This is a genomic window from Indioceanicola profundi, assembly GCF_003568845.1.
Taxonomy (GTDB): Bacteria; Pseudomonadota; Alphaproteobacteria; order Azospirillales; family Azospirillaceae; genus Indioceanicola; species Indioceanicola profundi.
Genome location: NZ_CP030126.1, coordinates 390,189 through 444,713, shown reverse-complemented (window position 1 = coordinate 444,713; position 54,525 = coordinate 390,189). Strand labels below are relative to the sequence as shown.

Below are 54,525 nucleotides of genomic sequence, written 5' to 3'. Positions count from 1 at the left end.
CGCCGGCCTCATCCTCCAATTCCACGATGCGGGCGGCCAGCCGGTCGCGTTCGGCTGCCATCGCGCCAAGCGAGGCGCGCAATTCCTCCCGCTCGCCCAGGGTGGTGCGCAGGCGGTCGGTAAGCTGGGCAATGTCGGCCTGGAGGCGGGCCGCCCCCTCCTTCTCCAGCGCCAGCAGGTCGGCCAGCTCGGAGATGCGGGTGTTCAGCCGCGCCAGTTCCCGGTCGCGGCCCTGCAACGCGTTCGACAGATAGAACTGCGCCAGCACGAACACCATGAGCAGGAAGACGACGACCATCAACAGGCTGGACAGCGCGTCCACCCAGCCGGGCCAGACATCCGGCTGCCCCCGTTGGGACCTGCGGCTGAAGCTTGGCATGGCCGCGCCCTGCCCTACCGCTCGCCGTCGCCGAGCGCGGCGATGGTGCGGGCCAGGATCTTGATCTCGTTGCGCAGCTCCGCCACCGTCTGCTGGCGGCCCTGCGTCGCCTCCTCCAGCAGGCGGGCGGTATAGATTTCCAGGTTGCGGATGTGGGTGCGCGTCGCTTCGTCCATGCCGATGCTGATCCCGCCCGACAGGACTTCCGCCAGACGGCCCATGATGGGCCGCAGCTCCATCTGGGTCTCGGCCAGCCGCACCATCAGATGCTGCTCCGCCCGCATCTGGTCGGTCAGGGTCGACAGCTTCTCCGTCAGCTGCATCAGATGCGCGTTCTGGGACCGGCGGCCATCCTCCGCGGATGCCATGGTGTATTGCAGCCGCTCGATGCTTTCCGCCGTCGTCTCCAGCAGCGCCTGGAGGTAGGCCGGGACGGACCCGCCGCCCTCACCCGCATCCGCCAGCACGCCGGAGGAAACACGGGTCGCCCCGGCCAGCCAGTCCTCCAGGTCGGTATAGAAGCGGTTCTGCGCCTGGGACGCCTGCAATTCCAGGAAGCCCAGCACCAGGGAACCGGCGAGGCCGAAGAGGGAGGAGCTGAAGGCTGTGCCCATGCCGGACAGCGGCGCTTCCAGCCCGCTCTGCAAATTGCTGAACATGGCGCCGACATCGTCGCCCTGCATGTTCAGCCTGCCGATCACGCCGCCGACGGCGGAGACGGTCTGCAACAGCCCCCAGAAGGTGCCGAGCAGGCCCAGGAAGATCAGCAGCCCGATCAGATAGCGGCTGATTTCCCGGCTCTCGTCCAACCGCGAGCCGACGCCGTCCAGCAGGGACCGGGTGGTCACGGCCGACAGGGTCAGGCGACCCTGCCGCTCCCCCAGCATGCGCGCCATCGGGGCCAGCAGGCGCGGGGGCGGCGCGCGGTCCGGATCACCGGCCTGAAAGGACTCGAGCCACTGCACCTCCGGCCGGAGCATCAGCACCTGGCGGAAGATGAAGGCGATGCCGAGGATCAGCGCGAACAGGATCAGCCCGTTCAGACCCGGATTGGCGACGAATGCATCCTCGATGGCCGGCAGGAGCACCGCCACGACGCCCAGGACGATGACCAGGAACAAGGCCATGCGCGTGAGATAGCGCTGCGGACGCGAGAGGGGCGGGACCGTCTCTCCCTGGGGGGCGGGGCCGCGCCGGTCTGTGCTGGCTTGGGTCATGCTCGGCTACTGCCTGTCGGGCAAGTGTCGTGGAGGATTGCGCAATCTGGACTCACGGCGTCACGGACATGTCCACGCGGTCTGCGCCGGGCGGGACCCGGCCGGGCTCGTCCGCCGCTTCCAGCCCGCGGCTGCCCAGGGCGTATACGATCAGGCGGCGCATCTCAACCCCGCGGTCCAGGAGATAGCTGCGGACGGCCAGGGCACGGGCCAGGGACAAGCGGCGCGCCTCCCCTTCCCCATGACCGCTCGGCGCTGCATAGGCCCGCAGCTCCAGCCGCTCCGAAGGGCTGGACAGAAGCCGGGCGGCCATCCGGTCAAGTTGCACCGCAGCCTCCGGCGTAAGCGTCGCGCTGCCGGCCGGAAACCGCAGGCTGGCATCCGCCACGGCCGCCCGCAACGGAGCGCCGTCCGTACCGGGCGCCGCGGCGGCAACCACCGGGGTCACAGGGGCCACAGCCCGCCATGGTTCCCGGAGGCTTGCGCCGGGAGGGGGCGGCAGTTGCATGGGCTCACCGGCGAAGGCGGGCGGCAGCGGAGCGATGCTGTCCGGCCGGGCAGGCTGCCCGTGCGCCGGGCCGGCTCCAACCAGAAAAATCAGGACAGCGCCCATGAAGGCTGGACGGCATTGGACGGGATTTATCGCTGGGTTCGTCTGCACGGTGCCCAAGCAAGCCCCCGGATTGTGGCCGCGTCATGTCGCTGACGCAAAATCGCGGGAAGTCTAGACCAAGGGATAGCGGACCTACAACCTCGGCGCTGGTTTTTCGGGCTGGCCCGACGCTTTAGGTCCGACCGGCGTCCGTGCACGGACGCAAATGCCCCCGGCGCAACCAGGGCGCACGGGGGCTGTTGCGGGCGGCACGTACGGGACAAGTCCGGCATTCACCGGAAAACCTGTACCGTCACGTCCGCACCCGGATCACATCCGGGATATTCCGAGTTAAGGACCGGCACACATAAGCAGCCAGTCAGAATTCACGATGTGAAGCCATACGGGTAATGAGCCTCCTGCCTTGTTGATCCGGCGGAAACACTCGTGCAGAGCACGCCCGGTTACTGATGAGGCGGAGCCATGTCTTCCATGACACCCTCCCTTGCTTCGGTACGGTTTGATGGTGCGCCCGCGCCAGGGGGTGGTCAACAAGAAAATCAGGTTGTCCTACCTCACTCGTTCGGCCGGATTGACGCCGGCCCTGCCCTCCCCCACCGTTCCGGAAAACGGAACCGGACCGGGAGGAACCATAATGGCGGGCACGCATGTGCTGGCGATCGACCAGGGCACGACATCCACCCGCGCCATCCTGTTCGATGCGGCGGGGCAGCCGGTCGCCACCGCCCAGCGCGAACTTCGGCAGTTCTATCCGCAGGCCGGTTGGGTCGAACATGATCCCGAGGATATCTGGCGCGATGCCCAGGTGGTCTGCCGCGGCGCGCTGGAACGGTCGGGGCTGGATGCCGCCGCAATCGCTGCCATCGGCATAACAAACCAGCGCGAAACCGCGGTGCTGTGGGACCGGGCGACAGGTGCTCCGGTGATGAACGCCATCGTGTGGCAGGACCGCCGCACCGCTGCCCTGTGCCGCGACCTGAAGGCGGACGGGGCGGAGGAGATGGTGCGGGCCAGGACCGGCCTGCTGATCGATCCCTATTTCAGCGCGACGAAGCTGGCCTGGATGCTGGAGCATCTACCCGGAGCCCGCACCCGGGCGGAACGGGGAGAGCTGTGCTTCGGCACAGTGGATTCCTGGCTTCTGTACCGGCTGACCGGAGGGCGGGTGCATGCCACGGACGCCAGCAATGCCAGCCGCACCCTTCTCTTCAACCTCCAGACCCAGGATTGGGATGGGGACCTGCTGGACCTGTTTGCGATTCCGCAAAGCCTGCTGCCGGAGGTGCGGGACAATGCCGCCGATTTCGGCATTGCCGATGCATCGCTTCTGGGCCGTCCCATTCCGGTCACCGGGATGGCTGGCGACCAGCAGGCCGCCACGGTGGGACAGGCTTGTTTCGAGCCTGGAATGATCAAGAGCACCTACGGCACCGGCTGTTTCGCCCTGCTGAACATCGGGGCGGAGCCGGTGCTGTCCGGCCATCGGCTGTTGACCACGCTGGCCTACCGTTTCGATGGCGTGCCGACCTTCGCGATAGAAGGCTCCATCTTCGTGGCGGGAGCGGCGATACAATGGCTACGGGATGGTTTGCGCATTATTTCCGACGCTCCCAGTTCGGAGCGGCTGGCCGCCGACGCGCGCGGCACCGGCGGCGTCTACATGGTTCCCGCCTTCACCGGCCTTGGCGCGCCCTATTGGGACCCCGATGCACGCGGCGCGCTGACCGGTCTTACCCGGGATACCGGAGTGGCAGAGGTGGTGCGGGCGGCGCTTGAGGCCGTGGCCTACCAGACCCGTGACCTGATGGAGGCGATGCGGGCCGATGCCGACTGCCTGTCCGGCGGGCTAACTCCACACACTCTGCGGGTGGATGGCGGAATGGCGGAGAATGACTGGCTGATGCAGTTCCTGGCCGACATGCTGGGCGTTCCGGTTGAGCGGCCCGCCGTGACGGAGACGACGGCACTCGGAGCGGCCTTCCTGGCAGGCCTGCATGCCGGGCTCTATTCCGGTCGTACAGCTTTGGCGGAAGCCTGGAGACTGGACCGGCGTTTCGAACCGCGCCTCGACGAGCGGGAGCGCGCCGCCCTCTACGCCGGATGGCAGGATGCGGTGCGGCGGGTCCGGACGGGGTGAGCGGTAAAGGTCCGGCCAGTCCGGCCGCTCATTCCTGCAAGGAACAAGAAAGGCCGCGGTGGATGCCGCGGCCTTTCCATTCTGCTCGATGCCAGAAAGCTCGAGGGTTCGTTCCGGCCTCCCCCGGATCTGGGGGAGGCCTCGTTTGGTCCTTAGAAGGACTTCGACAGGGTCACGAAGAGCTCGCGGCCGACGTAATCGTAGCCGCTGTACAGCGGGGCGTTGCCGACCCGGTTGTAATAGCCCATGGAGATCTGCGGCGGCTCCTTGTCGAACAGGTTCCGCACGCCGGCCGTCACCGACCAGTCCTCCTCGGCGTACTGGACCGAGAGGTAGTGCTCGAAGTAGTCGTCGACCTTGAAAACGTACGGATCGGCAGCCGGATCCACCTCGAGGTAGGTCGTGCTGTCCATGCCATCGATCCAGTCGACACCGTAGCGGAACGTCCACTCCGCGTACCGGTAGCTGGCATCGAAGGTGCCGGTCCAGCGCGGGTTGCCGATCGTGCCGTTGTAGTTGTCGTACGGATCGTCCGGGAACAGCTTGTCCTTCTGCTCCAGATACTGGCTCAGCTGGGCGTTGAAGCGGAAGTTGCCCGGCCCGATGTCGCGGGTCCAGCGCATGCTGTAGTCCACACCCGTCACGATCTGCGTGGCGATGTTGGTGTAGGCATCGAACACGGTCAGGGCATTGTTCTCGTCACGCTCGATGAAGCGGCAGTAGCCGCCACCCGAACGGAACGCCGGATCGTTATAGCAGAGGCTGAGCAGAGCGGCGGAGCCCACGCGGGAAACGCCGTTTTCGACCTTGATGTCATAATAGTCGACCGCAAAGGCGAACTCGCCGAAGGCTTCCGGCAGCTCCGGCTGCAGGATCACGCCCAGGGTGAGGTTGTCGGACGTCTCGGCCTCAAGCCCCTGGGCAGCACCGCCCTGGGAGAAGACCCGGATGCTCTGAGTCTGTTGGAAGTCAGGCTGGCCAGGCAGCTCGGCGGCGCAGTTGGCAGCCCGGTTCGGGTTGACGTTCGGACCACCGTAGTTGTTGCAGGGATCGCCCTGCTGGCTGAGGAAGCCGCTGGTGGCACCCTGGAACTGCTCGAACAGCGCCGGCGCGCGGTAAGACGTGCCGTAGCTGGCGCGGAACGACAGCCACTCCAGCGGGCGATAGACGCCGCCGGCCTTGTAGGTCCAGTCGGAGCCGTAGGAATCATATTCCGTGTAACGGGCAGAACCGTTGACGGTGAGTTCCTTGATGAACGGCAGGTTGGCCAGCAGCGGAACTTCGACTTCGCCGAACGCCTCGATCACCGAGTCGTCGCCGCGGGTCGGCGTAGCGGTCGAGAAGTTGTAGAGGTTGGCGTTGATCATGTCTTCGCCAGGCGTGTCGTTGATCTCGGAGCGGCGGAACTCCACGCCGAAGGCGCCCATGGCCTCGCCGGCCGGCAGATCGACCAGCGGACCGTCGACAGAGGCGCTGGCGTTCCACTCGTCATACACGGTCGTGCCGATAACGGGCCGGAACACATAGTCGACCCAGTCTTCCGGCAGCTGGCCGGCGAGGGTCTGCGTGTTCAGGACCGGAGCAGCGACACAGCCGCGAGCCGGGTTGGTGGTGTTGACGCGGCAGGTGATGCTCGACCCGTCGGCAGCGCGGCGGATGAGGGAGGCATCCAGACCGGCGGGAGCCGCGACGACGTCCAGGCTCTCGGACAGACGGTCGATCAGGAACTGCTCGAACATGTACTTCGCGTCGGAGCGTGCGTAGCTCACATTCGCGTCATAGCGCCAGTCCGGCAGGAAGGTCAGGTCGCCACGGACACCGGCGGTACCCTTGTAGTACTCGACGCTCTGCTCGCTCTTGTCATTGCCGAAGCCGATGAAGGCGCGGGCAGCGACATTCTGGCCATTGGTGATCGGCTGCGGGCCCAGGAACGGCGCGAGGTCCTGCATGCTTTCCGGCAGAAGCGGGCTGCCCACCGCGTAGTCGAGGCTGAGCTGGCGATAGCCGGTCTGCTGCGAGTCGCGCTTGTTGCCCAGGAACTCCGCATAGACCTCGGCATTGCCCAGCGCCTCGAACTCATAGGAGGCCTGGCCGAAGGCGGTGTAGACCTGAACCGGCGAGATCAGGGATTCATTGAGCATCCGCGGATCGAAGGTGTCGCGGACATTCAGGTCGATGCCACCCGGACCGCCGACACCCTCAAAGCCGGGGAGGTCGCCCGTCGTGATTGCGGCATTCGGCCGCCAGCGGTTGAAGACTGTCGGGATGGTCCCGTCAGCGAGAACTGCGCCGGGAGCAGCCACGCCGGCCATGCTGGCCGTACCAAGCGTATTGATGGTGACGCCGTTCGAGCCGGTGCTGGAGATCGGATAGCACTTCGGCCGGCCGGTCAGCGGATCGATGTAATCGGCGCTCTCACCCGTGGTCGGGTCGAAGAGGTAATCGGTGTTGCAGCGGGTCCAGTCGCGGTCGGCGAGCGTCAGCTCCTCGCGCTCATAGAACTCGAACGAACCAGCCACCTTCCAGCGGTCGCCGGAGGCGCCGCCGACGATAGAGAAGCGACCCTGCTCGCCGCCCTCATTGAACGGCCGGTTGTACTGACCTTCGACCGTCACGCCCTCGATGTCGCTTCGGGTGACGACGTTGACCACGCCGGCGATGGCATCGGAGCCATAGATGGAGGACGCGCCGTCACGAAGCACTTCGACGCGCTCGATCATGGCGTTCGGCAGCACGTTCAGGTCGGCCGAACCGACAGCGCCGCGCGTACCGGCCGGCGCCACGCGACGGCCGTTGATCAGGACCAGGGTACGACCGGCGCCGAGGCCGCGCAGCGAGAGCGTGTTCGCACCCGGACCGCCGTTGGTGACGAAGCCGCCGAAAGCGTTGTTGATCTGGGCGGTACCGCCCGTCACAGCCGTGCCCTGCAGCAGGTCGGCCGCGGAGGTCAAGCCGGCGAGCGTGCTCTCCTCACGGGTGATGACCTGAATCGGCGAAGGAGCGTTGAAAGTGTCGCGCCGGATGCGCGAACCCACGACGACCAGCTCCTCAAGTTCCTGGGAAGTCGGCTCGGTCTGCCCCGTTTCCTGCGCGTAAGCCTGTCCGCTAATCAGTAGACCCGCGGCGGCGCTCACCAGCAGGGCTCCGCGCAGCGTCCTGTATCCTGTTCTCTGCTTCATTATCTTCCTCTTCGCATCTCCCGAAAGGTGGGCCCCGAAGGCAACCCCCACCCTCCGAAGGCGCATAAGCTACCCCGATTGGATTTGCGAAATGTCCTTTTCTCGCAACAGCACGAACGTTTCGAGCGAATTGTTGCAAAATTGCAATGCAACAATTACGGATGCGTGAACCCGGGTCGCCCTGGGACGCGGACCCGGCGCCGTCAGAAGAGATAAGCTGGAAGTCTCAAAGCAGGACGAGCGTCGCCAGCCCGAGAAAAGCAAAGAATCCAACCACGTCGGTGACTGTGGTCAGGAAGACGCCGGATGCAACCGCCGGGTCGATCTTGAGCCGGTCCAACGTCAGCGGGATCAGGGTTCCGAACAGGCCGGCGCAGACCATGTTGGTCACCATGGCGCCGGCGATCACCGCCCCGATAAGCGGCTGCCGGAACCAGAGGGTGGCGATGATGCCGACGATACTTGCGAACAGCACGCCGTTCAGGAAACCGACCAGCAGTTCCTTTCCGATCACGCGCTTGGCGTTGGAGCTGGTGAGTTCCCGCGTCGCCAGGGCGCGCACCGCCACGGTCAGCGTCTGCGTGCCGGCATTGCCCCCCATGCTGGCGACGATGGGCATCAGCACGGCCAGAGCCACGACCTGCTCGATCGTCGCCTCGAACAGCCCGATCACGGTCGCCGCGATGAAGGCGGTGACCACATTGACGCCCAGCCAGGAGAATCGGGACTTGGTGGTGTCCAGCACGGCCCGGTAAAGGTCGTCCTCGCCGACGCCGCCCAGCGCCAGCAGGTCGGCCTCGGCCTCCTCCTCGATCACGTCCACCACGTCGTCAACGGTGATGACGCCGATCAGGCGTCCGGACTTGTCCACCACGGGGGCGGAGACCAGGGCATAGCGGCGGAACAGCCGGGCAACCTCCTCCTGGTCCATGGTGGCCGGGATGCGGTGGATATCCTCGGTCAGGATGTCCTTGAGCTTCACCGAGCGCTTCGCCCGCATGACGCGCGACAGCGGCACCGCGCCAGCTACCCGGTACATCGGATCGATGATGAAGATGTCGTAGAACTGTTCCGGCAGTTCGCTGTCGTCGGTGCCGGCCGCAGCGCGGAGATAATCCAGCAGCCGCCCCACCGTCCAGAACTGCGGGACGGATACGAACTCGCGGCTCATGAGCCGGCCGGCGGAATATTCCGGGAAGGTCAGGCCTTCCTCGACCAGCGCGCGCGCCTCAGGCGGCAGATTTTCCAGGATCTGCCGCCGCGCTTCCTCATCCAGATCCTGGATGACGTCCACCGCGTCATCAGTATCCAGCTCGGCAACAGCGGCGGCCAACTCCTTGGGATGCAGCGTCTCGATGATTTCGTCGCGCAGCTCGCCCGGCAGATAGGCCAGCACCTCCGCGTCGAAATCCGGCCGCATCAGCTCGACCAGCCGCTCCCGGTCTTCACCATCCGCCTGCTCCAGCACGTGGGCGATATCGCCCGCATGCATGCCCGCCAGAAGCGCGCGCAGCCTCTGTTCCTCCCCCTGCTCCAGCAGGAAGTGAACTTCGCGCAGGCGCAACTCCCATTCCTCGGGGTGCTGCTCCTCATCGCGCTCGTTATCGGGGCGGATGTCGGCGTGGCTCATGCGGAAGCGGACACCTTGGCTGGGCGGCGGAGGTGGGGCGTGGCGGAAGACCGGGTTGCAGGGCGGGATGTCAGATGGCGAAGCTTCCGGGCGGTTCGGCCGCAGAATGCATCTGGGCATCGACGACGGCCAGCGCCGTCATGTTGACAATTCCGCGAACCGTAACGCTGGGCGTCAGGATATGCGCCGGCTGGGCGGCCCCCAGCAGCACCGGCCCGACCGCCAGACCGTCGCCCAGGACCTTGACCAGATTGAAGGCGATGTTCGCGGCATCGCGGGTCGGCATGATCATCAGGTTCGCCTCCCCCTTCAGGCGGGAGTTCGGGAAGATGCGGAGCCGGATCTCCTCCGACAGCGCCGCGTCGGCATGCATCTCGCCCTCCACCTCCAGGCCGGGGCAGCGCGCTTCGATCTCACCCAAGGCCTCACGCATCTTCACGGCCGAAGCGTCCGTATGGCTGCCGAAGTTGGAGTGGGAGAGCAGCGCTACCTTCGGCGTGACACCGAACCGCCGCACCTCCTCCGCCGCCAGCTTCGTCATCTCGGCGATTTCCGTCGGGGACGGGTCGGGATTCACATAGGTGTCGGCCAGGAAGAACGTGCCCCGGTTCAGGATCAGCACGGAAAGGGAGGCCGGCACCTGCACGCCGCGGCGCAGGCCGACCACGTCCAGCACATGCTTCAGGTGCCAGTCGTAGAGGCCCACCGTGCCGCAGACCATGGCGTCGGCATCGCCCTTGCGCAGCATCAGACTGCCGATCACGGTGGAGTTGGTGCGCACCACCTGCCGCGCCCGGTCCGGGCTGACGCCGCGGCGCTGCATCACATCGTGATAGGCGGTCCAGTAATCGTTGTAGCGGGCGTCAGCCTGGGGATCGACCAGGTCGAAATGCTCGCCGGTGCGGATGCGCAGGCCCAGCTTCTCGATGCGGCGGTTCACCACCTCGCGCCGGCCGATCAGGACCGGACGGGCAAGATTGTCATCCACCACGAACTGCACCGCGCGCAGCACCCGCTCCTCCTCGCCCTCGGCATAGGCGACGCGCCGCGGGTCGGACTTGGCGCGGGCGAAGACCGGCTTCATCAGCAGGCCGGAGCGGAAGACGAACTGGGACAGCCGGTCGCGGTAGGCGTCGAAATCCTCGATGGGCCGGCGGGCCACGCCGCTGTCCATGGCCGCCTTGGCCACGGCCGGGGCGATCTGCAGGATCAGGCGCGGATCGAACGGCCGCGGGATCAGATATTCCGGCCCGAAACCGGGGGAACTGTCGCCATAGGCGGTGGCGACCACATCGCTGGCCTCCGCCCGCGCCAGCTCGGCGATGGCGCGCACAGCGGCGATCTTCATCGCCTCGTTGATCGTGGTCGCGCCGACATCCAGCGCGCCGCGGAAGATGAAGGGGAAGCAGAGGACGTTGTTGACCTGATTCGGATAGTCCGACCGGCCGGTCGCGATGATGGCGTCGGGGCGGACGGACTTCACCAGTTCCGGCATGATCTCGGGCGTGGGGTTCGCCAAGGCCATGACAATGGGGCCATTCGCCATGCGCGACACCATCTCCGGCGTCAGCACGCGCGGGGCGGACAGGCCCAGGAAGATGTCGGCGCCCTCGATGATATCGCCCAGGGTTCGGGCGTTCGTGGGCTTGGCGTAGCGCTGCTTGCGCGGGTCCATCAGCTCGGTGCGGCCGTCATAGACCACGCCCTTGATGTCGCTGACCCAGATGTTCTCCACCGGCATGCCCATGTCGACCAGCAGGTCCAGGCAGGCCATCGCCGCGGCCCCGGCGCCGGAGCAGACCAGCTTCACCGAGCCGATGTCGCGGCCGGTCAGCGCCAGCGCGTTGGTGATGGCGGCGGCCACGATGATGGCGGTGCCGTGCTGGTCGTCATGGAAGACGGGAATCTTCAGCCGCTCGCGCAGCTTGCTTTCCACGTAGAAGCATTCCGGCGCCTTGATGTCCTCAAGGTTGATGCCGCCGAAGGTGGGCTCCAGCGCCGCGATCACCTCGACCAGCTTCTCCGGGTCCTTCTCGTTCACCTCGATGTCGAAGACGTCGATGCCGGCGAACTTCTTGAACAGGACGCCCTTGCCCTCCATCACCGGCTTGGAGGCCAGCGGGCCGATGTCGCCGAGGCCCAGCACCGCCGTGCCGTTGGTGATCACCGCCACCAGGTTGGAGCGGGAGGTGTAGAGGGCGGCATTCGCCTCGTCCTCGACGATTGCCTCGCAGGCCGCCGCCACGCCGGGGGAATAGGCCAGCGCCAGATCGCGCTGGGTCGCCAGCGGCTTGGTCGGCGTGACTGCGATCTTACCCGGCGTCGGAAGCCGGTGGTAATCGAGAGCGGCGTCGCGGAAGCTGTCGGACATGGACCGTCACCCTTGGGCATTCCAGGCGGGAAATCTGCGCCGGCGCGAACGAATCCGCCAACGCAGCAGAGACTGCCCTGCTTAGGCCGGGGCGGGCGGAAATGTCCAGGGCAATGCGGGAAAGTCTGGGGTGTCGGCGTGGGAAAGTTGCCGGGCCGACGGTCGGCCGCACCTGAACCCCGAAAAGCGAAAAGGGCTGCAACCCGTCGGGTTGCAGCCCTTTTTCGAGGATGGTGCGGTCGAGAAGACTCGAACTTCCACGGGTTGCCCCACAGCGACCTCAACGCTGCGCGTCTACCAGTTCCGCCACGACCGCACTCTGTCCCTCCGCACCGCCGGCTGGTAGTCCTTGGCGGTGGGTCCGCGGGAGATAGCAAATCGCCGGGCACTGTTCAAGAGCATTCCGGTGCGTTCCGCAGGAATGTCCTCCACGCCCACATTATCCCTGCATACCGCCCTTCGCGCCCACCAGGATGGACCATGGCCGCCGCCTGCCCTACATATCGGCAGCATCTTTTCTGACGGGTTCAGGCATGTCGTCCATCGAGTGGCGGATCAGCGAACGGCTGGTGGAGTATCCGGAGGCCCTGTCCTTCATGGAGAACAGGGTGGCGGACATCCGCGCCGGCGCGGCCCCGGAAACCATCTGGCTGCTGGAGCATCCGCCGCTCTACACCGCCGGCACCAGCGCCAAGGACGGCGACCTCCTGACGCCGCAGCGCTTTCCCGTGTTCCAGGCCGGCCGCGGCGGGCAGTACACCTATCACGGTCCCGGCCAGCGCATCGGCTATGTGATGCTGGACGTGCAGGCCCGCGGCGGCGACCTGCACGATTTCGTCTGGCGGCTGGAGGAATGGCTCATCCGCACCCTGGCCCAGTTCGCGGTGAAGGGGGAGCGGCGGTGCGGCCGCGTCGGCGTCTGGGTGGACATGGCCGCCCATGGCCAGCCTGGCGTGGAGAACAAGATCGCCGCTATCGGCGTCCGGGTGCGCCGCGGCGTCAGCTTCCATGGCGTGTCCCTGAATGTGGAGCCGGACCTGGACCATTTCGGCGGCATCGTCCCCTGCGGCATCCGGGAGCATGGCGTCACCTCGCTGGCAGCGCTCGGCAACATCGTCACCATGGCGGAGGTGGATGCCGCGATGAAGGAGGCGTTCCGGGAGGTGTTCCTGGAGGACGCCGCCCTGCGCCCCGCCTGCGCCTGAGAGCCGCCCGGATGCAGGACCGCCGCTCCATCACCGCCCTGGTGCTCTACATCGTTGGCGGCATCACCGTCGTCATCAGCCTGTTCATCCTCACCGCCCCCACGGCGGAGAGTTACGGCCCCGGCCTGATCGCGCTGCTGCTGGGAGTGATCCTGCTGGCGCTGGGCCGCATCTGCGCCCACCTCTCGCGCATCCAGGACCTGATGGAGGGGCGGCGCTGAAGAGGGTCCGGTCGGATCGACCGGAAGCCGGCATGCGCCCCTACTCCGCCGGGCGGCGGACGCCCTCCTTCAGGACATCCCGGATTTCCGCCAGCAGCACCTCCTGCTTGGATGGCGGGGTCGGAGCCGCATCCTCCTTCGCCCGGAACCGGTTCACCTGCTTCACCAGGATGAAGATGGCGAAGGAGACGATCAGGAACTTGATCACCGCATTCAGGAACAGGCCGTAATTGATCGTCGCGACCCCGGCCTTCTTCGCCTCTTCCAGGGTGAGATAATCGCCGGGGCCCAGCGCCACGAAGTAATTCGTGAAGTCCAGCCCGCCGGTGACCAGCCCCAGCGGCGGCATCAGGATGTCGTTGACCAGCGAGTTCACGATACCTGTGAAGGCCGCGCCGACGATGATGCCGACGGCGAGATCGATCACATTGCCCCGGCTGACGAATTTCTTGAATTCCTGCAGCATCCATCCGCTCCAAAGTCCGGCCGCCGGACAGTCTCCGACGCCACCATATCGGTCGCGCCATACATAACCCGGATGCGCAGGATGAAAACAGCCCGCCCGCACCAAATCCGCGACGACTGCTATTGCGAGTCATTCGCATTAGCGCTAGCGTTCCCGAGTTGCGCCACCAACAGGAGGAAACGGCGATGCGGCGGGACCAGCGAACGCAGGGGCATGGGGCGGATGCCGAGCGGGAGGCCGGCGGCGGCGCGGAACAGGAGCACGGCGGCGAGTGTCGCCGGCAGGCTGCCTATCTCACGCCGGCGGAGCGGCTGCTGCTCTGGGGGATGCGCACCTATGTCGGCGGCCTGCGGCTAGGCGTGCCGGTCATGGGCTGCATCCGCCGCACCTTCGCCGAAGGCATGGCGGAGGCGGCGGCCGAACCGCTGGAGGCTGTGATGATCTTCCTGACCGAGGGTGCCTGCCGCCCGATGGAGGTGAAGTGCCCCCGCTGCCCGGCCGTGTCGGACGATGAGCGGCTGCTGCTCCGCCTCGCGGCGCTGGGCCAGGCGGGCGACGACGCCTCCACCATGTTCCTGGCGCGGGAGGTGCTGGTTCCAGGCGCGGTGCAGGTGGCCGCACCGGTATTCCGCATGCTGGGCGCCGCCTTGCTGGAAGCGAATCTGCGTTTGCCGCCGGCGGGCGGTACCGCCGCCCCGCGGCGCGCACCGCGGGCCCTGCTGATCCTGCCGCAGAGCGATACGGTGCACTGAGTGCCCGGAAGCGGCGCGGCTAACGCTGGCTGAAGCCGGTCAGGCCGGGCTCTTCGGTCTCCGCCACCTTGATGTCGGTGACCAGGGCGCCGGCCGGGCCCTTCCAGCAACTGTCCAGCATGGCATCCACGTCCAGCGCATCACCGGCGAACACCGCCTCGACGGTGCCGTCCGGCTGGTTGCGCACCCAGCCGGCCAGCTCGCGGAGCCCGGCCTGCTCGACGGTCCAGGCCCGGTAGCCGACCCCTTGGACCCGGCCGGAGATGACGACTTGGACGGCACGGCGCTCGGCGGTCATAGGCACCCTCTGGTCTGGCATTCGCGGGCATTTCCTGGAACGCCCGCACGCTTCCTATCAAGTTTTCCGGCGGGCCATCCGGTCAAGGCCCCCTTCCCTATTACGCGGCGGCTGCTCACTCGAACTCGATGATCTTCTCATCGACGGCGAGGGAGGCTCCCTTCTCGGCATGGACCTTCTTGACCACGCCGTCACTCTCCGCGCGCAGGATGTTCTCCATCTTCATGGCCTCGACCACGGCCAGCTCCTGCCCGGCCTTGACCTCCTCTCCTTCCGCCACGGCCACGCTGACCAGCAGCCCCGGCATGGGGGAGAGCAGGAACTTCGACATGTCCGGCGGCAGCTTGACCGGCATCAGCTCCGCCAGCGCCGCCGCCTTGGGCGTCAGCACCTCGATGGTGAGTTCCGAGCCGGCATGGAACAGCGCCCAGCGCACGCCACGGCGCTCCACCTGCACCGTCATGGGCTCGCCGCCCACGGTTCCGGTCCACAGCGTGTCGCCGATTTCCCAGCCCGTGCGCACCGGCAGCACGGTTTCGCCCAGGGCCACCTCCGCACCGCCATCCACCGGCCGCACCGTGGCCGGGTGGTTGGTGCGGTCGACCCGCGCCACCCACTGGTCGGCGGTGCGGCGGGCGTGGCCCGGCACCTGCCCGCTGACCAGCCCGTCCCGTTCCGCCATGCGGCGGTGGCAGGCCAGCGCCACGGCCAGCAGACGGCCCAGCGCCTCATCCTCCAGCGCCAGCCCGTGGAATCCCTCCGGGAACTCCTCGGCGATGAAGTTGGTGGTCAGCCGGCCTTCCCGGAAGCGCCCCTTCTCCATGATGGCGTTCAGGAAGCTGATATTGTGGCCGACGCCACGGATCTGGAAGGCGTCCAGCGCCTCCCCCATGGCCTGCACCGCCGTGGCGCGGTCGGGACCCCAGGTGATCAGCTTCGCGATCATGGGGTCGTAGTACATGGAGATTTCGCCGCCCTCATAGACGCCGGTATCCACGCGCACGATGGTGCCGCCCGCTCGCTCGCCTTCCGCCGGAGGGCGGTAGCGGGTGACGCGGCCGATGGCGGGCAGGAAGTTGCGAGTCGGGTCCTCGGCATAGACGCGGGACTCGATGGACCAGCCGTTGAGCTTCACATCGTCCTGGCCGATGGGCAGCTTCTCACCCGCCGCCACGCGGATCATCAGCTCCACCAGATCCAGCCCGGTGACCATCTCCGTCACCGGATGCTCCACCTGCAGGCGGGTGTTCATCTCCAGGAAATAGAAGTTCCGGTCCTTGTCGACGATGAACTCCACCGTGCCGGCGCTGCGGTACTGAACCGCCTTGGCAAGCGCCACGGCCTGCTCGCCCATCGCCCGGCGGGTCGCCTCGTCCAGGAAGGGGCTGGGCGCCTCCTCGATCACCTTCTGGTGACGGCGCTGGATGGAGCATTCACGCTCACCCAGATAGATGCAGTCCCCGTGCGCGTCGGCCAGCACCTGGATTTCGATGTGGCGCGGCTCGGTGATGTACTTCTCGATGAAGACGCGGTCGTCGGCGAAGCTGCTGCGGGCCTCGTTGGTGGCGCTGCGGAAGCCGTCCTTGGCCTCCGCATCGTTCCAGGCCACGCGCATGCCCTTGCCGCCGCCGCCGGCCGAAGCCTTGATCATCACGGGATAGCCGATGTCGCGGGCGATCCGGACCGCCTCCGCATCGTCCTTGATGACGCCCAGATAGCCCGGAACGGTGCTGACCCCGGCCTCGCGGGCCAGCTTCTTCGATTCGATCTTGTCGCCCATGGCCCCGATGGCATGGACGTCCGGGCCGATGAAGGCGATGCCATGGGCCTTCAGCTTCTCGCAGAACTCCGCCCGTTCGGACAGGAAGCCGTAGCCGGGATGGACAGCCTCCGCGCCGGTATCCAGGCAGGCCTGCACGATCCGGTCCACGACAAGATAGCTCTGTGCGCTCGGGGCCGGGCCGATCGCCACCGCCTCGTCCGCCATCTGCACATGCAGCGCGCCGGCATCGGCCTCGGAATAGACCGCGACCGTCTTGATGCCCATCCGCCGCGCCGTCTTGATCACGCGGCACGCGATCTCCCCACGGTTGGCGATCAGGATCTTGGAAAACATGGCCGGCTCCGCCCCTTCTTGTTCTATGACCGCCGTTGGCGTGGCCCCGTACCGTGGGCTGCCGGAAATGCACCCAATTCGCGCGCCATTGTCAATGTCGGCCCCGGATGATCCGCCGGATGGCCGCATATCCGCCCGTCGGAGTGGACCTTGACCGGCCACAGGCAGCGGCGGATGCTTTCGGCAAGACCAGGCGGGAGGCGACAGCGATGCGGCGAATCCGGAGTGAAGTACTGGACTGGGGCGGCACGATCCTTGTCGCCGGGCTGCTCTATCTCGGCTTCAACACCCTGGCCTATGCCGCCTACCACGTCCCGTCGGAAAGCATGCTGCCGACCCTGCGGGTAGGCGACCACTTCTATGCCGCCAAGTTCGCCTACGGCTACAGCCGATTCTCCCCAGTCGTCGAGCTGCCGACAGGCAGCGGACGTCTTCTGGAGAGCATGCCGGCGCGGGGCGACATCGTGGTCTTTCGCCACCCGCGCGGGGATTACGACCTTGTGAAGCGTGTGATCGGCCTGCCTGGGGAAAGGGTCCAGATGCGCGCCGGCCGCCTCTACATCAACGACACGCTGGTAGAGCGGAGGGAGACCGGCCGCTACAGCTACCGCGAACATACGGGCGACATCGTCGAGGTGACGGAGTATCTGGAGCGGCTGCCCGAGGGGCGGGAACATCCGATTCTGGAGCTGTCGGACGATGAACATGCCGACAATACGCCCCTTTATACCGTTCCCGCCGGTCACCTTTTCGTGCTGGGCGACAACCGCGACAATTCCGGCGACAGTCGCGTCCTGCGCGATGTCGGCTACGTGCCGATGGAGCGGTTGCTGGGCCGCGCCGATCTGATCGCCTTTTCCTGGCAGGGCTGCCGGGAGGAACCGGACCTCGCCTGCCCCGGCGGCCTCTGGGCGGACCGCCTTGTCCGCCGACCGGATTGAGCGATGGCCATGACTGACCCGGTCGAGTTGCGCATCAGACGGCTGGAGGCCATCGCGGACAGTCTGCGCGACAGCGGTCGCGCCCTTGCCCTGCTCGCCCTGGGCTCCGCCGCAGATACCGCACGCCTGGACCGGTGGAGCGATCTCGATTTCTTTGCCATCGTGCGGGAGGGGGAGAAGCGCGCCTTCATCGAGGATCTCTGGTGGCTGCGCGCCGCCGGCCCCATCGGCTGGTGCTACCGCAACACCGTCGATGGCTGGAAGGCACTGTATGAGGATGGCGTGTTCCTGGAATTCGCCGTGTTCGAACCGGGTGAGCTGGCCGCCATTCCCTTCGCTCCCGGCCGCATCGTCTGGCAGGCGGACGGCTTCGACGCGGCCCTGACGGAACCACGCCGCGTCGGCGGCTTCCAGCCCGCCGATCCGGACTGGCTTGCCGGGGAAATCCTGTCCAACCTCTATATCGGCCTCGCCCGCTGGCGGCGGGGGGAGCGGCTGGCCGGAATGCGCTCGATCCAGGTCCACGCCCTGGACAATCTGCTGCGTCTGGCGGAGCAGACTCTGCCGCCGGCTCCGGACATAGGGACCGATCCCTTCAATCCGGAGCGCCGGGTGGAGCGGCGACATCCCGATCTGGCCATTCTGCTTCCGGACATGGCGGCGGGCTTGGCGGGCTGTCCCCGCGCCGCCCGTGCCATCCTGTCCTGGCTGGAACGGCACGCCACGGTGCCCGACGCCATCCGGCGGGAAATCCTGGAACTGGCGGCGGACTGACCCGCCAGCCTCAGCCGCCACGCCGCCAGCCATCGAACAGCCCCATCGCAAAGGCCGTGTGGATGGCCAGCGGAGCCCCCCAGAGGACCAGCGGGAACACGAACCAGGCATAGCCTGGCGTGGTCAGGAAATTCACCGGGATCAGGACGATCATCGCCGCGAAATAGGCGATGAAATGATTCAACAGCGCGCCGCGCCGCCGCCGCGCCGCCGTCTCCCGGTCCGCCGCCTCATCCACCTCGTGCCCTTCTCCAGGGCCGTCCGGCTGCGTCATTCGCACCATCCCACAATTCCGTTCGAGATTATTCCACGTGATCGTTGGTTGGCAGCACGGGTCTGGATCGGAGTCCGTCTACGGCGGTTCCGTATCCGCACCCTCGGGGCGCCCGCCCCGACTGTACTAACGGCGGCGGCCTGCGGGAGTCCAATCCTCGCCCGGCGGCCGCAGCCCCGCCGTGATGCCGGAGGTCGCGCGCATGGAACTTGATGCCCTGCTCCTTGCCCGTATCCAGTTCGCCTTTACCATCAGTTTCCACATCCTGTTTCCGGCATTCACCATCGGCCTGGCGAGTTGGATCGCCGTGCTGGAGGGCCGCTGGCTGTGGACCAAGAACGATCTCTACAAACGGCTGTCCAGTTTCTGGACCAAGGTGTTCGCCGTCAGCTTCGGCATGGGTGTCGTGTCCGGCATCGTCATGTCCTACCAGTTCGGCACGAACTGGAGCCGCTATTCCGATGTCGGCGGCTATATCCTGGGGCCGCTGATCCAGTACGAGGTGGTGACCGCCTTCTTCCTGGAGGCCACGTTCCTCGGCGTGATGCTGTTCGGGCGCGACCGGGTGCCGCCCTGGCTGCATTTCTTCGCCACCTGCATGGTGGCGCTGGGCACGCTGATCTCCGCCTTCTGGATCCTGTCGGCCAACAGCTTCATGCAGACGCCGGCCGGGTATGAAATCCGGGAGGACGGGCTGCTCTATCCGAAGAGCTGGTGGGACATCGTCTTCAATCCCAGCTTCCCCTACCGCTACTTCCACATGGTGATCGCCTGCTTCCTGACGACCAGCTTCGTCATCGCGGGCGTCAGCGCCTGGCATCTGCTGAACAACCGGCATGAAATCTACGCCCGCATCGGGCTGAACATGTCGCTGGGGCTGATCGCGGTGCTGGCCCCGGTGCAGATCTTCGTCGGCGACCTGACCGGTCTGAACACGCTGGAGCACCAGCCCACCAAGCTCGCCGCCATCGAGGGGCACTGGGAAACGCACGCCGGAGCGCCGCTGATCCTCTTCGCCATCCCCGACCAGCAGGCGGAGATGAACCACTGGGAAATCTCCATCCCCAAGCTGGGCAGCCTGATCCTGACCCATGAATGGGACGGGGTGATCAAGGGGCTGAAGGAGGTGGCGCCGGAGGACAGGCCGCCGGTCTGGATCGTGTTCTGGTCCTTCCGCATCATGGTGGGGCTGGGCATGCTGATGCTGGCCGTGGCCGTGACCGGCGTGTTCCTGATGTGGCGGCGCAAGCACTACACGACCCGCTGGTATCTGCGCATCCTGCAGTTCTGCACGCCGATCGGCTTCGCCGCGATCCTGTTCGGCTGGGTCACGACGGAGGTGGGCCGGCAGCCCTGGACCGTCTACGGCATCCTGCGCACGGCCGACAGCGTCAGCCCCGCCATCACCGGCGCCGGCGTGCTGACCAGCCTGATCATCTTCTTCCTGACCTACTGCATCGTGTTCTCGGCCGGCATCTACTACCTGATGCGCATCTTCGAGCGTGGGCCGGAAGCGCATGTGCCGCCGCCGGACAGGAGTGCGAACCGGCCGAAGCGGCCCTTCTCCGCCGCGGAGGAAGCCCTGGAAGGCCCCGAGGACACCCACGGCAGCAGGACTGGCCCCGGCCCACGTCCCGCCCCGGCCGAATAAGGGAGAGCGCCAATGCAACCGGAAACCGGTATTTCCGTCGACCTGACACTGATCTGGGCGGGCATCGTCGCCTTCGCGGTGTTCATGTACGTCTTCATGGACGGCTTCGACCTCGGCGTCGGCATCCTGTTCCCCTTTGCGCCCGGCGGGGAAAGGGACCGCGACCTGATGATGAACACCGTCGCCCCGATCTGGGACGCGAACGAGACCTGGCTGATCCTGGGCGGGGCGGGGCTGTTCGCGGCGTTCCCCCTAGCCTATTCGATCTTGCTGCCGGCGCTCTACATGCCGATCTTATTAATGCTGATCGCATTGATATTCAGAGGAGTCGCTTTCGAATTCAGGTTCAAGGCGCATTCCAGCAAGTATCTCTGGACCTCCAGCTTCTTTATCGGCTCCTTCTTCGCCAGCTTCTCCCAGGGCCTGATCCTGGGGGCCTTCATCGACGGGTTCGAGGTGACGGGCCGCGACTTCTCCGGCTCCATCTGGGACTGGTTCAGCCCGTTCGGCATCCTGTGCGGTTTCGCCATCGTCACGGGCTACGCGCTGCTGGGCGCCACTTGGCTGATCTGGCGGACGCATGGGGCGCTGCAGGACTGGTGCCGCAGCCTGGCCCCGAAGCTTCTGCTGGGGGTGCTGGTCTTCTTCGCCCTGGTCAGCCTGATCACCCCGGCCTGGAACGAGGTGGTGCGGGCACGCTGGTTCACCTTCCCCAACATCATCTATCTGGCACCGCTGCCGGTGACTACGCTGCTGGTTTCCGCTTGGATGTGGACGGCAATCCGGGGCGGCCGGGATGTGGTGCCCTTCGTACTTGCGCTGGTGATCTTCGTTCTGGCCTTCGCCGGTCTGGCGATCAGCCTCTGGCCCTATGTGATCCCGCCCAATATCACCATCTGGGACGCTGCCAGCCCGCCGGAGAGCCAGATTTTCCTGTTGATCGGCCTGGCCTTCCTGATCCCGACCATCCTCGCCTACACCGCCTTCACCTACTGGGTGTTCCGCGGCAAGCTCCAGGAAGGCGAGGGATACGGGCACTGACGCGGCGCACGGAACGGGGCGGTCATGCGATGGGGCCGCCCCGCCGGAACAGCCAACCCAGCCAGCCGGCGCGGACCGGCGGCTGCGCCTCCCCTTCCGGATCGAGCACGATCCCGACATCCGCCACGGCCCCGCCATCGTCCAGCGAGCGCACCACGAGGTCGATGGGACCGAGGGACATCCTGTCGCCCAACTCCGGACGGTTGTTGAACTCCCGCATCAGCAGGTCGCCGATGCAGGCCTCCGTGTCCGCGCCATCCACCACGATCCCGTACTGGCGTGCCAGATCGCCCAGCTTGGCGTCCGCCGGCAGCGGGAAATCGCCATAAAAGGTCCGGTCCTCAACCACGGCCGGGCCGGCATAGATCTTGTCCAGCAGTTCCACCTGCCGTGGTGAGGCGAAGAGATAGACATGGTCGCCGGCCTGCAACGAACCGGCATTATGGATCTTCAGCGTCTTGTCGCCGCGCACGATCAGGTGCGGCCGCGCCCAGCGCGGGATGCGCTCCCCCTTCGACAGCGGGCTGTCGGCATGGATGCGGTAGGCCACCACCTCCTGGCCGGCATCACCGGGCAGCTCCAGCTCCAGCCTGTCCACCGGACCGATGCGCGGCGGCACGACCAGACGCAGACGGCGGGCGGCGAAGCCGATGGTCCAGCCCTGGATCAGCAGGGAAGCCAGGACCATGATGAAGACCACGTTGAAATAGACCCCGCCATTCTGCACCCCGCCGATGGTCGGCAGGATCGCCAGCAGGATGGACACGGCCCCGCGCAGGCCGACCCAGCCGACGAAGCCGATCTCCCGCCCTGAAAAGCCGAAGGGCAGCAGGCAGAGCCAGACCGCCAGCGGCCGGGCGACGAAGATCAGGATCAGCGCCAACAGCACGGCCGGCAGCGCCACCACCCCGAACTGGGACGGCGTCGCCAGCAGACCAAGCGTGAGGAACATGCCGATCTGGGCCAGCCAGCTCATGCCGACCTGGAAGCGGCGCAGCCGGGGCGCATGGCGGATGCGCCGGTTCCCGGCCACCAGCCCGGCCAGATAGGCCGCCAGGAAGCCGCTGCCGCCCAGCATGCCGGTCGCGGCGAACACCACCAGCGCCATGCTGAGCGCCGCGATGGGATAGAGCCCCGGGTCCAGGTCGCGCAGCCGGTTCAGCAGCCGGGCGATGACAATGCCGCCGACCAACCCGAATACGAGGCCAAGCCCCATCTGCTGCACGAAGGTCCAGGCCAGCTCCCACCCGAAGCCGCCCAGCCCATCCTGCGCGGCGGCCAGCTCCACCAGGGTCAAAGTGAGGAAGATCGCCATCGGGTCGTTGGTCCCCGATTCGATTTCCAACGTGGCGCGAACCCTCTCGCGCAGCGTGATCCCCCCGACACGGAGCAGGAAGAACACGGCCGCGGCGTCGGTGGAGGCGACGATGGCCCCGAGCATCACCGCCTCGATCCAGTCCAGCCCGATCAGCACGTGGGCGGCCGCCCCCAGGAGCCCGGCGGTGAATACCACCCCGACAGTCGCCAGTGTCAAGGCGGGGGCGGCCGCAAGCCGGTAGCTTTGAAGCCTGGTCTCAAACCCGCTGTCGAACAGGATGATCGCCAGCGCCAGCGACCCGATGAAATAGGCCGCCGACCCGTCGTCGAAATCGATGCCGAGTAGACCGTCTTCTCCCGCCAGAAGGCCGATGCCAAGAAAGATCAGAAGCAGGGGGGCCCCGAGACGCTGGGAGATCAGGCTGGTGAAGACGCTGACGACAATGAGCCCCGCCCCGATCAGGATGGCGAAGTTCACTGCATCGATCATACCGCCCGATCCTTCCCGTCATATGTTCCCAGATACCCAACACCAGAATACGAAGTCGGAAGCGGTAAAGGGAACGGCTAAGGCGAGACAAATCGGCGCGGCAGACGCGAACGTTCAGGATTCCTAAATCAAAACGCCCCGCCGTTGCCGTCGGGGCGCTCGATTCAACATCGGCCTGTCCTGCGTGCCGGTCTCAATCCTCCAGCATGGAGGAGAGCTTCATGGCGACGCCCATATTGCCGCTGACCTTCAGCTTGCCGGTCATGAAGGCCATGGTGGGGTTCAGGTCGCCCTGGCTCAACTTGATGAAGTCGCCGCTGCTGATGGAGAGCGTGGTGTCCGGATCGGGGCCGGTGCGGCCGATGGCCGGGGGCGTGGTCTTGCCGTCGACGATCAGGCTCCCCTCCTGCCCGAAATCGAACTTCACCACGGCGTTCAGCCCGGCGAACTGCATGGAACGCGACTTCATCTGCTGTTCGATCATATCGATGGACATGGACGCTCTTCCCGGGAAATGGTTCTGGCTGGTTACCTTTACGTAAAGGTAAGGCAGTGTAGCCGACCGGGCAGCCCGGTGCAAAGCGCCTTCGGAGAGGACCACAGGATGCTTATCCGGAGGAGCCCATAGGTCGGAGCATCGCCGAAAGGGCGATGCCGGACCTACGGGCGTCGCACCCCGCCTGTCAGAGCGGCAGGTTGTCGTGCTTCTTCCAGGGATTCTGGAGCTGCTTGTTCTTCAGCATGCCCAACGCCCGGCAGATACGCTTGCGGGTGTTGTGCGGCATGATGACGTCGTCGATATAGCCGCGGGAGGCGGCGACGAAGGGATTGGCGAACTTCTGCCGGTACTCCTCCGTCCTGGCCTCGATCTTGGCCTGATCGCCGATGTCCTGACGGAAGATGATCTCCACCGCGCCCTTCGGCCCCATCACCGCGATCTCGGCGGAGGGCCAGGCATAGTTCAGGTCGCCGCGCAGATGCTTGGACGCCATCACGTCGTAGGCGCCGCCATAGGCCTTGCGGGTAATCACCGTGACCTTGGGCACCGTGGCCTCGGCATAGGCGAAGAGCAGCTTGGCCCCGTGCTTGATGATGCCGTTGAACTCCTGCGCCGTGCCCGGCAGGAAGCCCGGCACGTCCACGAAGGTCACGATCGGGATGTTGAAGGCGTCGCAGAAGCGCACGAAGCGCGCCGCCTTGATGGAGCTGTCGATGTCCAGGCATCCGGCCAGCACCGTGGGCTGGTTCGCCACGAAGCCCACGGTGGAGCCGTTCATCCGGCCGAAGCCCGTGATGATGTTCTTGGCGAAGTCCGGCTGGATCTCGAAGAAGTCGGCCTCGTCCACGACCTTCAGGATCAGCTCCTTCATGTCGTAGGGCTTGTTCGGATTGGCCGGGATCAGCGTATCCAGCGAGGGTTCGGGTCGATCCACCGCATCCGGCGTCGGCCGCGCCGGCGGCTTCTCCCGGTTGGAGAGCGGCAGGAAATCGACGAAGCGGCGCACCTGCAGCAGGGCTTCCACATCGTTCTCGAAGGCGAGGTCGGCGACGCCGGACTTGGCGGTGTGGGTCACGGCCCCGCCAAGCTCTTCCGCACTCACCACCTCGTGCGTCACCGTCTTCACCACGTCGGGGCCGGTGACGAACATGTAGCTGCTGTCCTTCACCATGAAGATGAAGTCCGTCATGGCCGGCGAATAGACGGCCCCGCCGGCGCACGGCCCCATGATGAGGGAAATCTGCGGGACCACGCCGCTGGCCAGCACGTTGCGCTGGAACACCTCGGCATAGCCGCCCAGCGAGGCGACACCCTCCTGGATGCGCGCCCCGCCGCTGTCGTTCAGGCCGATGACGGGTGCGCCCACCTTCATCGCCTGGTCCATCACCTTGCAGATCTTCTCCGCATGGGCTTCCGAGAGGGAGCCGCCGAACACGGTGAAATCCTGGGAGAAGACGAAGACCAGGCGGCCGTTGATGGTGCCGTGGCCGGTCACCACCCCGTCGCCCGGCACCTTCTGCTCCGCCATGCCGAAATCTGTGCAGCGGTGCTCGACGAACATGTCCCACTCTTCGAAGGAGCCTTCGTCGAGCAGCACGTCGATGCGCTCCCGCGCGGTCAGCTTGCCCTTGGCGTGCTGCGCGTCGATGCGCTTCTCGCCGCCGCCCAGCCGGGCTCCGGCCCGCATCTGCTCCAGCTTCTCCAGAATATCCTGCATGGCGCGCTCCCTCACCGGCGGCGTGATCCGCCAACTCTTTACGGATGAGGGACATAGCATTCCGGCGCGCAACCTGAAAAGGGGCCGGACACGCCGAAGCCGACCGGGTCAGGCGGCCAGCAGCTTGAGGTAAGCCTCTGTCGCCGCAAGATCGGCGCGCAGCGCCGCGCGCCGCCGGGCCGCCTCCGCATCCTCGCCCCATTTCTCGATCTGGAAACTCTCGTCGAGCTGGGAAACGGCGAACACCTCCTCCGCCGTCAGCCGGCCGTCCATCAGGGCCAGGGCGACGATCAGGGAGCCGCTGATGCCGACAGCGCCCTGCAATGCGCAGAGCCGCCAATCATCATACTCCTCCACCGCCCGGCGCAATGCCGTGAGCGCCGCCTCGTCCTGCTGCCGGTGGACGATGCCGGCCGTGGGGACCAGTGTCGCCCCGTAGCGGGCCGAGGCCCAGTCCAGCAGCGGCTGCCATATGGCGGCCTGCCGGTCGGCAAGTTCCTGCGGGTGGTCGGCCCGGTAACAGAGCAGGTCGCTGCCGGCATAGGCGCAGGCGGCTTCCACCACCAGGTCACGCCGGTTCCGGACACCGTCGATGGTGGTGCTGGCGAACTGGGTGAGCGGCATGGTGGCCGGCTTCACCTCTTCCCCCTGTCCGTTCCATTCGGCGGCAATGGCTTCCGCCAGCCGTCGGGTCGGCACCACCAGCATCTCCTTGGCGGGGGTACGCATCGGCTTGCCGTCCAGCAGCACCTGCCAGCCCTCGCCGGCCTGCTCCGCCGTGGCGGTCTTGTAGAAGCGCTTCATGGCGCGGTCCTCAACAACGATACGGAACCACAGCTAGTGTGTCGGAGCCATCAGGCCAAGCACCGCGTCAGGCAGGCTGCCATAATCGTGGACGATCCGGTGGGCGCCTGTCTCCCGCAGCTCCCCTTCGCCGTGATAGCCCCAGGTGACCCCCAGGGCGGAGACACGGGCATTCCGGGCCATCTGCATGTCAAAGGTGGTATCGCCGATCATGACCGTTCCTGGCCGGTCCGCTCCTGCCTCCGCCATGGCGCGCTCCACCATTTCCGGATGAGGCTTGCCGGGGACGAAGTCGGCAGTCTGGAGTGTGACGAACCGGTCGCGCAGCCCGTGATGCTCCAGCACGGCGATCAGGCCGCGGCGGCTCTTGCCGGTGGCGATGCCCAGCACGCAGCCGGCTTCCTCCAGCCGGTCCAGCGCCGCGAGCACCCCGGGATAGAGCGGCTCCGGATGGCGGCCGGCAAGCCGGTTGGTCTGGAAGGCGGCCTTGTAGGCCTCGGCGATCTCCACATGCAGCGCGGCATCCTCCTCCGGGATCAGCCGGGCCACCGCCTCCACCAGCGACAGCCCGACGATGCGGCGGATGCTTTCCGCCGACGGAGCGGATCGCCCCACGGCGGCGAAGCCAGCCTCCATCGCGGCGACTATGGCCGCCTGGCTGTCCACCAGCGTGCCGTCACAATCGAACAGAGCGAGCTTGAGCACCATGCACTGGATCCTGAGAAGCGATGCCGGCCGGACCGGAGCCACGCTGAATAACACCGGCAGCGGGTCGGCGGAAGCGAAGGGGGCGCAGAGCCGGGCTTCTTTCCCTACGACCCAGGCGGGGCATGGAGCCGAGTTCTCGTACTTCAGATAGATACAATTTAGCTGACCTTTAGTCGGCAGTTGCAGAACAAGCGAGGATATATTACGTTGTGTCTAGTCCATTTGGCCGTGGAACATAGCCATGAGAGTTGCAGCTTCCATACTGATGCCCGCGCTTTCCGCGAGCTTGCTGTTGACGGGCTGTGTAACCGCCCTCGGCTCCGGCTCGAACGGGGAGAAGGTGCAGGCGCGCCTGTCTCCCGAGGTTGTCGGACGTCCCGGCAAATCGGTGATCGCATCCGCGGACATCTACGCGCGCATGCAGACGGTGGCTCTGTCCGACGACACGCAGCAGGTCAAGCTGATGCAGGCAGCCCGCGACCCACAGTTCGGCACGCTGATCTTCTGCACCGAAACGCTTCTGGTGCAGAGCGACATCGTCACCGGCTATCAGCTTGAGGGCAACGGCTGCTGAGCCGGGGGAGCTGGACTTAGTCCAGCTCCGCGAACGGGTCCTCGCGCAGGTTGTCGTCGAACCCGAAATAGTCCCAGGCCGGCTGCATATGCTTCGGCAGCGGCGCCGTCACGTCGATGGCGCCGCCACGGGGATGCGGCATGACGATCCGGCGGGCATGCAGGTGGAGCTGCCGCGGCAGGCCGGTGTCGCCGGGCAGGAAGGCCCCCTGCCCCGCATATTTCCCGTCGCCCAGGATGGGCGTGCCGATGGCGTCCATATGGACGCGGAGCTGGTGGGTGCGGCCGGTACGCGGCCACAGCGCCACGAAGGCCGCCCGCTTATGGGCATGCTCCACCACCGTGTAGTAGGTCAGGGCGGACTGCCCCTCCTCCTCATCCACGGCCATGCGCTCCCCACGGGTGCCGGCCTCCTTGGCGACGGGCAGGTCGATGCGGCCCTTGTGCGGCTTCGGCACGCCGACGGTCACGGCCCAGTAGATCTTGCGGGCGTCGCGGGAGCGGAAGGCCGCAGTCAGCTTCGTCGCCGCCGCGGCCGTGCGGGCCAGCACCAGGCAGCCGCTGGTGTCCTTGTCCAGACGATGGACCAGCCGCGGCCGCTCCGCCGCGTCGAAGCGCAGCACGTCCAGCATGGCGTCCAGATTCTTACTCTGCCCCGTACCGCCCTGGGTGGCGAGGCCGGCCGGCTTGTCCAGCACGATCACGTCGTCATCGCGGTACAGGATGCGGGAGCGCAGCTCGGCCGCGTCCTTCTCACTCACCGCCGGCTTGGGCGGCGTGCGGGGCGGCGCGTCAGGCATTTCGGGCGGGATGTCCGGCATGGGCGGGATGCGGATGGACTGGCCGGCGGCGAGGCGCGTATTGCTTTCCGCCCGCTTGCCATCCACCCGCACCTGCCCGGTGCGCAGCAGCTTCTGGAGCGCGCCATGGCCCAGCAGCGGGAAATACCGCTTGAACCAGCGGTCCAGGCGCATCTCCGCCTCATCCTGGGTGACGATGCGGGTTTCGACCTTGTTCATGCGACGGACATTCGGGTAAGCGCCAGGCCTGCGAACAGGGCGGCGATGGAGATCAGGACGGAGCCCGTCACATAGGCCGCCGCGGCCCAGAAGTCACCCCGTTCTATCAGCAGGGCCGTATCAAGGGAAAAGCTGGAGAAGGTGGTGAAGCCGCCCAGTACCCCCACCGTCAGGAACAGCTTCAGCTCCGGCGGGGGCTGCCAAGCCTGCATCGCCAGTTCCGCCAGCACCCCCATGACAAAGGACCCGGCCACGTTCACCGCGAACGTCCCCCAGGGAAAGCCGGCCCCGAGCCATCGCCCGATGGCGAGGACCGACAGGTAGCGCGCGGTCGCCCCCAGCGCACCGCCCGCGGCCACCGCCAGGATGCCGGTCAGGGACGGGTTCATGCCCGTCCCCGCCCGGGTCGGGGAGCGTGCTCATCATGGTGGTTCGGCATTGATTCGGCACCTGACGGAAATACGGACAGACTGCCCGCCGCATGGCGCCGGCGCAAGTCAGCCATGGACGCCCAAGATCCATCCCTCGCGCCGCGCCATGTCCGACGCAAGTCCCGGCGGGTGCCAGACCTCCGGCCGTTCCTGGATCAGCCAGCGCAGCCCCGCCGCGGTGATCAGCGCATCGCCGAGATGGTCGTCGAACCCTTCCGGCACCGCCGGGTCCAGCCTTGCGCCGAAATGCCGGACGGCCCGCTCCAGCACCTCGCGCCCGGTGATCTTGACGACGGAGCGCAGGGCCGCCTTCCGGAACAGGGTCGGATAAATCTCCGCCACCACCGACCTGCCCTCCGTCGGCTCCGCCGGCCAGACGGCCAGCCGCCCGGCTCCCGCCCGCCGGCGCAGCGCGCGCAGGCTGCGCATCCCGGCCAGGGAGGCCTTGCCCACCTGCTTGGACGCGGCGGCCAGCTTGAAGACGGAAACCGGCGTGCCGGCCCCGGTCGCGGCGGCCGCCACTTCCGTCCGCCGGCGCTTGGCATCGCCATCGCCCCAGTGGTCCGGCATCGGGCCGTTGATCCAGAAGCTGGGATGGAAGCGCGGGTCCAGCACGGCCGGGCCGGCGAACTGGTCGGGCGCTCCGCCGCTCGCCTCCTCCACCAGCTCCCAGAGGGCGAAGATGTCCTCCACATCGGGCACGCGCCCGTCCAGATACCCCACCCCCGGCACCCAGGGCAGGGAGAAGGCGCAGTCGATCCCGATCAGCAGCCGGTCGCCGCCCGCGAGTTCCCCCGCCAACCATTCCACCGCCTCCTCCCGCCGCCAGTACCGGCCGGAGGGGAAAACGGGCCGCACCAGCCCATCGGCGGAACAGTCCGCGATGGCGATCCCCTTCGCGGGATTCGCCCCGGTCCAGTCGATGCCGATGACGCGGTCGAAGTGCGGAGCCATGCCGGTTCCGGCCCTATCGGCCCAACGCATAGAACTCGTCGTTCGGCCGCATGCTGGTGACGTTCGCCATGCGGTTCGACATGCCGAAGAAGGCCGCGATGGCGGCGATGTCCCACGCATCCTCCATGTCGAAGCCATGCCGGGCCAGTGCGGCATGGTCGTTCTCGCCCACGGCATGGGCCTCGAAGGCGACCTTCATGGCGAAATCCAGCATCGCCTTCTGGCGGGGCGTGATGTCGGCCTTGCGGTAGTTGATGGCGATCTGGTCCGCGATCAGGGGATTCTTCGCCCGGATGCGCAGGATCGCGCCATGCGCGACCACGCAGTACTGGCACTGGTTCGCGTTGCTGGTGGCGACCACGATCATCTCGCGCTCCGCCTTGGTCAGATTGCCCGGCTTGTCCATCAGCGCGTCGTGATAGGCGAAGAAGGCGCGGAACTCCTCCGGGCGGCGCGCCAGGACCAGGAAGACGTTGGGGATGAAGCCCGACTTCTCCTGGACGGCCAGCAGCCGTTCCCGGATATCCTCCGGCATTTCCGACAAGGCGGGGACGGGGAATCGGCTGATCGGCGCCTGGACAGGCTGGGTCATGAACGTTCCTCCCTGTTTTCGTGCTTGTTATGCGGCCCTGGCGGAAGCTACTCCCGCGGTCGCTGCGCCCGCAGCTTCGCCCAGTATTCCAGCCGCTTCTTGATGTCCCGCTCGAAGCCGCGCTCCACCGGCTTGTAGAACTCCCGCCGCCCCATCTCCTCCGGGAAATAGTCCTGGCCGGAGAATCCGTCCTCCGTATCGTGGTCGTACTCGTAGCCCTTGCCGTAGCCGATCTGCTTCATCAGCTTGGTCGGCGCGTTCAGGATGTGCTTGGGCGGCATCAGGCTGCCGGTCTCCTTGGCCGCGCGCACCGCCTGCTTGTAGGCGGTATAGGCCGCGTTGGATTTCGGCGCGGTGCCGAGATAGATCACGCACTGGACGATGGCCAGCTCCCCCTCCGGGCTGCCCAGCCGCTCATAGGTGTCCCAGGCGGCCAGGGCCTGGACCAGCGCGTTGGGATCGGCCAGGCCGATATCCTCGGATGCGAAACGAACCAGCCGGCGCGCGATGTAGCGGGGGTGCTCCCCGCCCGCCAGCATGCGCGCGAACCAGTACAGCGCCGCATCCGTGTCGGACCCGCGCAACGATTTGTGCAGGGCGGAGATCAGGTTGTAATGCCCCTCCTGCGCCTTGTCGTAGAGGGGCATGCGCCGCTGCACCGCCGCCGTCAGCCCGGCCGTGTCCAGCACCGTGCCTTCGGGAAGCTGGAACAACTCCTCGCACAGGTTCAGGCAGTAGCGCCCGTCACCGTCGGCCATGGCTTTCAGCGCCGTGCGGGCATCGGCCTCCAGCGGCAGGGGTCGCTCCATCTCCGCCTCCGCCCGGCCCAGCAGCTTTTCCAGCGCCGCCTCGTCCAGCCGGTTCAGCACGAAGACCTGGGCGCGGGACAGCAGCGCAGCGTTCAGCTCGAAGCTGGGATTCTCCGTCGTCGCCCCCACCAGCGTGACGGTGCCATCCTCCACATAGGGCAGGAAGCCATCCTGCTGGGAGCGGTTGAAGCGGTGGATCTCATCGATGAACAGCAGCGTGCCCTGCCCGCCGATGCGCCGCTGCTTCGCCGCCTCGAAGACCTTCCGCAGGTCGGCTACGCCGGTGAAGATGGCCGACAGCGGCTCGAAATACAGGTCGGTGCTCTGGGCCAGCAGGCGCGCGATGGTGGTCTTGCCGCAGCCGGGCGGCCCCCACAGGATCATGGAGGACAGGCGTCGCGCCGCGAGCTGCCGGCCGATGGGGCCGTCCGGCTTCAGCAGATGCTCCTGCCCCACCACCTCGGCAATGGTCCGGGGCCGCAGCCGGTCGGCCAGCGGGCGGGGGGCGTCAGCTTCGAACAGGGTGGCGGCCATGGCTCGGGCATCTCGTCTACGGTCGGCGCCCAGCATAGCCGATCCTGCCCACGGCCGCGCCAGCTTCGGTTGGTTCAGCCGCCGATGGTCGTGGTCATGACCCGGCCGTTGCGCCGGACGGAGATGGTCCAGGATCGGCTCCGGCTGTCCAGGATATGGCGGAGGTCCTGCACCCGGCCGATGTCGGTGGCATTGACCCGCAGCACCACGTCGCCGGGCCGCAGGCCCAGGCTGGCGGCCGGCGTGCGGGGCGCTACCTGCATGACCACCACGCCTTCCGTCCCCACGCCCTCGTCGAATCGCATCTCCTCCACCAAAGCGGGGTTGAGGTTCGCCACCTCCGCCCCGACCAGGGGGTGGCGGCCGTCCAGCAGCGTCAGGTCCCGCGGCGGGTCCTCCGGCGGGGCGATCAGGGCCAGGTTGAGCTTCTGCTCCCGCCCGTCGCGGATCACCGTCAGCGTGGCGGAGCCGCCGACCGGCAAGGTGGCGACCCGGTAGCGCATGGCCTCCGGATCATCGACCGACCGGCCATTGACGGCGGTGACCACGTCGCCGACCCGCAGCCCCGCCTTCTCCGCCGGTCCCCGCGCACGGATTTCATTGATCAGCACGCCAGCCGGACGGGACAGGCCGAGCGTGTGGGCGAGATCGGCCGTGACCGCCTGCCCGTCCGCGCCGATCCAGGGCCGCACCAGCTTGCCCCCGGCCCGCACCGCATCCACCACGGTACGCACCATGGCGGCCGGAATGGCGAAGCCGATACCGATGCTGCCGCCGGATCGGGAGTAGATCGCGGTGTTGATGCCGACCAATCGCCCGTCCATCGTGATCAGCGCGCCCCCGGAATTGCCTGGGTTCACAGCGGCATCCGTCTGAATGAAGAAATTATAGTCCGAGACGCCGACTGCGGTGCGCGCAAGCGCGGAGACAATGCCGCTGGTTACCGTCTGGCCGACACCGAACGGATTCCCGATCGCCAGGACCAGATCGCCGACCTCCAGATCGTCCGACTCGCCGAACTCCAGGAAGGGCAGCTTCTCCCCATCCGCCTCGATGCGTAGGACGGCCAGATCCACCCGTTCATCCACCGTTTCCACCTTGGCCGGGAATTCCCGCCGGTCGTTCAGCACCACGGTGATCTCGTCGCTGCCCTTCACCACATGGGCGTTGGTGACCACCAGCCCGTCCGCCGCCACGATCACGCCGGAGCCGAGCGAACCTTCCACCCTCTCCCGCGGCACACCGAAGCTGAAGGACTCGCCGAAGAAGCGCCGGAACACCGGGTCGTCCATGAAGGGCGATACGCGCTGGCGCACGGTGCGGCGGGTATAGATGTTCACCACTGCCGGCGATGCCTGCTTCACCACAGGCGCGAAGGACAGGGTGATCTGCTCCCGGCTCTGCGGGACCGCGCGCGATTGGGCATAGGTCGGCTGGACCGGAATCGGCATCGCAAGGCTGAGCGCCAGGACGGCCGCACCGGCCCGGAGAATGGAACGGGTCTTCATCATGCCGGTGAATGTAAGCGGCCCCGCCCGCGGGCGGAAGTCCCCGCTGCCTGTCAGCCGCCCCCGCCGCAGCCCGTGAGGCACTGCCGCAGTTCTGAATTGCACACGGCCGTCATCCCATATTCCTGCGGGGCCGTGAGTGCCCCCGACGACTGGGCCGAACGCTGGTCCGCACAGATGGCGGCTGCCCGGTTACAGGCGGCGATGCAGGCCTTGCGCGGGTCGAGCCCTTGGGTCTGCTTCTCCCGCTCTGCCGGCGTGGCCATGCAGCCCGTCAACACGGCAGCGCAGAGAGCGGAAGCGGCAATGAGGCGGGCAAGCATCGGCAGATACCCTTCGATGATGGATCATTCCGCATAGCGCGCCGCTGCATCGACCCGCAAGTATTCCAGCCATGAACAGGGCTGGCGATCCTGTGCCTGATGCAAAGAGGCCTCAGGTCTGCTACCCCCATACGAAGCGATGCAACGACAGGCTGGGCCATGCGCACCTTGGGATTGATCGGCGGGATGAGCTGGGAAAGCACCGCCATCTACTACCGCCTGCTGAACCGGTTAGCGCGGGAGCGGCTGGGCGGGCTCCATTCCGCTCGGCTCATCCTCTGGTCCGTGGACTTCGCGGAGATCGCCGCGCTTCAGGCGTCCGGGGACTGGGACGGCCTGACCGCCCGCATGGAGGAGGCTGGCGCTGCCCTGCGCCGCGCCGGTGCCGAGGCCGTCGTGATCTGTACCAACACCATGCACCGCATGGCGGCCGAAGTGGAAGCGGCAGCTGGCTTGCCGTTGATCCACATCGCCGACGTGACCGCGGCGGCGTGCGTGGATGCCGGAGTCCGCCGCCCTGCCCTTCTGGCCACCCGCTACACTATGGAGCAGGACTTCTACCGGGAGCGGCTCCGCGCCGGCGGCGTGAACCCGATCACGCCGGACGACGCCGGACGTACACTGGTCCACCGGATCATCTATGAGGAGCTGTGCCAGGGGATCGTCCGGGATGAGAGTCGGGCCGCGTACCTGGAACTCATCGAGACCCTCCGCCGGGACGGCGCCGACGGCGTCATCCTGGGCTGCACGGAGGTTGGCCTCCTGATCGGTCCGGAGCATACCGACCTGCCGGTCTTCGACACCACCGCACTCCACTGCGCCGCGGCGCTGGACTTCGCGCTCGCCGGCTGACCCACAAAAGAAAACCGCGCCCGCGGCATGTGCCGGGGCGCGGTTTCTATCGATCCGCGGGGATCAGGCCCTGGTTCAGGCCTGCTCCTCGGTCTCTTCCACCTGCTCGGCGGTCGGGCCGCTGTCCAGGCCCTTGGCGGCCGGATCGCGGTCGACCAGCTCGATCACCGCCATCGGGGCGGCATCGCCATAGCGGAAGCCGGCCTTCAGGACGCGGGTGTAGCCACCGTTGCGGTCCTTGTAGCGATCGGCGATCACGCTGAACAGCTTGGTCACCATGTCGTGGTCGCGCAGGTGCGCATAGGCCAGACGACGGTTGGCGAGGCCGCCCTTCTTGCCGAGGGTGATCAGACGCTCCACCACCGGGCGGAGGTCCTTCGCCTTGGGCAGGGTGGTCTTGATCTGCTCATGCTTGATCAGCGCGTTCGCCATGTTGGAGAACATGGCGAGACGGTGGGAGGTGGTGCGGTTGAATTTACGCCCGGCTACACCGTGACGCATGGTTGCTCTCCTTCATGGCTTGGCCTCCCAAGGGGAGCGCCGATGGTGATCCCCGCACGCCCTGACCCGGAGGGGCCTGCACGGCGGGGGTGGGCCTGGGCGGCCCGGTACGCAAACTATCGGATCACGCGGGCATCAGCCCGCGCGCCCCGATTTCAACAAGGCTCAGTACGGCTCTTCCAGACGCTTGGCCAGATCCTCGATGTTCTCGGGCGGCCAGTTCGGGATCTCCATACCGAGGTGCAGACCCATCTGGGCCAGCACTTCCTTGATCTCGTTCAGCGACTTGCGGCCGAAGTTCGGGGTGCGGAGCATCTCCGCCTCGGTCTTCTGCACCAGATCGCCGATATAGACGATGTTGTCGTTCTTCAGGCAGTTGGCGGAGCGGACCGACAGCTCCAGCTCGTCCACCTTGCGCAGCAGATTCTTGTTGAACGGGATCTCGTCCTTCGTGGCCTCGGCCACGGCGGCCTGCGGCTCCTCGAAGTTGATGAACATCTGCAGCTGGTCCTGCAGGATGCGGGCGGCAATGGCCACCGCGTCGTCCGGCGTGACAGCGCCGTTGGTCTCCACCGTCAGCGACAGCTTGTCGTAGTCGGTGGTCTGGCCAACGCGGGTGTTCTCGACCTTGTAGGCGACCTTCTTCACCGGGGAGAAGATCGAGTCGACCGGGATCAGCCCGATCGGCGCATCTTCCGGACGGTTCAGCGATGCCGGGACGTAGCCCTTACCCGTGGCGACCGTCAGCTCCATGTTCAGGCGGGCGCCAGCATCCAGGGTGCAGATCACGTGGCCGGGGTCCAGCACCTCGATGTCGGCAACCGTCTCGATCATGCCGGCGGTCACTTCGCACGGGCCTTCGGCCCGGAGACGCAGACGCTTCGGCACGTCGCCGCCCATCTTCAGCGCCATGGCCTTGATGTTCAGGACGATATCGGTCACGTCCTCACGGACGCCGGGGATGGAGGAGAACTCGTGCAGCACGCCGTCGATGTGAATGGCGGTGACAGCGGCACCCTGTAGCGACGACAGCAGCACGCGGCGCAGCGAGTTTCCGAGCGTCAGGCCGAAGCCGCGCTCCAGCGGGCCGGCGACGATGGTCGCTTCGCGCTTCGGGTTGTTGCCGGGGGTGATGTCGAGCTTGCTGGGCTTCTCGAGGGTCTGCCAGTTCTTCTGGATCACGGTCGAAACCTCATGCCATCTGGGTGTTCACGGCCAAACGGAACCCCGCCGCCCCAATGCTTTCCCGTCCGCGATGGCAGGCGGACGGCTTTCCCGGGGCGGCGGCGTTCCGGATGGAACCTCTCAAGCGCGCAGGATCAGACGCGACGCTTCTTCGGCGGGCGAACGCCGTTGTGCGGGATCGGCGTCACGTCGCGGATCGAGGTGATCTGAAAGCCCACGGCCTGCAGCGCGCGCAGGGCGGACTCGCGGCCCGAACCCGGACCCTTCACCTCAACCTCAAGGGTCTTCATCCCGTGCTCCTGGGCCTTGCGGCCGGCGTCCTCGGCCGCCATCTGGGCGGCATAGGGCGTGGACTTACGGGAACCCTTGAAGCCCATCATGCCGGACGAGGACCAGGAGATGGTGTTCCCCTGGGCGTCGGTGATGGTGATCATGGTGTTGTTGAAGCTGGCGTTCACATGCGCGACGCCGGCAGTAATGTTCTTGCGCTCGCGGCGACGGACGCGCGCGGCGGAAGCGGACGGCTTTGCCATGGCTGCTGATCCTTACTTCTTCTTGCCGGCGATCGGCTTCGCCGGACCCTTGCGGGTACGGGCGTTGGTGTGGGTGCGCTGACCGCGAACCGGCAGGTTCTTACGGTGACGCAGACCACGGTAGCAGGCCATGTCCATGAGCCGCTTGATGTTCATAGCGACCTGGCGACGGAGATCGCCCTCGACGCGGTAGTCGGCGTCGATGACCTCACGGATGCGGAGCACCTCGTCGTCGGTCAGCTGATGAACCCGGCGATCGGCGGGGATGCCGACCTTGCCGCAGATCTCGGTCGCGAACTTCGCGCCGATGCCATGAATGTACTGAAGGGCGATCACCACACGCTTCTGCGTGGGGATGTTGACGCCAGCGATACGCGCCACGCGCAGTCTCCTCGTTTCAATGCGGCGCGGAGGCACTCCGCGCCGGATCTACGTCCACGCCCCGCCTGACCATCCGCCCGCCGGAGAGGGCGGGCCAGCGGCCTTCGGGACATCTCAACCGTAGGAAACCCCTAAAGGGGAAACCCAAACCAAACACGCCCGCCACCCTGCCTGGCCCCGGCAGATCGCCAGGGGGCATGATGCGGACGGTCCTCACTCTCGGTCCCTGGGGATCGAAGGCGGCGAGTATAGCCAAGCCGCGCTCCCCGTCAACCAATTGCGCAGCCCTGCCACCAATGCGGTAGACGCAGGCCGCGCAATCCTTCAGCCCCCTCTCTCCGGGGCCAATTCCTCAAGACTGAATGATGGTCTCGATCTGACGCGTGACTTCGTCGATCTCCGCCATGCCGTCCACCTGCTTCAGGACGCCCCGGCCCGCGTAATAGGGCAGAATGGGCGCGGTCTGCTTGTGGTACGCCTCCAGCCGCTTGCCGACGGTCTCCGCATTGTCGTCCGCGCGGCGCATGAACTCATGAGAGCCGCAGACGTCGCAGGTGTTCTCCACCGCCGGCCGCTTGAAGCTGTCGTGATAGCCGGTCCCGCACTTGGCGCAGGTGAAGCGCCCTGTGATGCGTTCCGTCAGGGCCGTGTCGTCCACCACCATCTCGATGACGTGGTGAAGCTTCAGCCCCTTCTCCTCCAGCATCCGGTCCAGCGCTTCCGCCTGCACCACGGTCCGGGGGAAGCCGTCGAGGATGAAGCCGCCCTTGGCATCCGGCTCATCGATCCGGTTGGAGATCATCTCGATCATGACCTCGTCCGGCACAAGTTGGCCGGCCTTCATGATCGAGTCCGCCTTCTGCCCGAGCGGCGTGCCGCTCTTCACGACGGCCCGAAGCATGTCGCCCGTGGAGAGCTGCACCATGCCGTACTTGGCCTGAAGGCGTTGCGCCTGCGTTCCCTTCCCCGCGCCGGGCGGCCCCAGCAGAATCAGGTTCATCCTCGTCTCCCGCGAAGTTTGGCTTTCTTGATAAGCCCTTCGTACTGGTGAGCCAAGAGGTGAGAGTGTATCTGCGCCACTGTGTCCAGGGTCACCGTCACCACGATCAGCAGGCTCGTACCGCCGAAGTAGAACATGAAGCCGTATTCCGCGATGAGGAATTCAGGCAACAGGCACACGACGGTGAGGTACGCCGCGCCGATCACGGTCAGCCGGGTCAACACATAGTCCAGGTAGTCTGCGGTGTTCTTGCCGGGACGGATGCCCGGAATGAAGCCGCCATACTTCTTCAGATTTTCCGCCGTCTCCGTCGGATTGAAGACGATTGCCGTGTAGAAGAAGCAGAAGAAGATGATCAGGGCGGCGTAGAGCAGCATGTAGAGCGGCTGACCATGCTGCACATAGGCGGCCACCTGCCCCATCCATCCGCCCTGCTGGCCGGCGAACTGCGCCATGGTCAGCGGCAGCAGCAGCAGCGAGGAGGCGAAGATCGGCGGGATCACGCCGGCCGTGTTCAGCTTCAGCGGAAGGTGCGAGGATTCGCCGCCGAACATGCGGTTGCCGACCTGGCGCTTGGGATACTGGACCAGCAGCCGGCGCTGTGCCCGCTCCATGAACACGATGAAGGCGATCACGGCCACGGCCATGACCAGCATGAAGATGATGAAGCCGACGCTCATGGCGCCGGTGCGCCCCAGTTCCAGCATCTGCGCGAACGCGCCCGGCAGGGCAGCCACGATGCCGGAGAAGATGATCAGCGAAATGCCGTTGCCGACGCCGCGGGCGGTGATCTGCTCGCCCAACCACATCAGGAACATGGTGCCGCCGACCATCGTGATCACGGTCGAGGCGCGGAACATCCAGCCGGCATCGATGACCACGCTGCTGCCGGCGCTGCCCATTCCCTCGAGCCCCACGGCAAGGCCATAAGACTGCACCAGGGCCAGCAGGACGGTCAGGTAGCGGGTGTACTGGTTGAGCCGCTTGCGGCCCGACTCGCCTTCCTTCTTCAACTGCTCCAACGACGGCGAAACAGCCGTCATGAGCTGGATGATGATGGAGGCGGAGATGTAGGGCATGATGTTGAGCGCGAAAATGCTCATGCGCTCGACGGCGCCGCCGGCGAACATGTTGAACATGCCCAGAATGCCGCCGGCCTGCTGCTGGAAGAACTGCGCGAAGGCGCCGGCATCGATGCCGGGCAGCGGAATATAGGTGCCCAGCCGATAGACGATGAGCGCACCCAGCGTGAACCAGATGCGCTTCTTCAGTTCGGTCGCCTTGGCGAAGGCACCGAAATTAATATTCGCGGCAAGCTGCTCGGCGGCTGATGCCATGTGCGGAGATCCTTATCGCCCCAGGGACCGCCCGGTGGGGATCGCCGACGGGGCATACCATCGTACAGGTCGAATGCCAAAAAGAATGGCCACCGGAATAGAAGACGGCCGACGCCTGAATTCAAGCGCCGGCCGTTATCCTGCTTACTCGGCGGCAGCGGCCGGAACGGCGGTCAGATTGACCTTGCCGCCAGCCTTCTCCACCGCGGCCATGGCCGCGGCGGATGCGCCAGCCACCTCGAAGGTGACGGCGGAGGTCAGCGTGCCCTTGGCCAGCAGGCGCAGGCCGTCACGGGCCTCGCTCACCAGACCGAGCTTGTTCAGCACCTCGTGGGTGACCGTCTCGCCGGCATTCAGGCGACCGGCATCGATGGCCTTCTGAATGGTGCCGAGATTGACGACCGCGTAGTCCTTCGAGAACGGGTTCTTGAACCCGCGCTTCGGTAGACGGCGGTGCAGCGGCATCTGACCGCCTTCGAAGCCCCGGATGGACACGCCGGTACGGGACTTCTGACCCTTCACGCCGCGGCCGCCGGTCTTGCCCTTGCCGGAGCCGATGCCGCGACCGACACGGGTACGCTCCTTGCGGGCGCCCGGGTTGTCGCGAAGATCGTTGAGCTTCATGGTTCTGTTTCCTTCAAGCCGTATCGGGGAAGCCTCTTACGAGGCCTCCTCGACGCGCACGAGGTGCTGCACCTTGTAGATCATCCCGCGGACAGCCGGAGTATCCTCCAGCTCACGGGTGCGGTGCAGCTTGTTGAGACCGAGACCGATCAGGGTCGCCCGCTGGTCGGACTTGCGACCGATCGGGCTGCCGATCTGGGTCACGACGATGGTGTTCTTCGTGCTCATGCCGCAGCCCCTTCCTTAACGTCACCCTCGCGCTTGCCGAGGATGTCGCTGACGCGGCGACCACGACGGGCCGCCACGGCCCGCGGGCTGACGCAATGCGCCAGAGCGTCGAAGGTCGCCTTGATCATGTTGTGCGGGTTGGAGGTGCCGACCGACTTGGTCACCACATCCTGCACGCCCAGAGCCTCGAAGATCGCGCGCATCGGACCGCCGGCGATGATGCCGGTACCGGCCGGGGCAGCGCGCAGCACCACGCGACCGGCGCCGAAATGGCCCGACACGTCATGGTGCAGCGTGCGGCCTTCGCGCAGCGGCACGCGGATCATGGAGCGCTTGGCCTGGTCGGTGGCCTTGCGAATGGCCTCCGGGACCTCACGCGCCTTGCCGGCGCCGACGCCGACGCGGCCCTTTGCATCGCCGACGACGACGATGGCGGCGAAGCCGAAGCGACGGCCGCCCTTCACCACCTTGGCGACGCGGTTGATACCGACGAGCTTTTCTACGAGCTCGCTCTCCTCGCGCTCGCGCGGAGTGCGATCACGATCGCGACCGCGCTCGGACCCGCCGTCCCTCTCATTCCGTGCCATATCTATCCCCTTAGAACTGCAGGCCGGCTTCGCGCGCGGCATCGGCCAAGGCCTTGACCCGGCCATGGAAGATGTAAGCGCCGCGATCGAACACCACGTCCTTCACGCCCTTCGCGGTGGCGCGCTCGGCAATCAGCTTGCCGACAGCCTTCGCCGCGTCGATATCGGCACCCGTCTTCAAGGCATCCCGCAGGTCCTTGTCGAGGGTGGACGCCGCGGCGAGCGTGTGGCCCGCCGTGTCGTCGATGATCTGGGCATAGATGTGCTTGCTGGACCGGAATACGGAAAGCCGCGGGCGACCGCCAGCGAACTTCCGGATCCGGGCGCGGACGCGCTGCTTGCGCCGCTCGTTGAGATCCATCTGCTTGGTCATGTCGTCCGCCTTACTTCTTCTTGCCTTCTTTGCGGATGATCACTTCGTTATCGTACTTCACGCCCTTGCCCTTGTAGGGCTCGGGGGGACGATACGAACGGATCTCCGCGGCGATCTGGCCGACCTGCTGCTTGTCGGCGCCCGAGATGGACACCGCGGTCGGGCGGTCGCACTTGATGGTGATTCCCTCAGGGATCGGGTAGCGGATGTCGTGGCTGAAACCGAGGTTCAGCACGAGCTCCTTGCCCTGCACGGCGGCCTTGTAGCCGACGCCATTGATCTCGAGGTTCCGGGTGAAGCCGGTGTTCACACCGTTCACCAGGTTGTTCACCACGGTGCGCTGCGTGGCCCAGTTCTGACGAGCGCGGACGCTATCGTTGCGCGGCTGGATGACGACATGGCCGTCCTCCAGCTTTGCCAGGATCTCGTCGACAAGGACGGCGCTGAGCTGGCCCAGCTTGCCCTTGGCGGTGACCGTTTGACCGGTGACCGTGACGGTCACGCCGGCCGGGACGGGCACCGGATGCTTTCCGATACGCGACATGGCCGCACTCCTTAGAACACTTTGCAGAGGACCTCGCCGCCGACATTGGCGGCGCGGGCTTCCGCATCGGACATGACGCCACGCGGCGTCGACAGGATCGAGATGCCGAGCCCGTTATAGAAACGGGTCAGATCGGCGATCTTCGAATAGACGCGGCGGCCCGGCTTGGAGACCCGGTGGATCTCCTTAATGACCGGCTCGCCCTCGTGATACTTCAGCTCGATGCGAAGGTTCTTCACACCGGGACGGACGTCGTCCACCGTGTAGCCGCGGATGTAACCTTCGCGCTTCAACACCTCGAGAACGTTGGTGCGAAGCTTGGAGGCCGGGCTCACGACCGCCTGCATACGGGCCTTCTGACCGTTACGAATACGGGTCAGCATATCGCCCAGGGGATCGCTCAGAGACATTACCCCGATCCTCCAATTACCAGCTGGACTTGGTCATGCCCGGGATCTGGCCGGCATGGGCCAGATCGCGCAGGATGACACGGGAGAGGCGGAACTTGCGGTACGTGGCGCGCGGCCGGCCCGTCATCTCGCAGCGATTGCGGACGCGGACCTTGCTACCGTTGCGCGGCAGTTCGGCAAGCTTGAGAACAGCGGCAAAGCGCTCCTCGGGCGGCAGCTCGCGGTTCCGGGCGATCGCCTTGAGGGCGTTCCGCTTCGGAGCCTGCTGCTTCGCCATACGGGCGCGGCGCTTGTTCTTCTCGACGGCGCTAGTCTTCGCCATGGTCAGATACCTCCTGCCACTCAGCCGGCGAACGGCATGTCGAAGGCCTTCAGAAGGCTCTTGGCCTCCTTGTCGGTCTTCGCCGTGGTGACGAAAATGATGTCCATGCCCCGGATGCCATCGACTTTGTCGTAGTCGATTTCGGGGAAGATGATCTGCTCTTTCAGACCCATGGCGTAGTTGCCACGGCCGTCGAAGCTGTTGCCCGGGATGCCGCGGAAGTCGCGGACACGCGGCAGGGCAATCGTCACCAGACGGTCGAGGAACTCGTACATGCGGTCGCGGCGCAGGGTCACCTTGCAGCCGATCGGCATGCCTTCGCGCAGCTTGAACTGGGCGATGGACTTCCGGGCCTTGGTCACCACCGGCTTCTGGCCGGAGATGGCGGCGAGTTCGGACACGGCGGCCTGGATCTTCTTGCTGTCGCCAACGGCCTCACCGACGCCGATGTTGATCACGATCTTATCCAGGCGCGGCACCATCATGTCGTTCGCGTAGCCGAATTCTTCCTTCAGCTTCCCGCGGACGACCTTCTCATAATGATCTTTAAGTCGAGCAGCCATGGCGCGCCTCACACATCGATGACTTCGCCGGAGCCCTTGGCGAAACGGACCTTGCGGCCGTCTTCCAGGGTCCGGAAGCCGACACGGGTCGGCTTGTTGGTCTTGGGATCGATGTGCGCCACGTTGGAAACGTGCAGCGGAGCCTCGATCTCCACGATGCCGCCCTGCTGGAACTGGGTCTGGCGCTGGTGCTTCTTCACCAGGTTCACACCCCGGACCTTCACGCGGTTCTCGGTCGGCAGGACCTCAATGACCTCACCGGTCTTGCCCTTGTCCTTGCCGGTCAGCACGGCGACCTTGTCGCCCTTGCGGATCTTCGCGGCCATCAGAGCACCTCCGGCGCCAGGCTGATGATCTTCATGTACTTCTTCGCGCGCAGCTCGCGGGTCACGGGCCCGAAGATGCGGGTCCCGATCGGCTCGCCCTGCTTGTTGATCAGCACGGCGGCGTTGCGGTCGAAGCGGATGGCGGTGCCATCGGTGCGGCGGATCTCCTTGGCCGTGCGGACGATGACGGCGCGATGCACGTCACCCTTCTTCACGCGGCCACGCGGAATCGCCTCCTTGACGGAGACGACGATGATGTCGCCCACCGATGCGAAGCGGCGCCCGGCGCCGCCCAGCACCTTGATGCACTGCACCCGGCGCGCGCCGCTGTTGTCCGCGACCTCCAGGTTGGTTTGCATCTGAATCATGTGATGCTTTCCTTATTCAGCGGATGCCGCCTGAGCGGCCTCGGTCACGACAGTCCACCGCTTCCGCTTGGAGATCGGCGCGCACTCGATGATCTGGACGGTATCGCCGATCTTGTGCGCGTTCGCCTCGTCGTGGGCGGCGTACTTCTTGGACTGCTTGATGAACTTCTTGTAGAGCGGGTGCATGACGCGACGCTCGACCAGGACGACAATCGTCTTGTCGCCCTTGTCGCTCACGACAGTACCCTGCAGAACGCGACGGGGCATTCCACACTCCCCTATCAGGACGCGGACGAAGCGGTCGCCCGCTCGCCCAGGATGGTCTTGATGCGCGCGATGTCGCGACGCACCTGCCGGACCCGCGCCGTGTTCTCCAGCTGGCCGGAGGCCCGCTGGAAGCGCAGGTTGAACTGCTCCTTCTTGAGCTGGATGAGCTGATCGTTCAGCTCATCCTGGCTCTTGGCGCGGAAGTCAGTCGCCTTCGTCATGCCTCACCCCCCTCACCCAGACGGGTGACCATACGAACCTTGATCGGCAGCTTGGCTGCCGCAAGCTCGAACGCGCGCTTGGCGAGATCCGCCGGGACGCCGTCCAGCTCGAACATGATGCGGCCGGGATGCACCCGGGCCGCCCAGAACTCCGGCGAACCCTTACCGGAACCCATGCGGACTTCCGCCGGCTTCGAGGAGACCGGCACGTCCGGGAAAATCCGGATCCAGACGCGGCCCTGACGCTTCAGGTGGCGGGTGATGGTACGACGGGCAGCCTCGATCTGGCGGGCGGTGATGCGCGCCGGCTCCACCGCCTTAAGGCCGAAGGCCCCGAAATTCAGCGACGTTCCGCCCTTCGCAGGACCGTGGATGCGGCCCTTGTGCTGCTTGCGGAACTTAGTACGCTTCGGACTGAGCATGGCGAGTTGCCTTTCTAATCCCTGCTAGTATCCGACGACGATCAGCGGGCCGGAGCCTGCTCCATGGCGCGCTTGTCCTGCGCCATGGGGTCGTGCGCCAGAACCTCGCCCTTGAACACCCAGACCTTCACGCCGCAGGTGCCATAGGTAGTCTTCGCGGTGGCCGTTGCATAGTCGATATCCGCACGCAGGGTATGCAGCGGAACGCGACCCTCACGGTACCATTCCAGACGCGCGATCTCGGCGCCGCCCAGACGGCCGCCGCAGTTGATGCGGATGCCCTGTGCGCCGAGGCGCATGGCGGACTGCACCGCGCGCTTCATGGCGCGACGGAATGCCACACGGCGCTCGAGCTGGTTGGCGATGTTCTCGGCGATGAGCTTCGCGTCCAGTTCCGGCTTGCGGATCTCGACGATGTTCAGGCTCACCTCGCCGCCGGCCATCTGGCTCAGCGTGCCGCGCAGCTTCTCGATGTCCGCGCCCTTCTTGCCGATCACCACGCCCGGACGAGCCGTGTGGATGGTGACGCGGGCCTTCTTGGCCGGACGCTCGATGACGATCCGGCTGACGCCGGCCGCCTGAAGGCGCTTCGCGAGGAACTCGCGCAGCTTGATGTCCTGGTGGAGCAGCTTGGCATAGTCGCGGTCAGCGAACCAACGGCTGTCCCAGGTCCGGTTGATGCCGAGCCGCAGCCCGACCGGATTGATTTTCTGACCCATTACGCCTCTGCCCCCTCAGCCACTTCCTCAGCGCGCTCACGCACGATCACGGTCAGGTTGCTGTAAGGCTTCTCGATCCGGGCGCCGCGACCGCGGGCCCGTGCGTGGAAGCGCTTCATGACGAGGGCCTTGCCGACGGTCGCATGCGACACGTACAGCCGGTCCACGTCCAGCTGGTGGTTGTTCTCCGCGTTCGCGATGGCGGACTGCAGAACCTTCTTCACCTCGCCCGCGATGCGGCGCTTGGAGAATGTCAGCAGGGCCAGTGCTTCACCAGCGGACTTTCCGCGGATCAGCTGTGCGACCAGGTTGAGCTTGCGCGGGCTCGACCGAAGGAGGCCGCCAAATGCCTTGGCCTCGGTTTCGGTGAGACGGCGCTCTGCCGCAGGCTTGCCCATGTTACTTCCTCTTCGCCTTCTTGTCGGCCGCGTGGCCGTAGAACGTGCGCGTCGGGGAGAACTCGCCGAACTTGTGACCGATCATGTTCTCGGTCACCAGCACGGGCAGGAACTTCTGACCGTTGTACACGCCAAAGGTCAGCCCAACGAACTGCGGCAGGATGGTGGAGCGGCGGGACCAGATCTTGATGATCTCATTCCGGCCCGACGCCCGCGCCTTATCTGCCTTCTTCAACAGGTAGCCGTCTACGAACGGCCCCTTCCAGACGGAACGCGTCACGGTGCCACTCCCTTACTTCTTGCCGCGGCGGCGGACGATGAACTTGTCCGTCGCCTTGTTGCTGCGCGTCTTCTTGCCCTTGGTGGGCTTGCCCCACGGCGTCACCGGATGGCGACCACCGGAGCTGCGGCCCTCACCACCACCGTGCGGGTGGTCGATCGGGTTCATCGCGACGCCACGGACCGCCGGGCGCCTGCCCAGCCACCGGTTACGACCGGCCTTGGCGATGACGATGTTGCTCTCGTCCGGATTGGACACCGCACCGACGGTGGCCATGCACTCGCCGCGCACGATGCGCAGCTCGCCCGACGGGAGCTTCAGCTGGGCATAGCCCTGGTCGCGACCGACCAGCTGCAGGTAGGTGCCGGCGGCGCGCGCCAGCTGACCACCCTTGCCCGGCTTCATTTCCACGTTGTGGACAATGGTGCCGACCGGGATGTTCTTCAACGGCATCGCGTTGCCGGGCTTCACGTCGACGCGCTCGCCGGCCACGACGGAGTCGCCGGCCTTGAGGCGCTGCGGAGCCAGGATGTACGAGAGCGTGCCGTCCTCGTACTTGATCAGGGCGATGAACGCGGTGCGGTTGGGATCGTATTCCAGCCGCTCAACGGTCGCCGCCATGTCGAACTTGCGACGCTTGAAGTCCACCAGACGGTAGACCTGCTTGTGACCGCCGCCCATGCGGCGGGCGGTGATGCGGCCGGTGTTGTTGCGGCCGCCAGAACCGGACTTGCCTTCAGTCAGGCTCTTGACCGGCTTGCCCTTCCACAGCTCGGAGCGATCCACCAGCACCAGCTGGCGGAGGCTCGGCGTGATGGGACGGAACGTCTTCAATGCCATCGTTCTACCCTCACACGCCCGTGGTCACGTCGATCGTGCTGCCCTCGGCGAGGGTCACCACGGCCTTCTTGTAGTCCGACCGCTGACCGATCGTACCGCGGAAACGCTTCGTCTTGCCCTTGACCACGACCGTGTTCACGGCCTCGACCTTGACCTTGAACAGCCCTTCGACTGCGGCCTTGATCTCCGGCTTGGAGGCATCCAGCGGCACCTTGAAGGTGACCTGGTTGTGCTCCGAGCCCATGGTGGACTTCTCGGTGATGACGGGAGCGAGGATCAGATCGTACATCCGCTCCTGGCTCACCTTCTTGATCGTGGTCTTGCTCATTTCAGGCGAGCCTCCAGCTGCTCGACCGCGTTGCGGGTGAGGACCAGCGTGTCCTTCCGCAGGATGTCGTACACGTTGGCGCCCTGCTCCGGCAGCACGTCGATGTGCGGAATGTTCCGCACCGCGCGGAAGAAGGTCTCGTTCAGGTTCGCGCCGTCGATGATCAGCGCGGACGAGATGCCGAGGGCCTTCAGCTGCGCCACCATGTCCTTGGTCTTGTGGCTGTCGGTGGAAGCTGCGTCGAGGACGATCAGCTTGCCTTCGGCGGCCTTCGTGGACAGGGCGGTCTTCAGCGCGAGCTTGCGGACCTTCTTGTTCAGGTCGTGCTCGTGGCTGCGCACCACGGGCCCGAAGATCACCGCGCCGCCGCGGAACTGCGGCGAACGGAGCGAGCCCTGGCGGGCGCGGCCGGTGCCCTTCTGGCGGTACGGCTTCTTGCCGGTGCCGGAGATCTCGGACACGCCCTTGGTCTTGTGCGTGCCGGCACGGCGCTTGGCGAGCTGCCAGTTCACCATGCGGGCGAGGATGTCCTCGCGCAGCGGCAGACCGAACACCTCATCGGAGAGATCGATCTCGCCGACCTGCTCGTTCTTCAGATTGATGACGTTCGTCTTCATGATCTCAGCCCTCCTGCGGCGCAGGAGCATCGGCCTGGACGGTCTCGCCCGGGGCCTTGAAGGAGCCCGGGAACGGCACGCCGTCCGGCAGCTTCTTCTTCACGGCGTCGCGCACCATGACCCAGGCGCCTTCATGGCCCGGAATGGCACCCTTCACCAGGATGAGGCCGCGGTCGGCATCGACCGACACGACCTTCAGGTTCTGCACGGTCACCTTCTCGACGCCGTACTGGCCGGGCATCTTCTTGTTCTTGAAGGTGCGACCCGGATCCTGACGGCCACCGGTCGAACCGATGGAGCGGTGGGACACGGACACGCCGTGCGTCGCACGCAGACCGCCGAAGTTCCAGCGGCGCATACCGCCGGAGTAGCCGCGGCCGATGGTGGTGCCGGTCACGTCCACGAACTGGCCCGCCACGAAGTGGTCGGCCGTGATCTCGGCGCCCACGTCGATGAGGTTGGCGGCGTCGACGCGGAACTCGACGACCTTCTTCTTCGGCTCCACCTTCGCCGCGGCGAACTGGGCGCGCTGAGCCTTGGCCACATTCTTGACCTTGGCTTTGCCGGCGCCGAGCTGCAGGGCGGTATAACCGTCCTTATCCTCGGTCCGCTGGCCGACGACCTGAACCTGGTCGAGCTTCAGCACAGTCACCGGAACATGCTCGCCCTCGTCCGTGAAGACGCGGGTCATGCCCAGCTTCTGCGCGATCAATCCGGATCGCATATCCTAATTCTCCTGACTCGGGACATCCTCTGTGGGAGAGGTCCCGTACTTGATAACTTAGAGCTTGATCTCGACGTCGACGCCGGCGGCCAGATCGAGCTTCATCAGCGCATCCACGGTCTGCGGCGTCGGATCGACGATGTCCAGCAGACGCTTGTGGGTGCGGATCTCGAACTGCTCGCGCGACTTCTTGTCGATGTGCGGGGAGCGGAGGACCGTAAACTTCTCGATCTGCGTCGGAAGCGGGATCGGGCCGCGCACCCGGGCACCGGTCCGCTTGGCGGTGTTCACGATCTCGCTGGTGCTCTGGTCGAGCACGCGGTGATCGAACGCCTTCAGGCGGATCCGGATGTTCTGGCTTTCCATGTTCCTGAACCCGTAGTTGGGAGAGAACCGGCCGGCGGGGCCATTCCCGCCGGCCGAAACCTCTCCAGTCACTCGCGACAGTTACTTACTTGTCGATCTTGGAGACGACGCCGGCGCCGACGGTGCGGCCGCCCTCGCGAATGGCGAAGCGAAGACCTTCATCCATGGCGATCGGGGCGATCAGCTTCACCTTCAGGCGGATGTTGTCGCCCGGCATCACCATCTCGGTGCCTTCCGGCAGCTCCACCGTGCCCGTCACGTCGGTCGTGCGGAAGTAGAACTGCGGACGGTAGTTGGCGAAGAACGGGGTGTGGCGGCCGCCCTCTTCCTTGGTCAGGATGTAGGTCTCGGCCTCGAACTCCGTGTGCGGGGTGATCGAGCCCGGCTTGGCCAGAACCTGACCGCGCTCCACATCCTCGCGCTTGGTGCCGCGCAGCAGCGCGCCGATGTTGTCGCCGGCCTCGCCCTGGTCGAGCAGCTTGCGGAACATCTCGACGCCGGTCACCGTGGTCTTCACGGTGGCCTTGATGCCGACGATCTCGATTTCCTCGCCAACCTTGACGATGCCGCGCTCAACGCGGCCGGTCACCACCGTGCCGCGGCCCGAGATCGAGAACACGTCCTCGATCGGCATCAGAAACGGCTTGTCCTTCGGACGCTCCGGCTGCGGGATGTACTCATCCACGTTGCGCATCAGCTCCAGGATGGCGTCATGGCCGAGCGCCTTGTCGCTGTCCTCCAGCGCGGCCAGGGCCGAGCCCTTGATCACCGGGATGTCGTCGCCCGGGAAGCCGTAGGAGGAGAGCAGCTCGCGAACCTCGAGCTCGACCAGCTCCACCAGGTCCGGATCGGCCATGTCCATCTTGTTCAGGAACACCACCAGCGCCGGCACGCCGACCTGACGGGCCAGAAGAATGTGCTCGCGCGTCTGCGGCATCGGGCCGTCGGCCGCCGAGCACACCAGGATGGCGCCGTCCATCTGCGCCGCGCCCGTGATCATGTTCTTCACGTAGTCGGCGTGGCCCGGGCAGTCCACGTGGGCGTAGTGACGGTTCTGCGTCTCGTATTCCACATGCGCCGTGGAGATCGTGATCCCGCGCGCCTTCTCTTCCGGCGCCTTGTCGATCTGGTCGTACGCCGTGAAGGTCGCCCCGCCCGTCTCCGCCAGAATCTTCGTGATCGCCGCCGTCAGCGACGTCTTGCCGTGGTCAACATGGCCAATCGTGCCAATGTTGCAGTGCGGCTTGGTCCGCTCGAATTTCGCCTTCGCCATGGCTCTATCCTCTTCTACCGGTAAGGTTCCGCTCAGCCCATCTTCGCGCGGATGTTCTCCGCGACGGCCTGGGGAACCTGCTCATAATGATCGAACTGCATGGAGTACTGGGCCCGGCCCTGGCTCATCGAGCGCAGGGTGTTCACATAGCCGAACATGTTGGCCAGAGGGACCATCGCCTCGATGATGCGGGCGTTGCCCCGCTGATCCATCCCGGTGATCTGTCCCCGCCGGCTGTTCAGGTCGCCGATGATGTCGCCCATATAGTCTTCGGGCGTCAGCACTTCGACCCTCATGATCGGCTCGAGCAGGGCCGGCTTCGCTTTCTGGATACCTTCCCTGAAAGCAGCCCGGGTGGCGATTTCGAACGCGAGCACGGACGAGTCGACGTCGTGATACGCGCCATCCACCAATTCCACCTTGAAGTCGATGACAGGGAACCCGGCGACAACGCCGTTATCCTTCGCCGACTCCAGGCCCTTCTGGACGCCGGGCACGTATTCCTTCGGAACCGCGCCGCCGACGACCCTATTCTCGAACCTGTAACCCTCGCCGGGCTTCAGCGGCTCGAAAGCCAGCTTCACCCGGGCGAACTGACCGGAGCCTCCGGTCTGTTTCTTATGGGTGTAGTCGACCTCGGCGCGGGCGGTGATGGTCTCGCGGTACGCCACCTGCGGCGCGCCTACGCTGGCATCAACCTTGAACTCCCGCCGCATGCGGTCGACGATGATCTCCAGATGGAGTTCACCCATTCCCTTGATGACCGTCTGGCCCGTCTCCGCGTCCTGTGCGACGCGGAAGGACGGGTCCTCGGCGGCCAGGCGCTGCAATGCCGCGCCCATCTTCTCCTGGTCGGCCTTCGTCTTCGGCTCGACCGCCACCTCGATCACCGGCTCGGGGAATTCCATCCGCTCGAGCACGATCGGGTGGTCGGGATCGCACAGCGTGTCGCCCGTCGTCGTGTTCTTCAGCGAGGCGATGGCGACGATATCGCCGGCGCAGCACGCCGTAATCTCCTCCCGGGTATTGGCGTGCATCAGCAGCATCCGTCCGATGCGCTCGCGCTCGCCCTTCCCGGCATTCATGACCTGGCTGCCCGTCTCCATCGTGCCGGAATAGACCCGGCAGAAGGTCAGCGTGCCGACGAACGGATCGTTCATGATCTTGAACGCCAGGGCCGCGAACGGCGCCTTGTCGTCGGTCGGACGCTGGTCGGGAGCCCCGTCCAGGGTGGTGCCGCGGACATTCTCCACGTCGAGCGGCGACGGAAGATAATCTACGACGGCGTCTAGCATCGGCTGCACGCCCTTGTTCTTGAAGGCGGAACCGCACAGCACCGGCACGAGCCGCAGGCTGATGGTGGCCTTGCGGATCAGCGCCTTCAGCGTGGCCTCGTCGGGCTCGCGCCCGTCGAGGTAGGCCTCGGTTGCCGCGTCGTCCAGCTCGACCGCCTGCTCGATCAGGCGCGTACGGTATTCGGCAGCCTTGTCGGCCAGCTCGGCCGGGATGTCGGTCTCGTGGAAGTCCGCACCCAGCTTGTCCTCGGTCCAGACAACCGCCTTCATCCGCACCAGGTCCACGACGCCGACGAAATCGGCCTCGACCCCAATGGGAAGCTGCAGGACCGCCGCATTGGCGCCGAGACGGTCGCCGATCATCTCCACGGTGCGGAAGAAATCGGCGCCGGTCCGGTCCATCTTGTTGACGAAGCACATGCGGGGCACGCGGTACTTGTCCGCCTGCCGCCACACGGTCTCCGACTGGGGCTCCACGCCCGCCACGCTGTCGAATACCGCGACTGCACCGTCGAGCACCCGCAGGCTGCGCTCCACCTCGATGGTGAAGTCCACGTGGCCGGGGGTGTCGATGATGTTGATGCGGTGCTCACGCCAGAAACAGGTCGTCGCGGCCGACGTGATGGTGATGCCGCGCTCCTGCTCCTGCTCCATCCAATCCATCGTCGCGGTGCCTTCATGCACCTCGCCGATTTTGTACGACTTACCTGTGTAATACAGGATGCGCTCAGTCGTCGTCGTCTTGCCGGCATCGATGTGCGCGGCAATGCCGATGTTCCTGTAGCGGTCGAGTGGATGGGAACGGTGCATGGGCCTTGTCCGCTCAAGCCGCCCGTAGGCGGCCCTTGCGTTCTTCCTTGCTTACCAGCGGTAGTGCGAGAAGGCCTTGTTGGCCTCTGCCATACGGTGGGTGTCTTCGCGCTTCTTCACGGCGGTGCCGCGCTGGTTGGCCGCGTCGAGCAGCTCACCGGCCAGACGCTCCGTCATGGTGTCCTCGGAACGGCCGCGGGCGGCGCCGATGATCCAGCGGATGGCCAGGGCCTGGGCGCGCTCGGAGCGAACCTCGACCGGAACCTGGTAGGTCGCGCCGCCGACGCGGCGGGAACGGACCTCAAGGTACGGACGGACATTGTTCAGCGCGTCGTGGAAGAGCTGCAGGCTGTCGGCCTTCACCTTCTCCTCGATGCGGTCCAGGGCGCCGTAGACGATGGACTCGGCGACCGACTTCTTGCCGTCGTACATGAGGCAATTCATGAACTTGGTCAGCACGACGTCACCGAACTTCGCATCCGGCAGAACTTCCCGCTTCTCGGCCTTACGACGACGAGACATCTCAAAAACTCCTAGGTTCTGTCCTGTGCTACTCCCGAGTCGGCCCGAACGACGAAAATCCCCACGGACGAAGCAGTTGCTGCCTCGCGCGGGGAGACTTCCGAACGCCGTCCGAACAAGAACTCGGGTGCGGCTATTTTCTTTTTCCGGGGGGTTCCGCGTTCGAGCCCGCCGGCCGCAGCCGGGAGCCGTCACTGGGGACAGCGTCTAGTCAACACCAGGGCAGACTACAGCCTGCCCCCCGAAAACGGTTGGCGGACTATATGGATGTGACAGGTGTGCGTCAAGCGGCGATGGCGCTCGATTTCGGCTGGGCGCCCGCCCTTAGTGCAAGGGGGGCGCTCGCGTCGCGCAGGGCTGTCGCTCTTGGATGGTCCGGGCGGATTGACCGGGGCGACGGAGTGATCTACCCCGTGCCCCGGACGTCCACCACCCTGAGCCTGAACGATGCGAGCAGCAGCTTTGTTCCTTACCGCCGCCCTGATCGCCATCAGCTGCCCTGCCCTGGCGCAACGGGGTGCGGAGGGCGGCGAGGCTGCGGCGCGAGCACTGCCCGAGCCGGCGATTCCCATCAAGCCGAAGGCGGCGAACGTAGCCGGGTTCCTGGACTGCATCGTCGAACAGCGCGCCACCATCATTTCGGCCCACCGGGGCGGTCCGAAGCCGGGCTATCCGGAAAACGCCATCGAGACCTTCGCCTACACCCTGTCCAAGATACCGGCGCTGATCGAGCTGGATGTCGCGCAGACGGAGGATGGCGTTCTCGTCCTCATGCATGACAGCGAACTCGGCCGCACCAGCACCGGGCGGGGGCGCATTTCGGAGAAGAGCTTGAAGGAGCTCCGGGCAGAGTCCTTGAGGGACCCCACCGGCTTCGCGCCCCAGCCGCCAATGCGGATTCCGACACTGGAAGAAGCCCTGATCTGGGCGAAGGACCGGGCCGTGGTGCAGATCGACCTGAAGCGCGGCGTCGATGTCGCCGATGTGGTGGAGCTTGTGCAGAGGCACGGGGCGCAACGCTATGCCGCGATCATCGTGGATGATGTGGAGGAAGCGGCGAAGGTGGTCAGCCTCGATCCGACCATCAGCATGAGCGTTGGGATCACCAGGCCCGACATGCTCGACCGGCTTGTCGAGGCGGGCGTGCCCGAGGACCGCATTTTCGCCTTCACCGGTGTGAACCGGGAGGACCCGGCCCTGTGGGACCTGCTGGAGCGCCGCGGCATCCCGGCGATCTTCGCCACGTTGTGGGCCGGCGACCGGGACATCGCGGCATCCAACAACGAGGCCAAATATGCGCGCCTGGCGGACAGCGGCGTCGACATCCTTGTCACCGACCGCCATTTCGACGCCTATTGGGCCATGGAGAAGCGCCAGGATATCGAGGCGGCAGTGAAGGCCTGCGTCCGCCCCTGAGGGTTTCGCGCCTTGAAGCGGTAGAAACGAAAAGGGCCGCCCGGTCTTCCCGGGCGGCCCTCTTCATGTCAGCGCTGTGCGCCTTGATCAGGCGGCGTTCTGGTCGCCGCCGTCGGCCGGCAGGGCCTCCAGGCCGGCTTCCGCCATCTGGAGAGCCTTGTCCCGCTCGGCCGCGATCTGCTTCAGGCGGTTGACCACCGAGCCGGTACCGGCCGGGATCAGACGACCGACGATCACGTTTTCCTTCAGGCCTTCCAGGTTGTCCACCTTGCCCTGCACCGCAGCTTCGGTGAGGACGCGGGTGGTCTCCTGGAACGACGCCGCGGAGATGAAGCTGCGGGTCTGCAGGC

At 66.2% G+C, this 54,525-nt stretch carries 63 protein-coding genes and 1 tRNA gene (2 of these 64 running past the window's edge); 11 read left to right on the top strand and 53 right to left on the bottom strand.

Annotated elements, in window-relative coordinates; genetic code table 11:
- The 3 genes in view from DOL89_RS02175 to DOL89_RS02165 are tightly spaced (at most 52 nt apart) and all read right to left on the bottom strand, a layout consistent with a single transcriptional unit that may run on beyond the window.
- A protein-coding gene (locus tag DOL89_RS02175; RefSeq protein WP_119677673.1) for a peptidoglycan -binding protein crosses the window boundary here: on the bottom strand, positions 1-379 show its 5' end (the start). The gene continues 704 nt to the left of window position 1, outside the view; only the first 379 of its 1,083 coding nucleotides appear in the window; the start codon lies at positions 377-379; its stop codon lies off the left edge, out of view.
- 14 nt (positions 380-393) lie between these two features.
- The gene (locus DOL89_RS02170; protein WP_119677672.1) at positions 394-1,596 is read right to left on the bottom strand and encodes a flagellar motor protein MotA; all 1,203 of its coding nucleotides are present in this window, start codon (positions 1,594-1,596) and stop codon (positions 394-396) included.
- A 52-nt stretch (positions 1,597-1,648) separates the two neighbouring features.
- Positions 1,649-2,053, bottom strand: coding sequence for an OmpA family protein (locus DOL89_RS02165; protein ID WP_162937275.1), 405 nt, complete (start codon positions 2,051-2,053; stop codon positions 1,649-1,651).
- A 790-nt stretch (positions 2,054-2,843) separates the two neighbouring features.
- Between DOL89_RS02165 and glpK the strand changes: the two genes are divergently transcribed.
- Positions 2,844-4,346: a glycerol kinase GlpK gene (gene glpK, locus DOL89_RS02160; protein WP_119677670.1), complete on the top strand. Its 1,503-nt coding sequence runs from the start codon at positions 2,844-2,846 to the stop codon at positions 4,344-4,346.
- Positions 4,347-4,498: 152 nt separating this feature from the next.
- Here the strand turns inward: glpK and DOL89_RS02155 are convergent, their stop codons facing one another.
- From DOL89_RS02155 to DOL89_RS02140, 4 genes are all read right to left on the bottom strand, one after another.
- Positions 4,499-7,525 carry a TonB-dependent receptor domain-containing protein gene (locus tag DOL89_RS02155; protein ID WP_119677669.1) on the bottom strand — a complete coding sequence of 1,009 codons (3,027 nt, stop codon included), beginning with the start codon at positions 7,523-7,525 and terminating at the stop codon, positions 4,499-4,501.
- Positions 7,526-7,751: 226 nt separating this feature from the next.
- Positions 7,752-9,155, bottom strand: coding sequence for a magnesium transporter (mgtE, locus tag DOL89_RS02150; protein ID WP_119677668.1), 1,404 nt, complete (start codon positions 9,153-9,155; stop codon positions 7,752-7,754).
- Positions 9,156-9,225: 70 nt separating this feature from the next.
- Positions 9,226-11,526: an NADP-dependent malic enzyme gene (locus DOL89_RS02145; protein WP_119677667.1), complete on the bottom strand. Its 2,301-nt coding sequence runs from the start codon at positions 11,524-11,526 to the stop codon at positions 9,226-9,228.
- Positions 11,527-11,757: 231 nt separating this feature from the next.
- Positions 11,758-11,842 (bottom strand) — tRNA-Leu (locus tag DOL89_RS02140).
- Positions 11,843-12,059: 217 nt separating this feature from the next.
- On the opposite strand from DOL89_RS02140, the gene lipB reads away from it, so the two are divergent.
- Complete coding sequence (gene lipB, locus DOL89_RS02135) at positions 12,060-12,731, top strand: lipoyl(octanoyl) transferase LipB (protein WP_119677666.1); 672 nt, start codon at positions 12,060-12,062, stop codon at positions 12,729-12,731.
- 11 nt (positions 12,732-12,742) lie between these two features.
- The gene (locus tag DOL89_RS02130) at positions 12,743-12,952 is read left to right on the top strand and encodes a hypothetical protein (protein WP_119677665.1); all 210 of its coding nucleotides are present in this window, start codon (positions 12,743-12,745) and stop codon (positions 12,950-12,952) included.
- A gap of 40 nt (positions 12,953-12,992) precedes the next feature.
- Here DOL89_RS02130 and mscL read toward each other — a convergent pair whose 3' ends face one another.
- Positions 12,993-13,418, bottom strand: a complete 426-nt coding sequence (gene mscL / locus DOL89_RS02125) for a large conductance mechanosensitive channel protein MscL (protein ID WP_119677664.1) — start codon at positions 13,416-13,418, stop codon at positions 12,993-12,995.
- A 185-nt stretch (positions 13,419-13,603) separates the two neighbouring features.
- On the opposite strand from mscL, the gene DOL89_RS02120 reads away from it, so the two are divergent.
- Entirely contained in the window at positions 13,604-14,170 is a 567-nt protein-coding gene (locus tag DOL89_RS02120; RefSeq protein WP_119677663.1) for a hypothetical protein, read from the top strand.
- Positions 14,171-14,189: 19 nt separating this feature from the next.
- Here DOL89_RS02120 and DOL89_RS02115 read toward each other — a convergent pair whose 3' ends face one another.
- Both DOL89_RS02115 and DOL89_RS02110 read right to left on the bottom strand, forming a co-directional pair.
- Positions 14,190-14,468 carry an acylphosphatase gene (locus DOL89_RS02115; protein WP_119677662.1) on the bottom strand — a complete coding sequence of 93 codons (279 nt, stop codon included), beginning with the start codon at positions 14,466-14,468 and terminating at the stop codon, positions 14,190-14,192.
- A 115-nt stretch (positions 14,469-14,583) separates the two neighbouring features.
- Positions 14,584-16,584, bottom strand: coding sequence for an acetyl-CoA carboxylase biotin carboxylase subunit (locus DOL89_RS02110; RefSeq protein WP_119677661.1), 2,001 nt, complete (start codon positions 16,582-16,584; stop codon positions 14,584-14,586).
- 209 nt (positions 16,585-16,793) lie between these two features.
- Between DOL89_RS02110 and lepB the strand changes: the two genes are divergently transcribed.
- Positions 16,794-17,525 (top strand): signal peptidase I, encoded by a 732-nt coding sequence (lepB, locus tag DOL89_RS02105; RefSeq protein WP_119680181.1) that lies wholly within the window; start codon positions 16,794-16,796, stop codon positions 17,523-17,525.
- A gap of 3 nt (positions 17,526-17,528) precedes the next feature.
- On the top strand, positions 17,529-18,299 hold the full coding sequence (locus tag DOL89_RS02100) for a hypothetical protein (protein WP_205574619.1): 771 nt from the start codon (positions 17,529-17,531) through the stop codon (positions 18,297-18,299).
- 10 nt (positions 18,300-18,309) lie between these two features.
- On the opposite strand, the gene DOL89_RS02095 is transcribed toward DOL89_RS02100, so the two are convergent.
- Positions 18,310-18,573 carry a 2TM domain-containing protein gene (locus DOL89_RS02095; RefSeq protein ID WP_162937274.1) on the bottom strand — a complete coding sequence of 88 codons (264 nt, stop codon included), beginning with the start codon at positions 18,571-18,573 and terminating at the stop codon, positions 18,310-18,312.
- A 202-nt stretch (positions 18,574-18,775) separates the two neighbouring features.
- On the opposite strand from DOL89_RS02095, the gene DOL89_RS02090 reads away from it, so the two are divergent.
- Both DOL89_RS02090 and cydB read left to right on the top strand, forming a co-directional pair.
- The gene (locus DOL89_RS02090) at positions 18,776-20,224 is read left to right on the top strand and encodes a cytochrome ubiquinol oxidase subunit I (protein WP_119680179.1); all 1,449 of its coding nucleotides are present in this window, start codon (positions 18,776-18,778) and stop codon (positions 20,222-20,224) included.
- Between the two features lie 12 nt (positions 20,225-20,236).
- Positions 20,237-21,265, top strand: coding sequence for a cytochrome d ubiquinol oxidase subunit II (gene cydB, locus DOL89_RS02085; protein WP_318658524.1), 1,029 nt, complete (start codon positions 20,237-20,239; stop codon positions 21,263-21,265).
- A 22-nt stretch (positions 21,266-21,287) separates the two neighbouring features.
- Here the strand turns inward: cydB and DOL89_RS02080 are convergent, their stop codons facing one another.
- The 5 genes from DOL89_RS02080 to DOL89_RS02060 form a co-directional block, all read right to left on the bottom strand.
- Positions 21,288-23,072: a potassium/proton antiporter gene (locus tag DOL89_RS02080; protein WP_119677659.1), complete on the bottom strand. Its 1,785-nt coding sequence runs from the start codon at positions 23,070-23,072 to the stop codon at positions 21,288-21,290.
- A gap of 193 nt (positions 23,073-23,265) precedes the next feature.
- A complete protein-coding gene (locus DOL89_RS02075; protein ID WP_119677658.1) occupies positions 23,266-23,568 on the bottom strand; it encodes an SCP2 sterol-binding domain-containing protein in 303 nt (100 codons plus the stop codon).
- A gap of 187 nt (positions 23,569-23,755) precedes the next feature.
- Positions 23,756-25,288 (bottom strand): acyl-CoA carboxylase subunit beta, encoded by a 1,533-nt coding sequence (locus tag DOL89_RS02070; RefSeq protein ID WP_119677657.1) that lies wholly within the window; start codon positions 25,286-25,288, stop codon positions 23,756-23,758.
- A 108-nt stretch (positions 25,289-25,396) separates the two neighbouring features.
- A complete protein-coding gene (locus DOL89_RS02065; protein ID WP_119677656.1) occupies positions 25,397-26,092 on the bottom strand; it encodes an ATP12 family chaperone protein in 696 nt (231 codons plus the stop codon).
- A 33-nt stretch (positions 26,093-26,125) separates the two neighbouring features.
- Complete coding sequence (locus DOL89_RS02060) at positions 26,126-26,800, bottom strand: HAD-IA family hydrolase (protein ID WP_205574618.1); 675 nt, start codon at positions 26,798-26,800, stop codon at positions 26,126-26,128.
- 265 nt (positions 26,801-27,065) lie between these two features.
- Here DOL89_RS02060 and DOL89_RS02055 point away from each other — a divergent pair, with 265 nt between their 5' ends.
- A complete protein-coding gene (locus DOL89_RS02055; protein WP_119677655.1) occupies positions 27,066-27,374 on the top strand; it encodes a hypothetical protein in 309 nt (102 codons plus the stop codon).
- 16 nt (positions 27,375-27,390) lie between these two features.
- Here DOL89_RS02055 and DOL89_RS02050 read toward each other — a convergent pair whose 3' ends face one another.
- The 6 genes from DOL89_RS02050 to DOL89_RS02025 form a co-directional block, all read right to left on the bottom strand.
- Entirely contained in the window at positions 27,391-28,392 is a 1,002-nt protein-coding gene (locus tag DOL89_RS02050) for an RluA family pseudouridine synthase (RefSeq protein WP_119677654.1), read from the bottom strand.
- Positions 28,389-28,781, bottom strand: a complete 393-nt coding sequence (crcB, locus tag DOL89_RS02045) for a fluoride efflux transporter CrcB (RefSeq protein WP_119677653.1) — start codon at positions 28,779-28,781, stop codon at positions 28,389-28,391. The genes DOL89_RS02050 and crcB overlap by 4 nt, the downstream gene beginning before the upstream one ends.
- 108 nt (positions 28,782-28,889) lie before the next feature.
- On the bottom strand, positions 28,890-29,777 hold the full coding sequence (locus DOL89_RS02040; protein WP_119677652.1) for a hypothetical protein: 888 nt from the start codon (positions 29,775-29,777) through the stop codon (positions 28,890-28,892).
- Positions 29,778-29,790: 13 nt separating this feature from the next.
- The gene (locus DOL89_RS02035; protein ID WP_119677651.1) at positions 29,791-30,369 is read right to left on the bottom strand and encodes a peroxidase-related enzyme; all 579 of its coding nucleotides are present in this window, start codon (positions 30,367-30,369) and stop codon (positions 29,791-29,793) included.
- A gap of 47 nt (positions 30,370-30,416) precedes the next feature.
- A complete protein-coding gene (locus DOL89_RS02030; RefSeq protein WP_119680176.1) occupies positions 30,417-31,712 on the bottom strand; it encodes a replication-associated recombination protein A in 1,296 nt (431 codons plus the stop codon).
- Between the two features lie 74 nt (positions 31,713-31,786).
- Positions 31,787-33,223 carry a DegQ family serine endoprotease gene (locus DOL89_RS02025; protein ID WP_225889857.1) on the bottom strand — a complete coding sequence of 479 codons (1,437 nt, stop codon included), beginning with the start codon at positions 33,221-33,223 and terminating at the stop codon, positions 31,787-31,789.
- Between the two features lie 479 nt (positions 33,224-33,702).
- On the opposite strand from DOL89_RS02025, the gene DOL89_RS02015 reads away from it, so the two are divergent.
- Positions 33,703-34,395, top strand: a complete 693-nt coding sequence (locus DOL89_RS02015; protein WP_119677649.1) for an aspartate/glutamate racemase family protein — start codon at positions 33,703-33,705, stop codon at positions 34,393-34,395.
- A gap of 75 nt (positions 34,396-34,470) precedes the next feature.
- Here DOL89_RS02015 and rplQ read toward each other — a convergent pair whose 3' ends face one another.
- The 30 genes from rplQ to rpsG form a co-directional block, all read right to left on the bottom strand.
- Complete coding sequence (gene rplQ / locus DOL89_RS02010; protein WP_119677648.1) at positions 34,471-34,896, bottom strand: 50S ribosomal protein L17; 426 nt, start codon at positions 34,894-34,896, stop codon at positions 34,471-34,473.
- A 165-nt stretch (positions 34,897-35,061) separates the two neighbouring features.
- A complete protein-coding gene (locus DOL89_RS02005; RefSeq protein WP_119677647.1) occupies positions 35,062-36,078 on the bottom strand; it encodes a DNA-directed RNA polymerase subunit alpha in 1,017 nt (338 codons plus the stop codon).
- A gap of 137 nt (positions 36,079-36,215) precedes the next feature.
- Positions 36,216-36,614 (bottom strand): 30S ribosomal protein S11, encoded by a 399-nt coding sequence (gene rpsK / locus DOL89_RS02000; RefSeq protein WP_119677646.1) that lies wholly within the window; start codon positions 36,612-36,614, stop codon positions 36,216-36,218.
- A gap of 12 nt (positions 36,615-36,626) precedes the next feature.
- Positions 36,627-36,995 carry a 30S ribosomal protein S13 gene (rpsM, locus tag DOL89_RS01995; RefSeq protein ID WP_119677645.1) on the bottom strand — a complete coding sequence of 123 codons (369 nt, stop codon included), beginning with the start codon at positions 36,993-36,995 and terminating at the stop codon, positions 36,627-36,629.
- 352 nt (positions 36,996-37,347) lie between these two features.
- The gene (locus DOL89_RS01990) at positions 37,348-37,995 is read right to left on the bottom strand and encodes an adenylate kinase (protein ID WP_119677644.1); all 648 of its coding nucleotides are present in this window, start codon (positions 37,993-37,995) and stop codon (positions 37,348-37,350) included.
- Positions 37,992-39,332 carry a preprotein translocase subunit SecY gene (gene secY / locus DOL89_RS01985; RefSeq protein ID WP_119677643.1) on the bottom strand — a complete coding sequence of 447 codons (1,341 nt, stop codon included), beginning with the start codon at positions 39,330-39,332 and terminating at the stop codon, positions 37,992-37,994. Before secY ends, DOL89_RS01990 begins: the two co-directional genes overlap by 4 nt.
- A gap of 144 nt (positions 39,333-39,476) precedes the next feature.
- Entirely contained in the window at positions 39,477-39,956 is a 480-nt protein-coding gene (gene rplO / locus DOL89_RS01980) for a 50S ribosomal protein L15 (protein ID WP_119677642.1), read from the bottom strand.
- A gap of 36 nt (positions 39,957-39,992) precedes the next feature.
- On the bottom strand, positions 39,993-40,184 hold the full coding sequence (gene rpmD, locus DOL89_RS01975; RefSeq protein ID WP_119677641.1) for a 50S ribosomal protein L30: 192 nt from the start codon (positions 40,182-40,184) through the stop codon (positions 39,993-39,995).
- Positions 40,181-40,771: a 30S ribosomal protein S5 gene (gene rpsE / locus DOL89_RS01970; protein ID WP_119677640.1), complete on the bottom strand. Its 591-nt coding sequence runs from the start codon at positions 40,769-40,771 to the stop codon at positions 40,181-40,183. The genes rpmD and rpsE overlap by 4 nt, the downstream gene beginning before the upstream one ends.
- A gap of 10 nt (positions 40,772-40,781) precedes the next feature.
- Entirely contained in the window at positions 40,782-41,144 is a 363-nt protein-coding gene (gene rplR / locus DOL89_RS01965; protein WP_162937273.1) for a 50S ribosomal protein L18, read from the bottom strand.
- A gap of 10 nt (positions 41,145-41,154) precedes the next feature.
- Positions 41,155-41,688 (bottom strand): 50S ribosomal protein L6, encoded by a 534-nt coding sequence (gene rplF / locus DOL89_RS01960; RefSeq protein WP_119677639.1) that lies wholly within the window; start codon positions 41,686-41,688, stop codon positions 41,155-41,157.
- A gap of 11 nt (positions 41,689-41,699) precedes the next feature.
- Entirely contained in the window at positions 41,700-42,098 is a 399-nt protein-coding gene (gene rpsH, locus DOL89_RS01955; RefSeq protein ID WP_119677638.1) for a 30S ribosomal protein S8, read from the bottom strand.
- Positions 42,099-42,114: 16 nt separating this feature from the next.
- Complete coding sequence (gene rpsN / locus DOL89_RS01950) at positions 42,115-42,420, bottom strand: 30S ribosomal protein S14 (protein WP_119677637.1); 306 nt, start codon at positions 42,418-42,420, stop codon at positions 42,115-42,117.
- A gap of 20 nt (positions 42,421-42,440) precedes the next feature.
- Positions 42,441-42,983 carry a 50S ribosomal protein L5 gene (gene rplE, locus DOL89_RS01945; RefSeq protein WP_119677636.1) on the bottom strand — a complete coding sequence of 181 codons (543 nt, stop codon included), beginning with the start codon at positions 42,981-42,983 and terminating at the stop codon, positions 42,441-42,443.
- A gap of 8 nt (positions 42,984-42,991) precedes the next feature.
- Positions 42,992-43,312, bottom strand: a complete 321-nt coding sequence (gene rplX, locus DOL89_RS01940) for a 50S ribosomal protein L24 (protein ID WP_263973580.1) — start codon at positions 43,310-43,312, stop codon at positions 42,992-42,994.
- Positions 43,309-43,677, bottom strand: coding sequence for a 50S ribosomal protein L14 (rplN, locus tag DOL89_RS01935; RefSeq protein ID WP_119677634.1), 369 nt, complete (start codon positions 43,675-43,677; stop codon positions 43,309-43,311). The genes rplX and rplN overlap by 4 nt, the downstream gene beginning before the upstream one ends.
- Before the next feature lie 12 nt (positions 43,678-43,689).
- Positions 43,690-43,944, bottom strand: coding sequence for a 30S ribosomal protein S17 (gene rpsQ / locus DOL89_RS01930; protein WP_119677633.1), 255 nt, complete (start codon positions 43,942-43,944; stop codon positions 43,690-43,692).
- 14 nt (positions 43,945-43,958) lie between these two features.
- The gene (rpmC, locus tag DOL89_RS01925; protein ID WP_119677632.1) at positions 43,959-44,165 is read right to left on the bottom strand and encodes a 50S ribosomal protein L29; all 207 of its coding nucleotides are present in this window, start codon (positions 44,163-44,165) and stop codon (positions 43,959-43,961) included.
- On the bottom strand, positions 44,162-44,587 hold the full coding sequence (gene rplP, locus DOL89_RS01920; protein ID WP_119677631.1) for a 50S ribosomal protein L16: 426 nt from the start codon (positions 44,585-44,587) through the stop codon (positions 44,162-44,164). Before rplP ends, rpmC begins: the two co-directional genes overlap by 4 nt.
- Before the next feature lie 41 nt (positions 44,588-44,628).
- Positions 44,629-45,306 (bottom strand): 30S ribosomal protein S3, encoded by a 678-nt coding sequence (gene rpsC, locus DOL89_RS01915; protein WP_119677630.1) that lies wholly within the window; start codon positions 45,304-45,306, stop codon positions 44,629-44,631.
- Positions 45,306-45,704: a 50S ribosomal protein L22 gene (gene rplV / locus DOL89_RS01910; RefSeq protein ID WP_119677629.1), complete on the bottom strand. Its 399-nt coding sequence runs from the start codon at positions 45,702-45,704 to the stop codon at positions 45,306-45,308. Before rplV ends, rpsC begins: the two co-directional genes overlap by 1 nt.
- A gap of 1 nt (position 45,705) precedes the next feature.
- A complete protein-coding gene (gene rpsS / locus DOL89_RS01905; protein ID WP_075771883.1) occupies positions 45,706-45,984 on the bottom strand; it encodes a 30S ribosomal protein S19 in 279 nt (92 codons plus the stop codon).
- A 12-nt stretch (positions 45,985-45,996) separates the two neighbouring features.
- Positions 45,997-46,824: a 50S ribosomal protein L2 gene (gene rplB, locus DOL89_RS01900; RefSeq protein WP_119677628.1), complete on the bottom strand. Its 828-nt coding sequence runs from the start codon at positions 46,822-46,824 to the stop codon at positions 45,997-45,999.
- Positions 46,825-46,834: 10 nt separating this feature from the next.
- Positions 46,835-47,152, bottom strand: a complete 318-nt coding sequence (locus DOL89_RS01895) for a 50S ribosomal protein L23 (RefSeq protein WP_119677627.1) — start codon at positions 47,150-47,152, stop codon at positions 46,835-46,837.
- Entirely contained in the window at positions 47,149-47,769 is a 621-nt protein-coding gene (gene rplD / locus DOL89_RS01890; RefSeq protein WP_119677626.1) for a 50S ribosomal protein L4, read from the bottom strand. Before rplD ends, DOL89_RS01895 begins: the two co-directional genes overlap by 4 nt.
- Before the next feature lie 4 nt (positions 47,770-47,773).
- Positions 47,774-48,493: a 50S ribosomal protein L3 gene (rplC, locus tag DOL89_RS01885; RefSeq protein WP_119677625.1), complete on the bottom strand. Its 720-nt coding sequence runs from the start codon at positions 48,491-48,493 to the stop codon at positions 47,774-47,776.
- 57 nt (positions 48,494-48,550) lie between these two features.
- Positions 48,551-48,859, bottom strand: a complete 309-nt coding sequence (gene rpsJ, locus DOL89_RS01880) for a 30S ribosomal protein S10 (RefSeq protein ID WP_119677624.1) — start codon at positions 48,857-48,859, stop codon at positions 48,551-48,553.
- An 85-nt stretch (positions 48,860-48,944) separates the two neighbouring features.
- Positions 48,945-50,132: an elongation factor Tu gene (gene tuf, locus DOL89_RS01875; RefSeq protein WP_119677612.1), complete on the bottom strand. Its 1,188-nt coding sequence runs from the start codon at positions 50,130-50,132 to the stop codon at positions 48,945-48,947.
- Positions 50,133-50,164: 32 nt separating this feature from the next.
- Positions 50,165-52,237 (bottom strand): elongation factor G, encoded by a 2,073-nt coding sequence (gene fusA / locus DOL89_RS01870; protein WP_119677623.1) that lies wholly within the window; start codon positions 52,235-52,237, stop codon positions 50,165-50,167.
- 51 nt (positions 52,238-52,288) lie between these two features.
- Positions 52,289-52,759: a 30S ribosomal protein S7 gene (rpsG, locus tag DOL89_RS01865; protein WP_119677622.1), complete on the bottom strand. Its 471-nt coding sequence runs from the start codon at positions 52,757-52,759 to the stop codon at positions 52,289-52,291.
- Between the two features lie 447 nt (positions 52,760-53,206).
- On the opposite strand from rpsG, the gene DOL89_RS01860 reads away from it, so the two are divergent.
- Entirely contained in the window at positions 53,207-54,175 is a 969-nt protein-coding gene (locus DOL89_RS01860) for a glycerophosphodiester phosphodiesterase family protein (protein ID WP_119677621.1), read from the top strand.
- 87 nt (positions 54,176-54,262) lie between these two features.
- On the opposite strand, the gene rpoC is transcribed toward DOL89_RS01860, so the two are convergent.
- Positions 54,263-54,525: the 3' end of a DNA-directed RNA polymerase subunit beta' gene (rpoC, locus tag DOL89_RS01855; RefSeq protein ID WP_119677620.1), read on the bottom strand. Its footprint extends 4,030 nt past the window's final position; the window shows 263 of its 4,293 coding nt (coding positions 4,031-4,293); the start codon falls outside the window, past its right edge — the gene reads right to left on this strand; it ends in the stop codon at positions 54,263-54,265.

Coding starts and splice junctions, on each gene's coding strand:
- DOL89_RS02170 (WP_119677672.1), bottom strand. CDS start 1,596: ATGACCCAAGCCAGCACAGACCGGCGCGGCCCCGCCCCCCAGGGAGAG.
- glpK (WP_119677670.1), top strand. CDS start 2,844: ATGGCGGGCACGCATGTGCTGGCGATCGACCAGGGCACGACATCCACC.
- DOL89_RS02155 (WP_119677669.1), bottom strand. CDS start 7,525: ATGAAGCAGAGAACAGGATACAGGACGCTGCGCGGAGCCCTGCTGGTG.
- mgtE (WP_119677668.1), bottom strand. CDS start 9,155: ATGAGCCACGCCGACATCCGCCCCGATAACGAGCGCGATGAGGAGCAG.
- DOL89_RS02145 (WP_119677667.1), bottom strand. CDS start 11,526: ATGTCCGACAGCTTCCGCGACGCCGCTCTCGATTACCACCGGCTTCCG.
- lipB (WP_119677666.1), top strand. CDS start 12,060: ATGTCGTCCATCGAGTGGCGGATCAGCGAACGGCTGGTGGAGTATCCG.
- DOL89_RS02130 (WP_119677665.1), top strand. CDS start 12,743: ATGCAGGACCGCCGCTCCATCACCGCCCTGGTGCTCTACATCGTTGGC.
- mscL (WP_119677664.1), bottom strand. CDS start 13,418: ATGCTGCAGGAATTCAAGAAATTCGTCAGCCGGGGCAATGTGATCGAT.
- DOL89_RS02120 (WP_119677663.1), top strand. CDS start 13,604: ATGCGGCGGGACCAGCGAACGCAGGGGCATGGGGCGGATGCCGAGCGG.
- DOL89_RS02115 (WP_119677662.1), bottom strand. CDS start 14,468: ATGACCGCCGAGCGCCGTGCCGTCCAAGTCGTCATCTCCGGCCGGGTC.
- DOL89_RS02110 (WP_119677661.1), bottom strand. CDS start 16,584: ATGTTTTCCAAGATCCTGATCGCCAACCGTGGGGAGATCGCGTGCCGC.
- lepB (WP_119680181.1), top strand. CDS start 16,794: ATGCGGCGAATCCGGAGTGAAGTACTGGACTGGGGCGGCACGATCCTT.
- DOL89_RS02100 (WP_205574619.1), top strand. CDS start 17,529: ATGGCCATGACTGACCCGGTCGAGTTGCGCATCAGACGGCTGGAGGCC.
- DOL89_RS02095 (WP_162937274.1), bottom strand. CDS start 18,573: ATGACGCAGCCGGACGGCCCTGGAGAAGGGCACGAGGTGGATGAGGCG.
- DOL89_RS02090 (WP_119680179.1), top strand. CDS start 18,776: ATGGAACTTGATGCCCTGCTCCTTGCCCGTATCCAGTTCGCCTTTACC.
- cydB (WP_318658524.1), top strand. CDS start 20,237: ATGCAACCGGAAACCGGTATTTCCGTCGACCTGACACTGATCTGGGCG.
- DOL89_RS02080 (WP_119677659.1), bottom strand. CDS start 23,072: ATGATCGATGCAGTGAACTTCGCCATCCTGATCGGGGCGGGGCTCATT.
- DOL89_RS02075 (WP_119677658.1), bottom strand. CDS start 23,568: ATGTCCATCGATATGATCGAACAGCAGATGAAGTCGCGTTCCATGCAG.
- DOL89_RS02070 (WP_119677657.1), bottom strand. CDS start 25,288: ATGCAGGATATTCTGGAGAAGCTGGAGCAGATGCGGGCCGGAGCCCGG.
- DOL89_RS02065 (WP_119677656.1), bottom strand. CDS start 26,092: ATGAAGCGCTTCTACAAGACCGCCACGGCGGAGCAGGCCGGCGAGGGC.
- DOL89_RS02060 (WP_205574618.1), bottom strand. CDS start 26,800: ATGGTGCTCAAGCTCGCTCTGTTCGATTGTGACGGCACGCTGGTGGAC.
- DOL89_RS02055 (WP_119677655.1), top strand. CDS start 27,066: ATGCCCGCGCTTTCCGCGAGCTTGCTGTTGACGGGCTGTGTAACCGCC.
- DOL89_RS02050 (WP_119677654.1), bottom strand. CDS start 28,392: ATGAACAAGGTCGAAACCCGCATCGTCACCCAGGATGAGGCGGAGATG.
- crcB (WP_119677653.1), bottom strand. CDS start 28,781: ATGAACCCGTCCCTGACCGGCATCCTGGCGGTGGCCGCGGGCGGTGCG.
- DOL89_RS02040 (WP_119677652.1), bottom strand. CDS start 29,777: ATGGCTCCGCACTTCGACCGCGTCATCGGCATCGACTGGACCGGGGCG.
- DOL89_RS02035 (WP_119677651.1), bottom strand. CDS start 30,369: ATGACCCAGCCTGTCCAGGCGCCGATCAGCCGATTCCCCGTCCCCGCC.
- DOL89_RS02030 (WP_119680176.1), bottom strand. CDS start 31,712: ATGGCCGCCACCCTGTTCGAAGCTGACGCCCCCCGCCCGCTGGCCGAC.
- DOL89_RS02025 (WP_225889857.1), bottom strand. CDS start 33,223: ATGATGAAGACCCGTTCCATTCTCCGGGCCGGTGCGGCCGTCCTGGCG.
- DOL89_RS02015 (WP_119677649.1), top strand. CDS start 33,703: ATGCGCACCTTGGGATTGATCGGCGGGATGAGCTGGGAAAGCACCGCC.
- rplQ (WP_119677648.1), bottom strand. CDS start 34,896: ATGCGTCACGGTGTAGCCGGGCGTAAATTCAACCGCACCACCTCCCAC.
- rpsK (WP_119677646.1), bottom strand. CDS start 36,614: ATGGCAAAGCCGTCCGCTTCCGCCGCGCGCGTCCGTCGCCGCGAGCGC.
- DOL89_RS01990 (WP_119677644.1), bottom strand. CDS start 37,995: ATGAACCTGATTCTGCTGGGGCCGCCCGGCGCGGGGAAGGGAACGCAG.
- secY (WP_119677643.1), bottom strand. CDS start 39,332: ATGGCATCAGCCGCCGAGCAGCTTGCCGCGAATATTAATTTCGGTGCC.
- rplO (WP_119677642.1), bottom strand. CDS start 39,956: ATGAAGCTCAACGATCTTCGCGACAACCCGGGCGCCCGCAAGGAGCGT.
- rpmD (WP_119677641.1), bottom strand. CDS start 40,184: ATGAGCACGAAGAACACCATCGTCGTGACCCAGATCGGCAGCCCGATC.
- rpsE (WP_119677640.1), bottom strand. CDS start 40,771: ATGGCACGGAATGAGAGGGACGGCGGGTCCGAGCGCGGTCGCGATCGT.
- rplR (WP_162937273.1), bottom strand. CDS start 41,144: ATGACCAAGCAGATGGATCTCAACGAGCGGCGCAAGCAGCGCGTCCGC.
- rplF (WP_119677639.1), bottom strand. CDS start 41,688: ATGTCGCGTATCGGAAAGCATCCGGTGCCCGTCCCGGCCGGCGTGACC.
- rpsH (WP_119677638.1), bottom strand. CDS start 42,098: ATGTCTCTGAGCGATCCCCTGGGCGATATGCTGACCCGTATTCGTAAC.
- rpsN (WP_119677637.1), bottom strand. CDS start 42,420: ATGGCGAAGACTAGCGCCGTCGAGAAGAACAAGCGCCGCGCCCGTATG.
- rplE (WP_119677636.1), bottom strand. CDS start 42,983: ATGGCTGCTCGACTTAAAGATCATTATGAGAAGGTCGTCCGCGGGAAG.
- rplN (WP_119677634.1), bottom strand. CDS start 43,677: ATGATTCAGATGCAAACCAACCTGGAGGTCGCGGACAACAGCGGCGCG.
- rpsQ (WP_119677633.1), bottom strand. CDS start 43,944: ATGCCCCGTCGCGTTCTGCAGGGTACTGTCGTGAGCGACAAGGGCGAC.
- rpmC (WP_119677632.1), bottom strand. CDS start 44,165: ATGACGAAGGCGACTGACTTCCGCGCCAAGAGCCAGGATGAGCTGAAC.
- rplP (WP_119677631.1), bottom strand. CDS start 44,587: ATGCTCAGTCCGAAGCGTACTAAGTTCCGCAAGCAGCACAAGGGCCGC.
- rpsC (WP_119677630.1), bottom strand. CDS start 45,306: ATGGGTCAGAAAATCAATCCGGTCGGGCTGCGGCTCGGCATCAACCGG.
- rplV (WP_119677629.1), bottom strand. CDS start 45,704: ATGGGCAAGCCTGCGGCAGAGCGCCGTCTCACCGAAACCGAGGCCAAG.
- rplB (WP_119677628.1), bottom strand. CDS start 46,824: ATGGCATTGAAGACGTTCCGTCCCATCACGCCGAGCCTCCGCCAGCTG.
- DOL89_RS01895 (WP_119677627.1), bottom strand. CDS start 47,152: ATGAGCAAGACCACGATCAAGAAGGTGAGCCAGGAGCGGATGTACGAT.
- rplD (WP_119677626.1), bottom strand. CDS start 47,769: ATGAAGACGAACGTCATCAATCTGAAGAACGAGCAGGTCGGCGAGATC.
- rplC (WP_119677625.1), bottom strand. CDS start 48,493: ATGCGATCCGGATTGATCGCGCAGAAGCTGGGCATGACCCGCGTCTTC.
- rpsJ (WP_119677624.1), bottom strand. CDS start 48,859: ATGGAAAGCCAGAACATCCGGATCCGCCTGAAGGCGTTCGATCACCGC.
- tuf (WP_119677612.1), bottom strand. CDS start 50,132: ATGGCGAAGGCGAAATTCGAGCGGACCAAGCCGCACTGCAACATTGGC.
- fusA (WP_119677623.1), bottom strand. CDS start 52,237: ATGCACCGTTCCCATCCACTCGACCGCTACAGGAACATCGGCATTGCC.
- rpsG (WP_119677622.1), bottom strand. CDS start 52,759: ATGTCTCGTCGTCGTAAGGCCGAGAAGCGGGAAGTTCTGCCGGATGCG.
- DOL89_RS01860 (WP_119677621.1), top strand. CDS start 53,207: ATGCGAGCAGCAGCTTTGTTCCTTACCGCCGCCCTGATCGCCATCAGC.